The 45565-nt window shown below is 40.0% G+C and carries 43 protein-coding genes and 2 pseudogenes (1 of these 45 cut by a window edge); 28 read left to right on the top strand and 17 right to left on the bottom strand.

The genetic code is table 11. The features are described 5' to 3' along the window. Positions 1-77 precede the first annotated feature (77 nt). Positions 78-302 (top strand): annotated as a pseudogene (locus ACR65F_RS14440) (2-thiouracil desulfurase family protein); the annotation flags it as partial. 147 nt (positions 303-449) lie between these two features. After that, positions 450-1142, top strand: coding sequence for an aspartate/glutamate racemase family protein (locus ACR65F_RS14435; RefSeq protein WP_440504834.1), 693 nt, complete (start codon positions 450-452; stop codon positions 1140-1142). A 232-nt stretch (positions 1143-1374) separates the two neighbouring features. On the opposite strand, the gene ACR65F_RS14430 is transcribed toward ACR65F_RS14435, so the two are convergent. Then, positions 1375-1938: a hypothetical protein gene (locus tag ACR65F_RS14430; RefSeq protein ID WP_440504833.1), complete on the bottom strand. Its 564-nt coding sequence runs from the start codon at positions 1936-1938 to the stop codon at positions 1375-1377. Positions 1939-2203: 265 nt separating this feature from the next. Here ACR65F_RS14430 and ACR65F_RS14425 point away from each other — a divergent pair, with 265 nt between their 5' ends. From ACR65F_RS14425 to ACR65F_RS14415, 3 genes are read left to right on the top strand one after another with little or no spacing between them, the layout of a single operon-like run. Further along, positions 2204-3451 (top strand): ABC transporter permease, encoded by a 1248-nt coding sequence (locus ACR65F_RS14425; RefSeq protein ID WP_440504832.1) that lies wholly within the window; start codon positions 2204-2206, stop codon positions 3449-3451. 28 nt (positions 3452-3479) lie between these two features. Beyond that, entirely contained in the window at positions 3480-4361 is an 882-nt protein-coding gene (locus ACR65F_RS14420) for an ABC transporter ATP-binding protein (RefSeq protein ID WP_440504831.1), read from the top strand. Beyond that, the gene (locus ACR65F_RS14415; protein WP_440504830.1) at positions 4358-5479 is read left to right on the top strand and encodes an ABC transporter permease; all 1122 of its coding nucleotides are present in this window, start codon (positions 4358-4360) and stop codon (positions 5477-5479) included. The genes ACR65F_RS14420 and ACR65F_RS14415 overlap by 4 nt, the downstream gene beginning before the upstream one ends. Before the next feature lie 302 nt (positions 5480-5781). On the opposite strand, the gene ACR65F_RS14410 is transcribed toward ACR65F_RS14415, so the two are convergent. Further along, positions 5782-6402 carry a LysE/ArgO family amino acid transporter gene (locus ACR65F_RS14410; RefSeq protein WP_440504829.1) on the bottom strand — a complete coding sequence of 207 codons (621 nt, stop codon included), beginning with the start codon at positions 6400-6402 and terminating at the stop codon, positions 5782-5784. 141 nt (positions 6403-6543) lie between these two features. On the opposite strand from ACR65F_RS14410, the gene pdxR (ACR65F_RS14405) reads away from it, so the two are divergent. From pdxR (ACR65F_RS14405) to ACR65F_RS14385, 5 genes are all read left to right on the top strand, one after another. Continuing rightward, complete coding sequence (gene pdxR, locus ACR65F_RS14405) at positions 6544-7986, top strand: MocR-like pyridoxine biosynthesis transcription factor PdxR (RefSeq protein WP_440504828.1); 1443 nt, start codon at positions 6544-6546, stop codon at positions 7984-7986. Positions 7987-8147: 161 nt separating this feature from the next. Further along, positions 8148-8570, top strand: coding sequence for a DUF1801 domain-containing protein (locus ACR65F_RS14400; RefSeq protein ID WP_440504827.1), 423 nt, complete (start codon positions 8148-8150; stop codon positions 8568-8570). Between the two features lie 97 nt (positions 8571-8667). Next, on the top strand, positions 8668-9336 hold the full coding sequence (locus ACR65F_RS14395; protein ID WP_440504826.1) for a DNA alkylation repair protein: 669 nt from the start codon (positions 8668-8670) through the stop codon (positions 9334-9336). A gap of 715 nt (positions 9337-10051) precedes the next feature. Further along, the gene (locus ACR65F_RS14390; RefSeq protein ID WP_440504825.1) at positions 10052-10483 is read left to right on the top strand and encodes an N-acetyltransferase; all 432 of its coding nucleotides are present in this window, start codon (positions 10052-10054) and stop codon (positions 10481-10483) included. 160 nt (positions 10484-10643) lie between these two features. Beyond that, entirely contained in the window at positions 10644-11117 is a 474-nt protein-coding gene (locus ACR65F_RS14385; RefSeq protein WP_440504824.1) for a GNAT family N-acetyltransferase, read from the top strand. A 243-nt stretch (positions 11118-11360) separates the two neighbouring features. Here the strand turns inward: ACR65F_RS14385 and ACR65F_RS14380 are convergent, their stop codons facing one another. Together ACR65F_RS14380 and ACR65F_RS14375 are read right to left on the bottom strand one after the other, a co-directional pair. Then, complete coding sequence (locus tag ACR65F_RS14380; RefSeq protein WP_440504823.1) at positions 11361-11714, bottom strand: MFS transporter; 354 nt, start codon at positions 11712-11714, stop codon at positions 11361-11363. Continuing rightward, positions 11686-12558 (bottom strand): MFS transporter, encoded by an 873-nt coding sequence (locus ACR65F_RS14375; RefSeq protein ID WP_440504822.1) that lies wholly within the window; start codon positions 12556-12558, stop codon positions 11686-11688. The genes ACR65F_RS14380 and ACR65F_RS14375 overlap by 29 nt, the downstream gene beginning before the upstream one ends. 468 nt (positions 12559-13026) lie before the next feature. On the opposite strand from ACR65F_RS14375, the gene ACR65F_RS14370 reads away from it, so the two are divergent. From ACR65F_RS14370 to ACR65F_RS14360, 3 genes are all read left to right on the top strand, one after another. Next, the gene (locus ACR65F_RS14370; protein WP_440504821.1) at positions 13027-14301 is read left to right on the top strand and encodes a helix-turn-helix domain-containing protein; all 1275 of its coding nucleotides are present in this window, start codon (positions 13027-13029) and stop codon (positions 14299-14301) included. A gap of 99 nt (positions 14302-14400) precedes the next feature. Then, a complete protein-coding gene (locus tag ACR65F_RS14365; RefSeq protein ID WP_440504820.1) occupies positions 14401-14790 on the top strand; it encodes a DnaJ family domain-containing protein in 390 nt (129 codons plus the stop codon). Positions 14791-14833: 43 nt separating this feature from the next. Beyond that, entirely contained in the window at positions 14834-16054 is a 1221-nt protein-coding gene (locus ACR65F_RS14360) for an MFS transporter (RefSeq protein WP_440504819.1), read from the top strand. Positions 16055-16195: 141 nt separating this feature from the next. Here ACR65F_RS14360 and pdxR (ACR65F_RS14355) read toward each other — a convergent pair whose 3' ends face one another. Then, positions 16196-17587 carry a MocR-like pyridoxine biosynthesis transcription factor PdxR gene (pdxR, locus tag ACR65F_RS14355; protein ID WP_440504818.1) on the bottom strand — a complete coding sequence of 464 codons (1392 nt, stop codon included), beginning with the start codon at positions 17585-17587 and terminating at the stop codon, positions 16196-16198. Positions 17588-17863: 276 nt separating this feature from the next. On the opposite strand from pdxR (ACR65F_RS14355), the gene paiA reads away from it, so the two are divergent. From paiA to ACR65F_RS14335, 4 genes are all read left to right on the top strand, one after another. After that, a complete protein-coding gene (paiA, locus tag ACR65F_RS14350; RefSeq protein ID WP_440504817.1) occupies positions 17864-18382 on the top strand; it encodes a spermidine/spermine N(1)-acetyltransferase in 519 nt (172 codons plus the stop codon). Between the two features lie 21 nt (positions 18383-18403). Beyond that, positions 18404-19018 (top strand): FMN-binding negative transcriptional regulator, encoded by a 615-nt coding sequence (locus ACR65F_RS14345; RefSeq protein ID WP_440504816.1) that lies wholly within the window; start codon positions 18404-18406, stop codon positions 19016-19018. Between the two features lie 265 nt (positions 19019-19283). Further along, entirely contained in the window at positions 19284-19904 is a 621-nt protein-coding gene (locus ACR65F_RS14340; RefSeq protein WP_440504815.1) for a class I SAM-dependent methyltransferase, read from the top strand. 574 nt (positions 19905-20478) lie between these two features. Further along, positions 20479-22749: an ATP-binding cassette domain-containing protein gene (locus ACR65F_RS14335; RefSeq protein WP_440504814.1), complete on the top strand. Its 2271-nt coding sequence runs from the start codon at positions 20479-20481 to the stop codon at positions 22747-22749. A gap of 227 nt (positions 22750-22976) precedes the next feature. Here the strand turns inward: ACR65F_RS14335 and ACR65F_RS14330 are convergent, their stop codons facing one another. The 3 genes from ACR65F_RS14330 to ACR65F_RS14320 are packed head-to-tail and all read right to left on the bottom strand — an operon-like array spanning position 22977 to position 25454. After that, a complete protein-coding gene (locus tag ACR65F_RS14330) occupies positions 22977-23924 on the bottom strand; it encodes a TRM11 family SAM-dependent methyltransferase (RefSeq protein ID WP_440504813.1) in 948 nt (315 codons plus the stop codon). Continuing rightward, a complete protein-coding gene (locus ACR65F_RS14325) occupies positions 23921-24499 on the bottom strand; it encodes a hypothetical protein (RefSeq protein WP_440504812.1) in 579 nt (192 codons plus the stop codon). The genes ACR65F_RS14330 and ACR65F_RS14325 overlap by 4 nt, the downstream gene beginning before the upstream one ends. A gap of 52 nt (positions 24500-24551) precedes the next feature. Further along, positions 24552-25454, bottom strand: a complete 903-nt coding sequence (locus ACR65F_RS14320) for a cation diffusion facilitator family transporter (protein ID WP_440504811.1) — start codon at positions 25452-25454, stop codon at positions 24552-24554. 280 nt (positions 25455-25734) lie between these two features. Here ACR65F_RS14320 and argH point away from each other — a divergent pair, with 280 nt between their 5' ends. Further along, on the top strand, positions 25735-27060 hold the full coding sequence (gene argH / locus ACR65F_RS14315; RefSeq protein WP_440504810.1) for an argininosuccinate lyase: 1326 nt from the start codon (positions 25735-25737) through the stop codon (positions 27058-27060). Positions 27061-27337: 277 nt separating this feature from the next. Here the strand turns inward: argH and fabI are convergent, their stop codons facing one another. Further along, complete coding sequence (gene fabI / locus ACR65F_RS14310) at positions 27338-28117, bottom strand: enoyl-ACP reductase FabI (RefSeq protein ID WP_440504809.1); 780 nt, start codon at positions 28115-28117, stop codon at positions 27338-27340. Between the two features lie 172 nt (positions 28118-28289). Between fabI and ACR65F_RS14305 the strand changes: the two genes are divergently transcribed. Beyond that, positions 28290-28697: a YugN family protein gene (locus tag ACR65F_RS14305; protein ID WP_039041604.1), complete on the top strand. Its 408-nt coding sequence runs from the start codon at positions 28290-28292 to the stop codon at positions 28695-28697. A gap of 89 nt (positions 28698-28786) precedes the next feature. Then, positions 28787-30340, top strand: coding sequence for an NlpC/P60 family protein (locus ACR65F_RS14300; RefSeq protein WP_440504808.1), 1554 nt, complete (start codon positions 28787-28789; stop codon positions 30338-30340). 50 nt (positions 30341-30390) lie between these two features. Here the strand turns inward: ACR65F_RS14300 and ACR65F_RS14295 are convergent, their stop codons facing one another. Beyond that, positions 30391-30801, bottom strand: a complete 411-nt coding sequence (locus tag ACR65F_RS14295) for a hypothetical protein (RefSeq protein ID WP_052245714.1) — start codon at positions 30799-30801, stop codon at positions 30391-30393. A gap of 203 nt (positions 30802-31004) precedes the next feature. Here ACR65F_RS14295 and brnQ point away from each other — a divergent pair, with 203 nt between their 5' ends. Both brnQ and ACR65F_RS14285 read left to right on the top strand, forming a co-directional pair. Continuing rightward, a complete protein-coding gene (brnQ, locus tag ACR65F_RS14290) occupies positions 31005-32312 on the top strand; it encodes a branched-chain amino acid transport system II carrier protein (protein ID WP_440504807.1) in 1308 nt (435 codons plus the stop codon). An 80-nt stretch (positions 32313-32392) separates the two neighbouring features. Then, positions 32393-32806 (top strand): pyridoxamine 5'-phosphate oxidase family protein, encoded by a 414-nt coding sequence (locus tag ACR65F_RS14285; protein ID WP_440504806.1) that lies wholly within the window; start codon positions 32393-32395, stop codon positions 32804-32806. A gap of 34 nt (positions 32807-32840) precedes the next feature. On the opposite strand, the gene ACR65F_RS14280 is transcribed toward ACR65F_RS14285, so the two are convergent. Continuing rightward, positions 32841-34118, bottom strand: a complete 1278-nt coding sequence (locus ACR65F_RS14280; RefSeq protein WP_039041600.1) for a GTPase — start codon at positions 34116-34118, stop codon at positions 32841-32843. 164 nt (positions 34119-34282) lie between these two features. On the opposite strand from ACR65F_RS14280, the gene ACR65F_RS14275 reads away from it, so the two are divergent. Together ACR65F_RS14275 and ACR65F_RS14270 are read left to right on the top strand one after the other, a co-directional pair. Beyond that, a complete protein-coding gene (locus ACR65F_RS14275; RefSeq protein ID WP_039041599.1) occupies positions 34283-35569 on the top strand; it encodes a purine/pyrimidine permease in 1287 nt (428 codons plus the stop codon). 84 nt (positions 35570-35653) lie between these two features. Further along, positions 35654-36847: an NAD(P)/FAD-dependent oxidoreductase gene (locus ACR65F_RS14270; RefSeq protein ID WP_440504805.1), complete on the top strand. Its 1194-nt coding sequence runs from the start codon at positions 35654-35656 to the stop codon at positions 36845-36847. 55 nt (positions 36848-36902) lie between these two features. Here the strand turns inward: ACR65F_RS14270 and ypfJ are convergent, their stop codons facing one another. Together ypfJ and ACR65F_RS14260 are read right to left on the bottom strand one after the other, a co-directional pair. After that, entirely contained in the window at positions 36903-37745 is an 843-nt protein-coding gene (ypfJ, locus tag ACR65F_RS14265) for a KPN_02809 family neutral zinc metallopeptidase (protein ID WP_440504804.1), read from the bottom strand. 104 nt (positions 37746-37849) lie between these two features. Further along, a complete protein-coding gene (locus ACR65F_RS14260) occupies positions 37850-38344 on the bottom strand; it encodes a TspO/MBR family protein (protein WP_440504803.1) in 495 nt (164 codons plus the stop codon). 130 nt (positions 38345-38474) lie between these two features. On the opposite strand from ACR65F_RS14260, the gene ACR65F_RS14255 reads away from it, so the two are divergent. Then, a complete protein-coding gene (locus ACR65F_RS14255; RefSeq protein WP_440504802.1) occupies positions 38475-39101 on the top strand; it encodes an SIMPL domain-containing protein in 627 nt (208 codons plus the stop codon). Positions 39102-39269: 168 nt separating this feature from the next. Then, positions 39270-40184 carry a heme o synthase gene (gene cyoE / locus ACR65F_RS14250; protein ID WP_052245713.1) on the top strand — a complete coding sequence of 305 codons (915 nt, stop codon included), beginning with the start codon at positions 39270-39272 and terminating at the stop codon, positions 40182-40184. Positions 40185-40636: 452 nt separating this feature from the next. Here the strand turns inward: cyoE and ACR65F_RS14245 are convergent. The 4 genes and pseudogenes from ACR65F_RS14245 to ACR65F_RS14230 form a co-directional block, all read right to left on the bottom strand. Next, positions 40637-40782: pseudogene (locus ACR65F_RS14245) on the bottom strand (transposase); the annotation flags it as partial. Between the two features lie 410 nt (positions 40783-41192). After that, positions 41193-41762 (bottom strand): SLOG family protein, encoded by a 570-nt coding sequence (locus tag ACR65F_RS14240; RefSeq protein ID WP_440504801.1) that lies wholly within the window; start codon positions 41760-41762, stop codon positions 41193-41195. Between the two features lie 15 nt (positions 41763-41777). Then, positions 41778-43730: a GTP-binding protein gene (locus tag ACR65F_RS14235; protein WP_440504800.1), complete on the bottom strand. Its 1953-nt coding sequence runs from the start codon at positions 43728-43730 to the stop codon at positions 41778-41780. An 80-nt stretch (positions 43731-43810) separates the two neighbouring features. Then, complete coding sequence (locus tag ACR65F_RS14230; RefSeq protein ID WP_052245712.1) at positions 43811-44131, bottom strand: DUF5658 family protein; 321 nt, start codon at positions 44129-44131, stop codon at positions 43811-43813. Positions 44132-44417: 286 nt separating this feature from the next. On the opposite strand from ACR65F_RS14230, the gene ACR65F_RS14225 reads away from it, so the two are divergent. Together ACR65F_RS14225 and ACR65F_RS14220 are read left to right on the top strand one after the other, a co-directional pair. Next, a complete protein-coding gene (locus tag ACR65F_RS14225; RefSeq protein ID WP_440504799.1) occupies positions 44418-44576 on the top strand; it encodes a hypothetical protein in 159 nt (52 codons plus the stop codon). A 235-nt stretch (positions 44577-44811) separates the two neighbouring features. Next, positions 44812-45565 carry the 5' portion of an SDR family oxidoreductase gene (locus tag ACR65F_RS14220; protein WP_440504798.1) on the top strand. The gene runs 26 nt beyond the window's last position, so only the first 754 of its 780 coding nucleotides appear in the window; the start codon lies at positions 44812-44814; the stop codon falls past the right edge of the window.

Below are 45565 nucleotides of genomic sequence, written 5' to 3'. Positions count from 1 at the left end.
ACGCTGGATTATCTAACGCCTATTGAGTACCGATTAGGGACCTTATAAAAATTGTCCGATTTAATGTTGACAAGCCAATAAAAGGGGCTTATATTACTTTAAAAAAAGCTAATGATGTTAATGCAACAGTTGTTGTTCTGAAGGAGTATAGTCCATCCTGTGGAAGTTCAACGATTTATAATGGTAAGTTTATGGGGGAGAAAGTTGCTGGGAATGGAGTTACAACTGCTTTATTAAGAAGAAATGATTTACAAGTAATTTCAGAAGAACAGTTTGCCGATAACTTTGATGAAACAATATAATCTATCTTGAATTAACGTGGACTTTTTTGCTTTATAAGCGATTTCAACTATATCGCAATCGGGCCAGATAATATTACAGTAAAAGTGCTGGCGATGTATTCAGAAGATATTACGTTAATATAAGAAAATAAAAGGTGGGAATCAAATATGAAGATAATTGGTCTTATTGGTGGAATGAGTTGGGAGTCATCAGCTGAATATTACAGAATCATCAACGAAGAAGTTAAAAAAAGATTGGGTGGATTACACTCAGCAAAGTGTCTATTATACAGTGTTGATTTTGAAGAGATTGAACGTTTTCAGACCAATGGTGAATGGGAAAACGCTGGTGAAAAATTGGGTGATGCAGCTAGCTCACTAGAGAAAGCTGGGGCAGAATTTATTCTTATATGTACGAATACTATGCATAAGGTTGTAGATACCATACAATCAAAAATCAATATACCCATATTGCATATCGCTGATGCTACAGCAGAACAAATTAACAAACAAGAGATAACAAATATAGGTTTGCTTGGTACCAGATACACGATGGAACAGGACTTTTATAAATCTCGTATCGAATCTAAGGGGATAAATGTTATTGTGCCTAACACGGAAGAAAGAGAGATTGTAAACAAAATCATTTTTGATGAATTATGCCTTGGTAAGATTCATCAAGAATCAAGGGATTATTATAAAAGTGTTATACAAAACCTAATAATGTCTGGAGCCCAAGGGATTATACTAGGCTGTACAGAAATTGGACTATTAATAAAACCAGGTGATTCCGAGGTTCCTCTATTTGATACAACCTATATACACGCTCTGGAAGCAGTAAATTTATCTTTGAAAAAGTAAAGAAATCATTATATTATTCAGCTTTATAATGTTCAGGAATCGAGGGCGATTGTGGAACAACCCGATGAAATACAGGTTGTATGATTATACAAGGATCAATGAAAAAACCGTTCCGGCAAACTATCACCCGAAACGGTTTTTCGTTTTGAACTCCATCTTTTCACTAACGGGCAGCAACAGATGAAGTTTAGGGTGTTAAGAAGCTACTGTGATCGCATACCAGCATCAATTGTCATTGCACTGAAAACGCAAAAGCATAGTTCGCCTGACCTTTTACTTCCAAATCCCATGTGACCGTCGCTAGGTAGAAATACAATCCGGGTTCCTCTGGCGAATCCATGCTGCTCCCAACGTTTTCATATCGTGTTTCGACTCCTTCGAAAATTTGAGTGATGTCAATTCGGGCGCCCTGTATGGTATTCAGATCATTTTCGGAGAGCCAAGTCCATGCGGGATTGATGGCCATGGTAAACTGAATCCGTTCTCCAGGACTCATTCTGCCAGACTGCTTTTCAAACATCAGATCCCTTGGGTCGTTTGATTCTGCCGAGCAGGGAGTTCCATTTTCACTCCAGCAATAGTGACCTAGCACCATATCAGATGGATACTCGGCTTGATTGTTACTGAAAGCGTAAAATTCCCCGGGTCTTCCTAATTCCTTTTTTTCTGGTGAGCTGCTCATCGATTGCTCTGCGGTCTCTTGAACCGGATTCACATCGGTCCGCGGCTGCGGGCTGCAGGCGGTGAGCGTCAGCAGTGCAATCAGCAAGATGAAGCGAATTTTCCTGTTCCTCATACTTGTCTTCCTCCTTTCTGAATAAGTTAAAGTGGTCTGTTACATTCATTGTACAGGGAAATTTATTAAAAATATACAAAATATTGTTTATTTACACTATACAGTAAAGTACTATGGAAGTAGAAGCTGTCTGTAACGCCAGGGCATGTTAAAGGCTGCCTTGCATACGCTGTACGATCAACTTTCGAAAGCTTATTTACCAGTCATACATACCATGAACACGAACCAGCCGGGACATGGCGGCTGTTCAAAAGGAGGCTGTGCAATGAGATTATTGCAATTTGAATTGAAGAAGTTATGGACTTCAGGGCTTTTCAAGACTCTCCTCGTCGTCTTCTTCCTCAGTATCGCCTGCTATTTTGTATACGCTTACATGAATACCGTGAGAGTGCCGGATGTGGCACTCGAAATCAGTAATCAGATCCGGCAGAACGAGCTGCAGATGGAAGAGCAGTCGGAGGGTGAGGATGTAGAACCGTCGGAAGAAGAACTGTTCTGGCAGGAGTACAACCAGAAACAGGAGATATTACTTCAAGCCTATGAGAAAGGTGACTGGAATGCCATTCTCCAGATGGAAATTGATGAGATACGGCCCGATCTCGATACACTCATTGTCAGCCGTCAATATTACACGTCCTCATTCCCGACGCTGTTCACGACGGAGACAAGACGTGCGTTGTTCCAGTATATGAAGGAACACAGCGTGACTCCGATTTTACCGATAGACATATACGCTTGGCGGACCCTCTATGATCTCAACTTTCCAATCGAAGGCACGAATGACGATGAGTTTCTGAAAGACTTTGTTACTGAGCATAGTACATTGAATTCGTCGGTTGGCGTTTATTTTCTGAAGCAGGTGACGGACATACTGTTTGGCTTGACCGGTCTGGTATTCTTCCTGTTGCTGTTCAGCGACATCGTGACAAAGGAAGGCATCGGCACGAACGGTCCAATCCAACTCCTGAAGACACAGCCAATTCGTAGACCACTTATCCTGACGGCAAAATTCGGGACAGTGCTCCTCGTCAGTGCGGCTATTCTGCTTGGAATGACGATATTGACCTTAGGGCTCGGCGCTAGCTTCGACAAGCTTGGGGACTGGGACTATCCAGTACTCATCTATGGTGAAAATTATGCCTATGAATTCATTCCGATGGGTGTATACCTTGTCAAAACAGCGGTCCTCTTCTTCTTCGGTCTGCTGTTCGCTCTGGCGCTACTGTTTTTCTTTTCTTACGTGACGAAACGGGCCATCGTAGCACTTGTCCTGTCCGCCGCGGTCATCCTGCTTGGCATCCAGCTCAGCAACCAAGTAGCGGGACTCGCGCTCGCTCCATACTTGCCATTTGCCTATTTGGCCACACCGTATATTGTCACGATGCAGACTGCCGTGGTCTGGAATAATTTCCAGTTCACGTTCCAGCATGGCTTGTTCGTGCTTGGCACTGCGTCAGCACTCCTGCTCGTCGCTACGTATGTGTGGTCGAGCATGCGACTAAAAAGAAGCTGAGGAACTCGTTTCTAAAGGAGGAAATCCGATGATCATCCAAGTGGAAAACCTGCAAAAACAGTATAAGAAACAGAATGTGTTACGGGGAATCGATATTACAGTCGACAAGCCGCAGATCATTGCGCTCGTCGGACCGAACGGTTCAGGGAAAACGACGCTCCTGAACTGCATGATGAACCTCCTGTCGTTCAAGGAAGGGAGCGTCAAATTGCTTGGGAAGAAGAACACCGATATCTCTGTATTCAAGGACGTCTCCTACTTGCAGGACAACCGGATTCTGTACGGAGACTTAACAGGGTACGACCATTTAAAGTTCGTGTGCAGCATACAGCAGATCCCAAACGGGCGGATTCGACAAGTGACCGACCGTGTCGGCATGACAGCTTATATGAAAAAACGTGTGCGGAACTATTCCCTCGGCATGAAACAGCACCTGCTACTGGCGATGGCTATTTTGAATGAGCCGAAACTGCTGCTGGACGAACCGCTTAATGGCTTGGATCCTTCAAGCGCCATTACAATGCGCAACATCTTACTGGAATTGTACGCACAAGGGACGACGATCTTCATCTCCTCTCATAACCTCGACGAAATAGATCGATTGACGAATACGATCTATTTCATGAAAGACGGGACTTTATTAAAAGAATCGCTGCAGGATATTTCAAGAAGCGAGTATACGATAACTGTCGACGAGCCGGAAAAAGTTGCGACTGTCCTGGAGCAAGCGGAAATATTGTTTAGAAGAAACGAAGGAGGGCAAATTGAGTTTGTGGAAACGGATGCACCGCTTCAGCTCCTGCTCGATCAGTTGAAAGCGGGCGGACTGAACATCGTTCGCATCGAAAACCGGAAGATCGGGGCGGAACGACGCTATCAGGAGCTGTTTACAGAGGAGACTCCGCGATGACGCTATTTCTCTTTGAACTGAAAAAACTACTGTTCAGTAAGAAGACAATTGCTATTCTCACCGTCCTAATTGCGTTCATCATTCTGCTGTTCGTGCGTAATTTCTCCTTCCAGCCTCTAATTGCAAAAGAAGAACGCCAAGCAATCGATGCCCAAATCCGGACGAGTCAAGCGAATGGCAGAGCGCATATTCTGATGTTGGAGAAGAACCCGGAAGATGAAAAGCAGAAAGAACTTCAATCGGTCAATCTGCAAATCCGGGATCCGCTATACGATTTGGCGTCTACTTATTCATATGAGAACTGGGAAGAGAATCTGAAAGTGCAGAACAAAATATGGAGAACGACGCTTGATTACAAAGAGTTGGGCGGTGAGAGTCCATTTTCAAGGGGAGAGATTATTCAAAAGATTACACTAAACGAAGAGTTACTGAAACAGGGAATCCGTCCGGAATACGCTGCATACAGTATCGCTACACCTAACTTCATGAAGCAGGTAGTGGACATATGGATCTTTGGAGGTGCGCTCATCCTCCTTGTGCTCTTGGTGGGGGAAATTCTGTCATCTGAATATGAAGGTCATTCCATCAACTTATTATTTACACAGCCATTCAAAAAAATGTTCATCGTAATGGGCAAGTTTGGGAGTGCGTTTATTCTATATGTCTTTGCACTAATAATTACACTCTTAACTGCGGTGATCGTTAGCTTCCTATTCGGAGACAAAGGTTCTTTTAGTTATCCGATTTTAATTGAAAAGAACCACTCGATGGAATTTGTGAGTATTGGTCAGTATATGACAAAAGGGCTGGTCATCACAACAAGTCTGATTTTGCTCGTGATTGCACTTATCTTGCTGTACAGTCTCTATCTGAAACGGACTATGTCCACAATAGCTGCCCTACTTGGCACGTTTGCCATAGGATACGTGCTCACTGCATTTATCCATTGGAATTCACTTGACTGGTTGAATCCTTTTCTGAACATGTTACCAAACGATCTGATTTTGGTTCAGAACGGCAGAACCTGGTATGAGGCAATACCGGTAACACTGTTGCTAACGGGAATTGTATATGGTTGGGGCATCCGGAAGGTGAAAAATAGTCGGATGGAGGGGTAAGGACCTTCGGTGTTAATGGAAATTGAGTACGAAGGGCAGATATAAAGGTAATAGTGATATGAACGGAAAAACAATATAAAGTGGTTAGATAGATGAAGTTCTTCAATCGAAGATGTTTGCTTAATAAGCAGTTTCGTCTATATTGCAATCGGACCATTTGAATGTTTAGGAATCACTTTCGATATAAAAGATGTTTTTTGTTAATTATATAGGGGTTAAAATTGAATAAGTTCTACACATAGACGAATACTCAGAGATTTTTTCTCTGAGTATTCAACTTTTTTTAACTCAGTACAATTTTATTATTCTCCTGTTACAAATAACTGATACCCCATATAAACTGCCATTCCCCAAATAATCAAAGCAGAAATTTGATTCATACGCTTTAACAATTTTCCACTGGTATCGATTTGGCCGATTTTTTTTCCGGTAATAGCTAAAGAAAAGAACCAAATCCAAGAAATCAGCATACAGGTCAAAGTGAAAATCCATTTATCAAATCCTGTATAGACTAATGAACTTGTTCCAATCACTCCTATTGTGTCCAAAATGGCATGAGGATTAAATAATGAGACCGAAGCTGCAAATAATATTTGACGTTTTGCAGTGAAAAGATTGGATTCTTGTTGTTTCTTTAGTTCAGGATTCTCTCTCCACATTAGCCACCCCATGTATGTTAAGAAGAGAAACCCGATTAAAAACATGACTGTTCTTAGCCACTCGAAGCTTAGAATAATAATAGATACACCACCGACTGCCAATGAAATGAGTAATGAGTCACATACACCGGCAGTAATTACAGCAGGCAATGCATGGGTGAATTTTTTATGAGTTGCTCCTTGGTTAAAAATAAATACATTTTGTATGCCTAAAGGCAAAATTAAACCGAAAGCCAGCATCATTCCGTGAAGTAATGGTTCCATTATGTTCTCCTCCTAATCGTATAGTAAGAATAACGAATATTTCTTTATATGTCTCCAACCAGTTGGATGGAAATGAACCCAACCATTTTGATACAATTAAAGAAAGAAGAGAATAAAGAGTAGAGAAGGAATGTATTAGAAATGGAATGGAAACCACAAAAATCAATGTCAATACCTCTATATCAGCAAATCTCTAATTATATGAAAAAGAAAATTTTGAATGGGGAATGGACAATCGGTACGAAAATACCATCACAACGAATTTTAGCTAAACAATATGAAGTCAACCGAAGCACTATAGTCACGGCACTTGAGGAATTGACCGCTGATGGGTTGATAGAATCTAATGCGGGAAGTGGTACAAGGGTGATAAATAATACATGGAGTCTCCTTGCTTCCACACCGCCTCCTGATTGGATCAGTTATGTACGTGCTGGTATCCATGAGCCTAATATCAACATCATTCAAAAAATTAACGAAGCAGAAACGAATCCTACTATTATTCGTCTTGGGACAGGGGAGCTCTCCCCAGATTTACTCCCAATTGAGCAAATGAAGAAGTTTTTAAAAGTTAACGAGTGTGAAACTCTATCTCTAGGCTATGAACAGCCAAAGGGAAGTCTCGAACTGCGAGAAACAATTAGCCAGAATTTAAAAAGGAAAGGCATTGAAGCTGCTCCTGCATCCATATTAGTTGTCTCAGGGGCACTGCAAGCTCTTCAGTTAATTTCAATTGGTTTATTAGAACGCGGCTCAGTTATCATGCATGAAACCCCCTCATACTTAAATTCAGTCCATGTTTTTCAATCTGCAGGCATGAAATTATTAGGAATACCTCAAGATAATGAAAGAAGTAAACTTGATTCAATTGGTCGTTTAAAACGACAACATCATGCTTCGCTATTATATATGATTCCATCGTTTCATAATCCAACGGGAACCTTAATGGACGAAAAAAGAAGGCAGCAAATTTTAGAGGTTTGCCAAAAAGAATCTCTCCCGATTATAGAAGATGATGTTTATGGAGAATTATGGTTGGATGATGCTCCCCCAAACCCTATGAAAGCAAATGATATGCAAGGGAACGTGTTGTATATTGGAAGTGTTTCCAAATCATTAAGCCCGGGGTTGCGTATTGGATGGATTGTAGGTCCAGAATCAGTTATAGAGCGGCTAGCAGATATAAAAATGCAAATAGACTACGGATCAAGTTCCGTATCGCAATTTATTGTGAATAAGTGGATGAAAAGTGGATTATATGAGGATCATTTAAACCGGGTGAGAGTAGAGCTGAAATCTAGAAGGGATTATATGGTTGAGATATTAAATACATACTTCTCTGATATCGCAGTATGGAGTATTCCAAAAGGAGGATTTTATATCTGGCTTCAATTACACTCTGGTATTTCAACACAAAAATTATTTGAGTTAGCCCTTCAAGAAGGAATTCTATTAAATCCTGGGAGTGTCTATGATAAAAATGAACAGCAACATCTTCGCTTGTCGTATTCCTATGCATCTTTAGTGGAAATTGAAAAAGGTCTTAAACGACTTTCAGAACTAATAAATGGATTGCTTAAATAAATATCAAACAATTTTATCGAATGTTGAACAAATACGTATCGTCAGTAATCGTGTGCTGTTGTTAGAACGTAGCTACTCTTCAAACGAGCCAATGAATTTAATAGTGATGAAAATAGTGTAAACAAGTATATTTTCAGAGAATAGGAGAGGAGACTGTATATATGAATGAACCGAAGATGAAAGAAAACGACAATAGTGTAACGTGCTTTATTGAAAGTATGGAAAATGAGAAGAAGAAGGCAGATGCCTATCAGTTATTAGAAATCTTTGAAGAGGTGACTGGTTACGAGGCAAAAATGTGGGGTCCTAGTATAATAGGCTTTGGCAGCTATCACTATAAATATGCATCAGGACGCGAAGGGGATGCGCCTTTAGTGGGTTTTTCGCCAAGAAAGGCAAAGATTAGTCTTTATTTGGACTATGAAAGTGAAGAAAGGGAAGAATTATTAGAAAACTTCGGTAAACACACGAAGAGTAAGGCTTGTATTTATGTAAATAAATTGGCTGATATCGATACCAATGTTTTAAAAGATATAATTAAACATACAGTAGAAAAGTACCGGAATCTTTATCCGAATGAATGAAGTTAGGATTAAATTATTATGCAGACGTGAACGCTTGTTGAATATGCGTCATTTCTATTATTCAACAACTAGGGACTTAATATAGGAGGTGTATAAAATGGATGGGAAAAAAGATACAGAAATAAAACGTTCTTCAAAAGCAGAAAATATTCTATCTCAGATCAATCGTAACACTAAGCTAGGCGACTTACGAAAAATCGCGAAGGACATTAAAAAAGATCACGAACTAGCTATGGAACTTTGGTCAACCGAGGAGTTTTTGCCCAGACTATTAGCAATCTTAATTATGGACAAAAAACTTCTTTCACAAGAAGTGCTCAATATGCTTGATAAGGATATGCAGACTCACACTTTTGATGAGCGAAATAACTTAATGGATTGGTTAATGGCTAATCAGCTCACCAAAGACAAGAAGAAAATTGCATTGATGGAATCATGGGAGAATAGTCCTTCTGCTCTTCAAAGGCGAGCTTTCTGGTATTATCAAGGGCGTTTGAGATGGACTGGACAAACACCGCCTGATAACACCGCAGACTTGCTATCTGCATTAGAAGCTACTATTACGCAGGAAGAACCGGAAGTTCAATGGGCTATGAATTTCACCGCTGGATGGATAGGCGTTTATGATGAAAAGAATCGTGCTCGTTGTATGAAACTTGGTGAGAAAACGGGTCTTTACAAAGATGAAAAAGTAGCAAAAGGATGTACTCCCAGCTATTTGCCGGAGTTCATTACGATTGAAGTTAACAAACGACAAAAAAATTAATTACCGCTGAAATAGTTATAAGGGTTTAAGGAAAAAAAGAATTCAAAGCCCCAATGTGAAAAGTGTAATGGGCTTGGACCAAAAAATATAGAAAACAACGCGTTATGGGAGTTAATTAGTGAAATATGCAAGGAAGGTGTAAAGGTTTAGCCCACTATCTCTTTTTAATCTGTATGGCGCTTATCTTTAAGAAGAACAACTTTCTAGCTGCGCAGTACAGCGATGCTATTCGCTGGAAAGAACTTCCGCAATCATTGCGTTAACGAAATAAATGTTGTCTTTGAATAGGGACAATTAATCACGTTAAAGAAGAATTTAGATTGAAACGGTAGTTGGAATTTTCCGGATAAATAATATAGGTAGCTTGAAGAGGTTCTAATAATGTTATTTATTTTCATAGTATTTTCACTACCTGTTTATGGGGTTTGTATTTGGAGTCTCTATGAACCAGAAGCGAGTTTTTTCTTTTAAGACCGATGGAGATACAAAGAGATTCCTGAGTTGTCTGATGTTCAAATTAAGTTGATCAGAATAGGGAACATTATTATTATGTTCCTCTGGACTATATTACTTATTAGTGTTGCAATTGATACCTTTACACCTGCCCCCCATCACCAGCAATTCAAGAAATGGGGGCTTTTGCGGTGTAGGTTTGTACTTCAAAATGGGCAATTAAATTAATTAAAGTACTAATTTATATGTTAGGAATGATAAGGTGAATATTAGATCAAACAATGAAACAGAAATCAATAAATTAGTAGAAATATGGTATGAAGGTTCTTTAATCGCACACGACTTTATTGATAGAAATTATTGGAAATCAAAACAATCGGAAATGGAAGAAAAATATCTTCCAATGTCGGAAACCTATGTTGTAAGTAATGAAAAAGATATTGTTGGTTTCTTATCGATGATGGATAATTATATGGCTGCATTATTCATTGATGTTAAGCATCAAGGCTCAGGATATGGAAAGGGACTATTGGATTTTATAAAAAGCCAAAGGGAAAATATACAATTAAACGTGTATAAGAAAAATAACAATGCTGTTGATTTCTATTTGAAAAATGGCTTTGTAATAATAGAAGAAACATTAGATGAACAGACTTCCGAGGAAGAATTTCTAATGGAATGGAAAAAGGGTTAAGTGTTGTTAGACGAGTTAGAGGAATATAGGAAATTACAAGCGTATGCTCTTCAATCGGGGGCAATTCTTCAATAAGAATCGTGCCAATTTCTATAAAATAAGTCGTGAATTTAAAGGGGAATTGCAGATTTATACTCATGCAGTGGGGGAGGGGATTTGAATGGAAATTAATATAAAACTGGCTAGTATTGATGAATTCTACGATATTAACTTGATTGTTAAAGATGGACAGGACGAACATTCAGAAGCATTACCCTATATTTTCACAAAGGTTGATCATGTAATGCCTGAAGGCTACTTTCGAAAATTATTGGAAGATCCAAAAACTGATATTTTGGTCGCGAAAATAGGCGTAGAAGTAGTTGGGTATGCAGTAATGGAACTGAACGAGTCACCATCATTTCAGTCTATGACGCCGAGGACTTTTGCCTATATGAATGATTTTGGGGTTAAAAGTAGTTGTCAAAGAAGAGGAATCGGTAAAGAATTATTTAAAGCGTGCGTGGAATGGGCTAAAGAAAAGGAAGCATCCTCTTTAGATTTAAATGTTTGGGAGTTTAATGAGAAAGCTATTACTTTTTATGAAAGTTTCGCAATGGAAAATCTCAGTAGGAAGATGACTTTGCGATTATAGAAACTTTAAGTAATCAGTAGGCAATTGTTTTATAAGCGATTTCCTCTATATCTCAATAGGACAATTAAAGAGGAATAGAGATAGCAAAAGGACGGCAATTGCCGTCCTTTTTAATTTTATCTCAATAGATTAAATATCTGGATTCTATCTTGGATTCCATTTACGATCATCATCTTGAAAATATATCATCACTTTGTAGAGAGTCTTTGTTAGTTCATTAATGTGGTAAGGTTTTCAAGAACATTATTCAGTTGTAATAATGAAATCCCGACGGCGAATTAATGCAAATAGAGCACCGAGTCCTAACAAAATTGCTGCAAGAATAAATGTAATCCTAACATCCCAAAGCTCTGCAATCGCTCCGAAACTTAATGAGGAAATACCGAATAACAGTGATATTAAAGCACTTTGAACGGCGTAAATCTTAGGAAGCTCCTCAGTAGTTGCAGATTTTTGAAGTATTGTCTCACTAACAATGCCTTTCAATTGCTGAACAATTCCATTACCTATAACAAGTAGAATAGCAATCCAAGGAATGGACGTTACTCCGAAAAGGAGAGTGACCACGCTAATGCCGAATGAAAACAGAATAAGCAACCGTTGTAGAAATCCCACGTACAAATCGAGAGCAGATGACTCCACCAATTATCATGCCTAAGAAGAAGGCTGTATTAATGTATCCCCACCAAGCTTCCGTTTGACCGAGAACTTCTGACACGAAGATATAAAGGATAGAAGCAATCCATACAACATTGGCGATTGCCTCAAAAATAATAATCACATGTAGACTCCTGAAAAGCGGGTTTCTCCATATAATCTGCCATCCTTCTGTAAGCTCACTACTTCGTTTACCTTCCATTTCCTTTTTTCGGAATGGCGTGGGATCGTAAATTCCGAACATCATCAGCGTTGCAATGATGTACAACCCAACTGTACCAAAAATCACAAATTGCCCACTTGTTAATGCGACGGCAACCCCTCCTAGTGCCCAGCCACCTAAATTCACAGTTTCTGAGACAATCGAGAAGAAACTGTTCGCTTTCACGAGTTGTTCTTTTGGTACTAATCGCGGTAGCATAGCATGACTTGCTGGGGCTGCCCAGCCATCTAGAAAGGCAATCGAACCCACAAACATTAAAATGATGAACAGCCCTGAAGTTGTTTCAAAAATTAACATAATCGATAGGACAACTAACAGTGCGGTCTTACATACTTGCGAGTAAACGAGCAACGTCTTTAAAGGAAAACGATTCAGCAACCAAGGAGAAATCATTCCACTTATAAAACGACCAAACATATTGATGAAAGGCACTAATGCTAAAGCAAAAGGCGACTCCGTGAGTGTATATAAAACAGAAATGATCCCGACAATATAAAAAACATCCCCTAGATTAGCCGATGATTGGCCGATCCAAAGAAAACGAAACGATTGGTTTTTCATTCTTACTACCCCTTTGTAATTAAAATTGAAAATTTATGTTCACAGGGTAGTTTTACACTCGTATTATTCCTCCTTTGATTAGAACAACTTCATACGTAAAAACACAAAAACCTTTAACTCATGAATTGCTATCTAAAAGAAGGGGAGTAAGAATGAAAGAGATTTCATATAATTCCCATTATATCAACAAGACGAATACTTTACTATCCTATTGTGACTTCTTTAAAACCATACCGAAGTACCAAATATCAGTACCTAATGATGAAGGATGGATACCCTCACTTGCAGGACAAAGGTTATTCGATAAACTTAACAACCATTATTTTGTTCAAGTTAACGATCATAAATAATGGTTTTTTCTATTTGTGTAAGTTCAAAAGAAATAGATAAATGAATACTAGTGTTTATCATCATATACGCAATAAGGAGATGGAATATTGTGATAAAATAAAAGTGGAGGTGACAATTTTGACTGATCATGAAGTAAAGAACTGGGGACGGTTGATCAAGTATCATCGTCAGAAACAAGGATTAAAGCAAGATGATGTATCAGTGGGAATTTGCACACCGTCTTACTTGAGTCGTATAGAAAATGGTGTTGTCATCGCTGAACAAAAAGTATATGAAATGTTATTAGCCCGCTTAGGGATTGACCTAGATCAAGAAAAAGGGAATCTGGAGATAAAGCATTCTTTCCTTGAAACAATATATGCAAAATTATTATCAAATGAAAGCCTTACGGAAAACGAATTAACTAGATTAGAATCTTGTCATAAGGGGATTTTTCAACAAGAGATCGATTTGTTAGCTGGACTGGTTTATAGTCGGTACTTGTTTTCTATTGATGCGATAAACGAAGCTCGAGAGCTACTATTAAAAATCGAACCATTTATCACCTGGCATCAAGACAGAATCACACAAATGTATATTGCTATCACAACGAATCTTCATTTATCCTTCTTAGAGTTCCAACAGATTATCTTTAGAGAAGACCATCAACATGTCAGTAACTACATGAATACTGCTAATCGTTTTGAACAAGCAAATTACTTTTATCACTTGGCATTTGCACATCATCGCTATTATTCATTCCAACAAGCACTAGACTACATCAATAGTGCGACACAAGTTTTTTCTCACCAATTTAAACCTTTGTTTCAATTAAAGTTGTATTCAATGAAGGGAGTTATTCTGAATGATCTACATAGATTCCTTGAGGCATTAGTAGAGTTTGAAGCAGGGCAGGACTTATTGAGAAATGTTGAAGCGATTCAAACACCTAGGCAATGGAGCTCTCTTTATAATAACATTGCCTATTGCTATGAATGCCAGGGATTATTTAAGGAAGCAACGTCCTATTATGAACAAGCGAATAGCTTTGGCGAAGATTTACATACCGTTATTAATTGGATGCGTGCTAGTTATCAAGAACGGGATGAAGAAACGCTATATCAGTTATTCATCGAATACCCGAATGAGCGATTTAATGTGACTCATCATCACTATCAGTTGCTTTTATTGAAATGTGCAAGTGAGGGGAACTTCACAATCACGAAGTTAAAAGACCTTGAAGAACTCGTTTTCCCTTATTTCAAGCAGCAAGAGTATTATTCACTTACATTGTACTACGCTCCACTATGGGCAGCATTTTATGAAGAGCTCCATGCTTATAAGCAAGCAACTATCTGTTTAAAACATGCATTGATTGCGAGTGAAAAAGTACGTCAGCGTATGAGTAGCTAGAAGTAGATATGGTGAATTAGACTTCTCTATTGGTACAGGGTGTCATTTTGGCCAAGTGATAGAAACTATTACAGGTCTGACGAAAGGAGTATGGAAAAGATGAAAGAAGACAATTTTCAAGGACCGTACAATGACTTGATGGGTGACATCATTAAGAAGCACGCAGAAGAGGGTGGGATGGACAATCTACCTGGAAAAGGGAAACCTTTGAGTCAAGAATATTTCTCAGGAGATACGTTTCAACATTTTCAACGAATTGCTGAGGACGCGGGATATAAGCCGCATTGGCTGAATTTACAACAGGAAATTCGAGAAGATGTTCACCTTCTTGCTGATTTTTATGAGGCGAATATAACGGTAGATTTAGAAGATCGGTTAGAGAAAATTAACGAGAAGGTCTACAAATATAATCGATTATGTCCTCGTCCCATGCAGAAGGGTCCAGTTTCTTTGGATACTATAAAAAACGTGTTAGAAAGAAGAGATTAACTCGTAAAGTGGATAGATTTCTGCACGGAGGAGTCGTTTTAAGTTGCGGACATTAAAGGAATGGAAAGACCCTGGCATATTGTTGTCGTCAATAGCGATTTCAAATATTGGTAACTTTATTTACCTGATAGCGATTAATATTATTGTATTTCAACTCACGGGTTCTGCAGCAGCTGTTGCGGGACTCTGGATTATTAGTCCACTTACGAATATCGCCACTAAATTTTGGACGGGAAGTTTTATCGATTATAGAAGTAAGAGGAAAATTATGAAGAGTACATATGTAATTCGGGCTGTATTCATTAGTCTCATTCCTTTTGCTCCAAATATGGTAGTTGTCTATGGAATCTTAACTGTGCTCAGTATAGCGAACTCTTTCTTTCAACCAGCCTCTACGACCTATTTAACGATTGTGGTGCCATTCGAAAAAAGGAAACGGTTTAACGCAATCCGTTCTTTTGCAAGTTCAGGCGCTTTCATTATTGGTCCAGCCATTGGAGGCGCATTGCTCTTTTGGTTATCTTATGAAATTACGTTATGGATCAACGCTGTATTATTCGTTGTAGCGGCAATGTTGCTGTTATTGCTCTCAGAGAAAGAAAATATAGATCAAAATAAGGTTCCTGCGTTGACGATTTCGCAAGTAGTGAGTGATTTCATCGTTGTTAAAGACTTTTTCGTTGCGAATCGATATGTATCTGCTATTTATCTTGGATTCACCATAATTATGATCTTCTCTTTTACAATGGATACTCAAGAAGTCGTCTTTACTCAGCGGGTTATTGGTCTTTCTGAAATTGACTATAGCTTGCTTGTGAGTATAACGGGGATAGGATCTGTCCTCAGTGCTATATTATTATCAATTTTTGCAACTAAATTTTCTCTGAGATATATGATTTCTATAGGGCTAATTATGATGACAATAGGCTATGTGATTTATGCGTTCTCATGGTCATTTTTATCAATAGTGATTGGTTTTTTGATTTTAGGGTTCTTTAACGTGTTTTTAAATGCAGGGATCATGACGTTTTATCAAAATAATGTGCCAGTTGCGGTAATGGGGAGAGTAACCAGTATCTATCAGCTCATTCAAAGCGTGGTGCAGGTTGTGTTTATACTTGGTATCGGCGTCTTAGGAGATGTTTTGTCTTTACGAGTTGTCATTGCTTCATTAGCAATTGTGATGCTTTTAATATCTGTTATATATACCTGTTTAGTTCTGAAAACAGATAAAAAGCGATTTTTTCTAGAGGATATAAACTAATCAAAGGAAGAAGAAATCATTCAATATTCGGGTTGTATAAATGCGTAAAGGCTACTATACAATCTGGCAATTCCAATGTTTAATAAATTCAATGAATGCCCCGCGATGGTTGATATAACTGACACTCACGGGGATGTTGTTTTAAAGCCAAGCCTCTTTTAAAATCTTTACGCCTCTCTGTATTTCATCGCAGGTTAGATTACTAAAGCCAAGTTTTATCATAGGCATTTCTGGATAGTTATCAATGAAATAGATGGATGTAGGATACACTTTAATGCCTTCCGCGGCAGCACGCTCAATCAGCCAGCTCTCAGAATGTTTTTGATGTATCTGAACTAATAAGTATAAACCAGACTGTTCTCCAATGATTGAAATATGGTTTTTGAATTGCTTATTTAACTCAGAAACTAAACAATTCATCTTACGCTTATAAACAAGGCGCATTCGTTTAATATGACGGATCCATTCACCCTCTTCCATAAATTTAGCCATTGAAAGTTGGCTAAGAAGGGAAGTGGTGCTCTCGAAATGCTGAAACTGTTTTTTATAATGGGATAAAAGCAACTGTGGCAAAACCATATAACTTAAGCGGATTCCTGGAAGAAAGGATTTTGAAAAATTGCCCAGGTAGATGACTTTTTTTGAATCAATGGAAGCTAGTGCTGGAAATGGTTGTTGTGTGTAACGAAACTCACTATCATAATCGTCTTCAATAATATATCCCTCTCTATTATTGGCCCATTGAATGAGTTTTTGTCTTTGTTGAATAGACATACTTACACCCATTGGACTCTGGTGGGAGGGCGTTACATAAATTAAACGTGACACCATATTTTCTAAATGTGAAAAATCAGCACCTGATTCATCAACAAGTAAAGTTTCAAGTGAAAAAGAATGAAATAGGAAGGCAGCTTTTGCACCGTCATACCCGGGGTCTTCCAAAATCATGCTTCCGAAATCATTCTTCAGGATATGTCCAAGATTAATCAACATTTGCTGAGTGCTACTACCAATAATAATTGCGTTCGGATCTGTTTTTACCCCGCGAGATTCAAACAAATAAGTGGCGATTTGTTCACGCAAACACATTTCACCAAAGGGATCCCCATATTGAAAGCTTTCCTGAAGTGCTAATACTGAATTAGAAATTCTTCTCCAAGCTTTTAAGGGGAAGTTTTTCTGATTGACAGCGCCTGCCTTAAAGTCTATTAAAAATGTTGTCTTCGACTCAGTTTGACTTTCAGAACTATTAGTAGGGATAGAAATGTATCCCTCTTGGAATAAGGAAGGCTCTAGTTCGTTAACTGTGTAGCCTTTTCTTTCTGCTCCACGGATATAGCCTTCTGCAGCGAGCTGTTCATAAGCCATTAAAGTCGTATTGCGACTGACTTGCAGGGATTCTGCTAACTGACGTAAGGATGGTAATTGTTCGTTTGCTGGCAGATCCCCATTCTCGATTAATAATTTAAACTGATTATATATCTGTTTGTATTTAGATGAATGGCTCTCTAAAGCAAAGATAATGTTTTTCATTTTAAAACAACCTCTGTCATGTCTATTTTGTTAAAACTGTGTCTTTTAAAATGTCAATTATCATATTACTATGATCTCTAACGGAAGTCACCTTTGCTTAAAAAAGCCTACGTCTCATCGTACAGGATACTGAAATGGAGAGATGGGCTTAAGAGTTGCACTAAATAGGGATAGGCGTGCAAGTACCCGTATACCCATAAACATCCTTAGATAGTGGAGAACTCTAGCGAAGTGTGATAGTAAATTATTTGAATATGAAAGGAGCATTAAATTCATATGACTATACATATAAAAAGGTGTACTTTAGAAGATTTATACAGCCTTCAGGAAATTAGCGTTGAGACATTTGAAAAGACATTCAGCAAACAGAACTCGCCAGAGAACCTTGCTGGTTACATGGAAATGGCATTTACCTTTAGACAATTAGAAAAGGAATTATCTAATACATCTTCACAATTCTTTTTCATTTATTTCAATAATGAGGTCTCTGGATATTTAAAGTTAAACGTTGATGAGGCTCAGTCTGAAGTCGTAGATCAAGATTCACTTGAGATTGAGAGGATATATATCAAAAGTGAATTTCAAAAACGAGGACTTGGAAAGTGTCTTCTAAATAAAGCTCAGGAAATTGCGAAAGAATGCGGGAAAAAGAAAATCTGGCTTGGTGTGTGGGAAAAGAACGAGAATGCGATTGCATTTTATAACACACAGGGATTTATCCAGAGTGGAACTCACACTTTTGTCATGGGGGATGAAGAACAGATGGACTTTATCATGACGAAAACACTACTATAAATTCTAGAAAGGCGGTTTATCATGTATATTCCGAATTACTTTAAAGTCGATAATTTTGATGAAATTTCAAGCTTTGTTCAAAAAAACTCATTTGGTACAGTCGTAACAACAGAACAAGGGAAACCAATTGCTACTCATTTGCCGATGCAATTAGCAAAAAAAGGAGATGATTACTTTATAACAGGGCATCTCTCTTACGGAAACCCTCAATGGAAAACATTCGATACTTCCGATGACGTACTGGTTATGTTCCAGGGTCCCCATGCATATATCTCTTCTTCCTGGTATGAAGGGGAGAATGTCCCAACGTGGAACTATCAATCTGTTCATGTATATGGCGAAGTCAGTATTTTGGACAAGGAAGAGTTGAAAGAGGACTTGACAATGCTATTGCAAAAATACGAAAAACATCGTGAGGAACCGGTTTTATGGGATAGACTTTCACATTCTATGTTAGAAAAACAACTAAATGGTATTGTCGGATTTAAAATCAAAATACAAGAAATCCAAGCAGCATATAAACTAAGCCAAAATCGAAATAAAAAAGACTACTTTAACATTATTGATAAATTGAATGAGGAAGAGGACTTCAATTCTCATAGAATTGCAGAGGTTATGTCGAAAAGAAATTCATAATTATTGGAGGTAACGGCTAAACTTACCTTGTAACAGATAGCAGTAAATACAAAGTCAATTTCATATACATTTTTTATTACTCTTTAATTAATGTAATATTTAGATATCCGTGTTAGAGTTTAAATATACTTTTGAAAGGTGTGATTTCAATGGAAAATATTATTACTTATAATCAGGAAAATTGTTTTATTGGAGGACATTACGAGTAATTCATGAAGAATTTCATTGAATGCTCCTAAATTTGATAATTATTGGAGGAGCATTCATGTTAACAAATCAAGGGTTTAATTTATGGTCGGATAACTATGATCAAACAGTTCAAGTCAGTGAAGAGAATAATCTATATCCATTCGCCGGATATAAGAAAATACTAAATACGATTTTCAATGAAGTGATGCAAGAGGAGAATTCCAAAGTTCTAGATATTGGATTTGGAACAGGTGTCTTAACAAGTAAACTCTATGAAAATGGACACCAAATTGATGGAGTAGATTTTTCATCAAAAATGATTTCCATTGCTCAATCTAAAATGCCTAATGCCAACTTGTACGAGTGGGATATTTCAGTAGGTCTACCTCCTGAGATTTTTGAAAATAATTATGATTCTATTATAAGTACTTACACATTGCACCACTTAACAGACGAGGAAAAAATATCATTTATAACGGACCTAATTCCTCTTCTTAAAAAGGACGGTAACATATTCATCGGAGACATTTCCTTTGAAACTCGGGAGAAATTAGATACATGTCGTCAGGAAAGTATTGAATACTGGGATGAGGATGAATATTATTTTGTTTATGATGAAATTAGTTCTCTACTAAAGGTTCAGTGTGAATTTTATCCGATTTCTCATTGTGGTGGCGTATTCATTATTTCGGAATGAAAAACTTTTTTATCGAAGTTGCAGCATTTTACCTTTGCCACTTCTTGGATTTTAAGCGTAACTAAAATAACGAACGTCCAATTTTATGAAGGATGTGACATTGAAGAACAGCTCTGTACAGAGCTGTTCTTTTATTTTATCACCATTATTTTTGCCGCTACCTATAGATTCCTCTTATCTATCTTTCATCTGGGCAAAGTGAATTGCCTCCCGGCTTACTGCCTTCCATACAATAGCCTGACCTTCGACAATTCGATAAATGTAGATGGATTTAAATTAGCACAATTCATCCATTCCTTTAATTTTAAGTGATTTATTACTTCCGTGGCTTTAGGTACAATTGATCTACTTTCGGAAGAGTTTGTTTTCATCTTAACAGGTAGTTGTGATCCCAGGATATCAGGCTTGAATCATGAATAAGCATTTATAAGCGTGTTTAGTGTAAGTTCAAAAAAACAGGGAAACCACCTATTACAAGAAGCATTCCTTGGTATATTGAGAAGGACTATTTTTTTGTGAACTTTTACATAACGTGCAAGGTGAAAAGATTTAACGTACAAGGGAGGATCACGAAATGTCAGAAACAAGAGATGAAATCATTTTAAGAGGACTACAAGAAAATAATTTAAAGAATGTGGACTTAAATATACCGAAAGAAAAGATTAATGTATTTACTGGTCTTTCTGGATCAGGCAAGAGCTCCGTTGTTTTTGATACATTAGCAACGGAAAGCAGACGACAAATGACTTTGAACTATCCTCTATATGTCAGAAATCAAATGCCGAGATATGAAAGACCTCATGCTGACCTGATGCAGCACTTGAGCCCAGTTGTCGTAGTAGAGCAAAAGCCTGTTGGCGGGAATTCACGCTCCACAGTGGGAACTTATATGGACATCCATCCATTGATCCGACTGTTATTCTCCCGAATCGGCAGTCCACCGATAGGCTCTGCCACCGATTTTTCTAGCCAGAGTTCGTTCGGTAAATGTCCGGAATGTAATGGGTACGGAGAGGTCATTGCCCCAGACTTGAATAAGATTATCAATTTGAATAAGTCACTTCGAGAATATGCAGTGAAATTTAAGCCTTTATCACCTTCAGGTTGGCAAGGTAGATGGATGATGACTGGCGGATTGTTTGATCCTGATAAACCGATTAAAGACTATTCCAAGGAAAAGTACGACTTATTGATTTATGGTCCTCCTGAAGGTGAACGGGTATTTGCGCCGTTCCATACGAAAGACGGTCCTCATGATCATGAGTGGGATGGGTTGCTGCCGAGATTCACACGTCTTTATATAAATAGAGATGTCACCAAGCTAAAACAGACTTCTCAAGATGATGTATTAGCCGTGTCCACGCATACATTATGTCCGAACTGCGAAGGTTCAGGTCTAAACCCTAAAGTTCTGGAATGCAAAATAAATGGCTTCAATATCGCAGAATACGACCAGTTAGAACTGATAGAACTCCTGGGTGAACTGTCGAAAATTAAGGACCCAGTAGGAAAATCGATTGCACAACAAGCGATTCCAAATGTAAAACAACTCATTGACTTAGGATTAGGATATTTGAGCTTGGCGAGAAAAATGGGCACACTGTCCGGAGGGGAAGCACAACGAGTCAAAATCGCTCGTCATTTGGGGAGCAGTCTAAATAACATCACCTATATTTTCGATGAACCTAGTGCTGGACTTCATCCCGAAGAAATTGATATGTTAACCAAAATGCTAAAAAGCTTGAGAAATAACCATAATACCGTAGTTGTCATCGAACACAATTTATCCGTCATAAAAGTAGCGGATGAAATCATTGAAATGGGTCCAGGAGCGGGCGTACATGGTGGAGAAGTAGTCTATCAAGGGGAACTGGAAGGTCTAAAAAAAGCTTCCATCTTAACTACACTAGATCATAAGCTTACTGTAAATAAAAATCCAAGAAATGAAAGAAAGTATTTTACGATACAAAATGCCACTAATAATAACTTGAAAAATGTAAGTGTTGAGATCCCTGAAAATGTCTTAGTCGCTGTATGTGGAGTTTCGGGTTCCGGTAAAAGCTCCTTACTATTTGGAGCATTCACAGAAAAGTATCCGGAAACGATCGCTGTAGGGCAGGGCAGTATCGGAACTTCTAGCCGCTCGACACTAGCTACCTACATGGGAATCATGGATGACATTCGCTCGATTTTTTCAAAAGCAACTGGACAGCCAGCGGGGTTATTCAGCTTTAACTCTTTAGGAGCGTGTCCTGTCTGCGATGGAAAAGGAGTTACCACACCAGATGTAGCATTTGCGGATCCAGTGACCGTTACATGTGAAGCCTGTGGAGGTACGAGATATTCAGACGAAGCCTTGTCTTATCAATACGAGGGTAAAAACATAGTTGGAATTTTAGATCTCACGATAGACGAAACGAATAACTATTTTAAAATGCCAAAAATCGTGAAAAAGGTAAATACGCTAATAGACGTTGGATTAGGGTATCTGACATTAGGACAGACAACAAGTTCTCTAAGTGGAGGAGAATTGCAACGACTCAAGCTTGCAAGTCACTTGAAAAAAGAAGGACAAATCTATTTACTGGATGAGCCATCTTTAGGATTGCATACTAGAGACAATGACAAACTGTTAGACGTCTTTCAGAACCTTGTCAACAATGGGAATTCTGTTATCATCGTCGAACACAATTTGGACTTTATCGCGGCAAGTGACTGGGTCATCGAAATGGGTCCAGAAGGAGGGAAAAAGGGAGGTCATGTCCTTTTTGAAGGAACACCAGAAGAGATGCTACACGCAGACACAGTGACTGCGAAATGGCTTAAAGATGGAGCTGCGGAATAATTTACATCAACCTTTTCTTACTATTTTTATTTTGATACCTGTTTGAATACAACCTATAAACGATTTTGAACTAGTATCTCATAAAGGTACCTGTGAAAGATGAGAAGGGTCCGTTTGTTAGGGCCCACATATCATTCTTACACAGTGTTCTGCTCGATCTGAAAACGACAAAACGAGCCGACCTAAATACCTAGGTAGGCTCGTTTTGCTGTTGAATCTAATCTATTTTACCGACACACAACAACTTCCCGTTCAAAGTGTGCTTTTTTAGCAATACAACGATCTAATATTTCAAAACCTGCGTCTATCAGTAAATCATCCATCGATTCTATCGTGACGATGACGAGTTTGTCTGTCAGTGTGCGGGCTGCCTGTAAAATCGAGGCTTGCTGGTCTCGAGTGACGTGTGTATATAAGTTATACGGCATATCGATGATTGCGGCATCATAATGGCCGGGGGCTTCTTCAATTGGTCCAGGCGTCACATCACCTGTTAATCCGAAGTGCGCGATGTTTTTTCGTGAACCAAGCACTGCAAGTGGGTTGATGTCACGGCCGTCCATGTCAATTCCCATTGATAACGCTTCAACTAGTACGTTACCGATACCGCAACATGGGTCAATCGCTTTCACGCCTTCTGGATTTGGTACTGCGATATTCGAAACCGCGCGTGCGACACGTGTGCTAAGTGCAGTGGAATACATTTCAGGCTTTTTAACGTGCTCTCTCCATACTGATACACTCTCAGTCAAATAGCCAAACAGGTACTGCTGGCCAATCTGAACAACACCGTACAAAATATCGGGTTGAAACAAGTCGGCTTCTCCCTGCATGGCCATTCCAATTGAACGTTCAACTTTTCGCCGATCGGGATGAGCAATTTTAGCAGTTTCACCTAGTGCTATTGTATTGAGGCAACGAATAAGAAAACGTTGTCCGTCATCTGTAAGTGTAGAGACATAGTCTGCAACTTCCTGAATGGAATTGCACGTAATTAGCACATCCAGCCGCTCTTTCATGAAAGGGCTTCGGCTTGGATCGATGCAGGTTTCACTGAAGATGAAGTTCTCGTGCGTATCTTTATTGAAAAATGCGCGCATTTCAAGTCGACACAACTCTATTTCATCGGTGTGTCGGCTATACGTGTATAGATGATTGACTGCTGCCTTATTCACGCTTCATCCTCTAATGCGACAAGCATTTTAAAGACAAATTCGTATACGAGTTTTAGCGTTTCATCGAATGTGTTTGTAACAGAAAAACCATCGACATAATCTAGTGCGATATTTACGTCCCACAATCCATCATCAGCTGAGAACATTAAACTGCGTGTACCTGGTGCAGTTCCCAGTTGTGCATCGATATATTTCTTAATCCATTCACCATGCTTTTTCTGAACCTGGAGTCCGAATAACGCAGTGACGGTTTCGAAGACATCATCCATTTCAAGAACAACTCCATCGATACCAATTGTCGCAAATGATGGGTCTTCGGCAAATAGATAAGCAGTAGGTTGAGTCTTCACTAATGATACAGCGAGATTGCCTGTATTTGCAGGTGTTTCTAGTGGCTCATCTGTTTCTTTGTTCGATAGACTATACATCGGTGAGAAGGCGGGAGCTTCAATTACTTTCATATCTGGTGAAAGCAACTCTTTCTTCTCTAGAAATTCCTTTTGCTGTGGATTTAACGGAAGTCCTTCTTGTGACTCATGTTCTGCGATATAATTTTTCATCCATTTAGTAATCATTCAATCCAACTCCTTCAATACCCTTCAGTATACCTTATATGAACACCCACAGTCACTCGATCTCTTCGTACCATGGATTAACATGGATTAAGACTTCACCGACATCGGGATTTGCGTCCTTGATAGCATTCCTGAGAGCACTTGTCACATCGTGTCCTTGTTGAATCGTGAGCTCGGCTGGAATACTTATACGAATATCTACGAGTACATAATGTCCATGCTCACGCGCCCTAAGACGGTCAACCCGTTTTACTTGGGGGAATTCTTCTATTAACTGTTTAAACAACATCAGCCGTTCTTCACTCACGGTTTTTTCCATTAAAATATCGAGCGCTTCTTTGCCAATATGGATTGCGAGTCGTAGCACCAGAATGGCAACAATTAGTCCAGCAAGTGGATCTCCATAGGACAGAACAGGAATGTCAAAATGGTAACCGATTAGTCCAAGCCCAATTCCGACGACAGCTGCTAGAGAAGCATACACATCCGCAAGGTGATCGTATGCTGTAGCAATGAGGCCTTTACTGTTTTCTTGTTTTCCGATTCGCATCGTGTAGAAATAGAGTGCCTGCTTCCAAAGCATAGAAACGATTGCCGTGATCAATGCAAGAACACTCGCTTTAGCAGGCTCTTCGAAAAATGCGAAGATAGCTTCTATAGCGATGTAAATGGCAGCTGCTCCTAAAATGAGCCCGACGAGAGCGGAACTGATAACTTCTGCTTTTCCGTGCCCATATGGATGATCTTCATCTGGCGGACGTTTGGAAAAGCGCATCGAGGTTAACGCTGCCGCAGAAGCTACCACATCGCCAGCGTTGTGAAAGCCATCTGCTAACAAAACTGGACTATGAAATAGATAGCCTACAATGATTTTTATGATGGTAAGGAAGATGTTGCTAATTAGACTAACCCAGATTGCAATTAGGGAAGATAATGAGTGTGTCGTGTTCGTCATAATCAGATAACCTCCAATTTATAAAGTTGCAGAGGGGAAACAAAAACCCCTGACGTATTTTGGTCAGGGGTTTGGATAGAAAATTTATAGGATTGGTCATTAATCAGCATAGTATACATAGATATCACTCGCTTCACATTAGTTGCGTACCAATAAGTATACCTCTTTGACAAACACAATACAAGCTGAGAAGCTGGGTAGAGAAGATTGCAAAAAGGATAGTTATGAATTATAATTCATCTATTATAATAATTATACATACTGATGGAGGCTGAGCTACATGAAACTTTGGGGTGGAAGATTTTCTTCTAAAGAACACGAGCGCATGGAACAATTTAATACGTCTTTGCCTGTAGACAACCGTTTAATTGAACAGGATATCGCTGGGAGTCTTGCACATGTGGCTATGCTGGTCCACTGTGATTTGTTGACACCTGAAGAGGGAGAACTGCTCCTCAATGGATTGGAAGAGATTCAAAATGATATTTCTTCTGGAAAGTTATTAGTAGAAGGGGATTATGAAGATGTGCATTCGTTCGTCGAAGTCCAACTGACTGAGCGAATCGGAGAAACAGGGAAAAAACTGCATACCGCACGTAGCCGAAATGACCAAGTCGCAGTCGATATGAGACTGTATGCAAAAGCTAAAGCGAAGGAAGTATCAGATTTGCTGCAAAACCTGATGGATTCCTTAACTGCAAAAGGACAAGCAAATGATGTCATTATGCCTGGATATACACATCTCCAACGAGCACAAGTCATCACGTTCAGCCATCACGTTGGTGCATATGTCCAAATGTTTTCGCGTGATAAGAAACGAATTGAAAACGCTGCGGAACTTATGGATGAAAACCCATTAGGTTGTGGTGCTTTGGCAGGAACCACACATGAAATTGACCGTGATGTAACAACAGCACTCCTTCACTTTGCAAAGCCGGTAGATAATTATATCGACGGCGTCAGTGACAGAGACTATCTTTTAGAACTTATGTCCGATTTCTCTATCATTATGATGCACTTAAGCCGCTTAAGTGAAGAGCTTATTCTTTGGAGCAGCCAAGAATTCAAGTTCGTCACGATGTCGGATGCATTTTCAACAGGCAGCAGCATTATGCCACAGAAAAAGAATCCGGATGCTGCCGAACTGATCCGAGGAAAAACGGGTCGCGTCTACGGCTCGCTATTCGCGTTATTAACAACACTTAAAGGATTGCCACTCGCGTACAATAAAGACATGCAAGAAGACAAAGAACAATTCTTCGATGCAGTGGATACCGTCATCGATTGCATCGACATCATGTCCAGCATGATTGATACAATGCAAGTCAACGCCGACCAAATGCGTAACGCCGTCAAAGCCGGATTCCTGAACGCAACAGAAGTCGCCGACTACCTCGTCAGCAAAGGCACACCATTCCGAGACGCCCACAGCATCGTCGGTCGCCTCATCATCTATTGCGAACAAGAGAAAAAAGGCATTGAAGAACTTACAATCGCCGAACTCAAAAACTTCAGTAACTCCATAGAAGAAGACGTATTCGCCTACATCGACTACGACGAAATCCTAAACAAAGGCACAAAGAAATTTATGAAAGTGGGTCAATGAGTTTATCTTCATGCCCTCTTTGAAGTGATAATGAACTAGATGATTTCTCTAACACTTCGTTGATTGGAGTGAAAGGTGGCGACTCCTAGGGGATAAGCGAAGGTTGAAGACCCCGCAGAAGCGAAGCGCCGAGGAGGCTGAAATCAAGCCCCCTGGAAAGCGTCCACCTGTAACGGAAATCAACACCGTCTAATTTTACTCTTTTCAAGAAAAAGGCTGTCCAGAAATCAGTAACACTGACCTCTGCACAGCCTTTTAAAATCTTTAAATTAACCAATTACCCCATAATGTGATAACCAGCATCCACATAAACCACTTCGCCAGTTACACCACTAGACAAATCACTCAACATCACCATGCTCATCTTCGCCACTTCTTCCAACGTAATGTTTCTACGTAACGGCGCCTTTTCTTCAATCTCATGAAGAATCGTGTTAAACGAAGGAACCCCTTTCGCAGACAACGTACGAACCGCTCCAGCCGACACCGCATTCACACGAATGTTCTCTTTCCCAAGATCGTGTGCTAAATAACGCATAGACGCCTCAAGCGCTGCTTTAGCAACACCCATCACATTATAGCCATCCAAAACTCGTTCAGCTCCAAGATAGCTCATGGTAATAATTGAACCGCCTTCGGTCATATAACGACGCGCTTCACGAGCAGTGGCAACAAGTGAATACGAACTCGTATCTTGTGCAAACGCATAGCCGTCACGTGAAGTTTCCACAAAATCATTATGCAGATCTTCCGCGTGTGCAAACGCGACAGAGTGAACCACACCGTGAATTACACCAACTTCAGTACCAATCTTTTCAAACGCAGCACGAATGCTTTCATCCTCGTTCACATCACATTCTGCAACCAAACGAGCCGTCAATTCATTCTTCTCAAGTGCCTTTTCAAGCTTAGCAAGAGAACGCTCTTTACGATAAGTGAAAATGACATTTGCACCTACTTCAAAAAGTGTTTTCGCGATTCCCCAAGCAAGACTTCTCTCGTTCGCAACACCCATAACAACAATATTTTTCCCTTTAAGTTTCAATAAATCTTCCATGATTCAGTGGCCCCCTTGAAATCGTTCTATTATATTTTTTAGTTAGCAGTCAGTATCAATACCTGGTCACAAAATAATTATAGCACAGTTTCTTTTTACAGTTCCATCGTGAGTATGAAACGAATTTAGAAGGTGACACTAAGAGTAACTTGCGAAAAAAGGAGTGCTCATTATGATACGTTTAAAGACAGGGCTTGAAGGTAGAAAGACACAATTTGGTGTCATGCAAAATCGACTCGAAGAATCTGGCTATCATCTCGGAGGGAACTGGGACTACCACACCGGATATTTTGACAGGATTTTGAACCGGGAAGAAGGGGAGACTATTTATATCCGTGCACCATTTGATGTCATTGCAGGCATGTTGGACCAAGACAATGCGTCCATTCAGTTTAAAACGCCTTATATCATTAAGCATGTCATCAATGTTGGATTTGACTCGGAAGAAAATTCACTTTTGACATCGACATTCAACCAATTCCAGGAACCTCTCGATAAGGACGGAAGAATTCCAGATAAATCAAAATGGCAAGAAATCGGAGTAAGAGAAGTGGGTCGTCTCCTTGCGATTTTAGAATGAAAATGAAATGATTATTTTCTGAAAAATGTCTATACAGAAGCCTCTGGTTCGTGTACGGTATAGGTATAAAACCTATCAGGAGGCTTCTAATGATCAAGAAAATCCTATTCCCATTTCTTATCGTTGCGCTCATGTTTTCAATTGCCAATCCAGCATCGGCAGGGAAGGTGTTCAGTGACGTCGGTGACCAATATGCAGCAAAAGCTGAACTTGAATTTCTAGCTGAACAAGGCATTGTCACTTCAGGTCCTTCAGTTGCTTATGGCATCAACCAATCCATTACAAGATTAGAAGCTTCTGCAATGCTTGTTCGAGCACTCAAACTCGACACAACAAATCGTCCTGACCCACAGGTAATAGATGTGAAAAAAGGATCTGCTGGTTATGACATCATTGCAACCGTTGTAGACGAAAACATTATGGTTGGGAATTTGAAAAAGGAATTCAATCCAAATGCTTTGTTAACACGTGCTGAAATGGCAGCAATACTTGTGCGTGCTTTCGATCTACAACAGCCTAACAGCTCAAAAAAGTTTCAGTTTGTAGATGTGAATGTAAAAAGTTTTGCTGCACCATCAATCAGTATTCTATTTGCCAACAACATCACATTCGGTTATCCGGATCATACGTTCAAACCTACGATGACATTAACACGTGCCCATTTCGGAATTTTCCTTGCGCGAATATTGAATCCGGAATTTCAAGAAGCATTAACGTGTTTGAACCCCGCGGCGAAAAAGACGTATCATGTAAATGTGGCGGTTACGACTCTATGGAAAGCACCTAATGCAGCTAGACTCATTGACAGACCAGCTGTTTCTGCACCAACGGATATTCGAAAATGGACGAAAACGATGAATATCCCACAGAAACAATGGTTAGTCGGTAAAACAGAAACACAAGCGCTCTACGGACAAGAGGTAGTTGTACTTAAGACTTCAGGGAAATGGATGCAAATAGCTGTAAAAGATCAGTTTTCTCCTAAAAACAAAGCCGGCTATCCAGGTTGGGTTCCTGTGTCTCACATTAAAGAGTCATATGCGGATTATGGACAGTGTGCAACTGCTATGGTGAAAGCGCCAATTGCAAACTTATATCACGATGAAACCACTGCTAGACCGTTCATGGAAATTAGTTTCAACACGATTCTTCCAGTTCTCGAAGAAAAAGGGGATTGGGTAAAAGTTCAGACGGCAACAGATGGGGCCAAATATGTACGTAAACAAGATGTAAATGTGCTTCAAAAAGGTAGTAAACTTCCTGCACCAACATCGCAGGACATAATAACAACTGCGAAAAAGTTTAACGGACTACCATACTTATGGGCTGGTACTTCAGGGTTTGGTCTGGATTGCTCAGGGTTCACGTACTCAGTCTATAGACAGCATGGCATCGATATTCCTAGGGATGCGAGTGTTCAAGCTACACATGGAACAGCTGTAAAGAAGAGTCAACTTCAACCAGGTGACCTATTGTTCTTTGCTTACAATAAAGGTAAAGGGTCCGTACATCATGTCGGAATGTATATCGGAAATGGTAAAATGATTCATTCCCCAAATCCGAAGAAAACAGTCGAAATCATATCGATAGATGCAGAGCCATATCGCACCGAATTCTCAGGAGCTCGACGGTATTTGAAATAAGATGCTAAAAAGCCCATTCGCTATTAAGAGCGAATGGGCTTTCCTATGTGTTATTTAAGGATGTCATTATATAACAAACCGTCGTCGTCTAAAGAAATCACTTTCAAACGATTTTCTTTTTTGACATAGACACTTTTTACCTTTTTTTTGCCGCTTTCATCTTCAAAGAGAATCACGCGAGTTCCTGGGTTATCGGACTCCACTATTCCTTTGAGATCATTCACATCCGCAACTTCTGCAATCTTGCTGTACTCTTCGTAGGTTGTAAGCTCACTATTCTTTGCATCTGTTTCAGAAGCTTGTTCTTCCGCGGCGTTATTGTCTTCTGGGGCAGTGTTGACTGAGTTCTCTTCCAACGAATTTGTGTTTTCGTCAGGTGCATCAGGCTCTTGTGCAGGCTCATTACTCGTACAACCCGCTAGCATGATGGTCAACGCCCCTACAAGTAGTAATTTTTTCATTTTAAATGACCTCCGTAATAGTATTACCAATAAAGCATTTTAACGAGCCGGGTTCTAGAAGGCAACTAATTGGTTCCATTTTACCTATATCCAATAAGATTTCGACAAAATCCTTTATAATTCGCTGAATGTTTGTTACGCTCTAATTGAGAATAGATCGGCGAATCCATTTATGTAAAGTTCCTTGAGGAGTTGTGACAGTATTGACGTTTAAAAAGAATTTCATAATCGGTCTCATGCTATTTGCTTTGTTCCTGGGCGCTGGAAATATTATTTTCCCCCCAAAACTAGGTCAATTAGCAGGAAGCGATTTGGCGCTAGCAATGTTTGGTTTTTTAATTACAGGCGTTGGCCTACCGCTTTTAGCGATTTTGGCAATAGCACACGCAGGTGGTGATTTACGCTCAATCGCAGATCGTGTTCATCCCACTTTTGGTTTAATATTCACTATGATTGTGTATTTGGCAATAGGTCCTTTTTTTGGAATTCCAAGGACGGCTACCGTTTCGTACGAAATTGGTATCTCACCATTTTTGTCTGGTGAAGTAGCTACTGCACAATGGCCACTCCTTGTATTTAGTATTCTGTTTTTTGCGATTACTATAGGTCTGGCATTAAACCCTGCAAAACTTGTAGACCGTATTGGTAAGTATTTAACACCAATTTTGTTCTTGGTAATTGCACTTCTTGCTATCAAGAGCTTTGTAGATCCAATTGGTGCTATTAATCGTCCAGATGAAACGTTTGGCACACATCCTTTCTTCAAAAGCTTTGTTGAAGGATATTTAACGATGGATGTCATCGCGGCGCTTATTTTTGGTAGTGTCATTACGGCGGCCATTCATGCTGAAGGTGTAAAAACCTCTAAAGGCCTTATGAAGTCCATGATTGTAGCTGGAAGTGTCGCTGCAATTGGCTTAAGCTTTGTATACATATCTTTAGGATTCATCGGGGCAACAAGCCTCGAAGCAATCGGGCTTCAAGAAAACGGAGGTATCGTTTTATCACTTGCATCTGAATTGCTGTATGGTTCATTTGGTCCTGTTATCTTAGCCATTACAATACTTTTCGCTTGTTTGACCACTTCCGTGGGTCTCGTTTCTGCTTGTGCTCAATTTTTCTCACAAGTAGTGCCGGCTCTATCGTATAAAACATTTGTCGTGATTTTTGCAGTGTTTAGTGCCGTGGTTGCAAACGTAGGGCTGACTCAATTAATTTCACTTTCTATCCCTGTTCTGTTGATGATCTATCCACTCGCTATTGTTTTAATGTTGTTATCCTTTGTAGACAATGCTTTTGGCAGAAGACCAATTGTTTACGTGCTTGCCTTATTTGGTACGGCACTGGTTAGTATTTTTGATGGTCTTGCCGGTGGCGGAATCGTGGTTGAGCCAGTTGTGGACATTCTTCAGCATTTACCGCTGTATGAGCAACAGATTGGCTGGCTTTTACCAGCAATTATTGGCGCTGGGATCGGTTATGTCATCACTCTTGCTACGCCTTCTAAATGATGACAATACTACTGCTCCATGTTTAGTTTTGGTCGATTGAAGGAAGACTAAAGTTAACTGAACAAAAAGGAGAGGGTATCATGAATGCAAAAGAAACTGCACAAAACATTTTGAACAACAGCCATATCGGAACAATGTCAACTGTAGAGGCGAACAAGCCTTTTAGCAGATATATGACGTTTTATCATGAGGACTTCAGCCTTTATACAGCGACATCTAAAAAAACTGAAAAAGTGGATGAGCTCGAGAAGAATCCAAACACATATATCTTACTTGGGTACAATGACGAAGGATATGGGGATGCTTTTTTAGAAATAGCAGGGACTGTCACGATTTCTGAAGAAGAGCGATTAAAGGAAAAGGTTTGGAATGAACACATGAAACCTTGGTTCACTGGACCAGAAGATCCGGACTTAGTCATTTTAAAAGTAGTACCGGATTCCATTCGGGTGATGAACAAAAAAGGTGAAGAACCTCAAACAATCACGTTTTAACAAACAAAAGGATGAGCATTGTGCTCATCCTTTTTTACATATCTCCTTCATATTCATGACGTGCATCTTTCACGATGGCCTTTAACTCTTTTTCATCAGCTCCACGCAAAAAGTAAGCAACAGCGGCTTTTCCGATCGCATACGTACCTCCGCTTGCGATACTTGCACTAATTGCAGAACCGGCACCAGGAATGACGAGATTCGCAAATTTACTCCCTTGTTGGGCAATCATGCGCAATGTAAAACCGGTTGCGCCAATACCACCTAGAGATACGAGAACTTCGCGCGCAGTTTTAAAGTCAAGTTCACGACCAGACAAATAGGCTATAATCATGAGCAATATCGATTGTAATGCAAGCAAAACAGCGATGTCCGTCGCAATTAGCGGACTCAGTGCGACCGTTCCAGCTAACGCAGTGAAGACTTTTATGAAACGCAATGCAATTCGTTCAGAAATGGTGTTCAGTCGAATCGATAACCCCAGATGTATGGCTGCCCGGATGTCCAGGCTGTCTTCTAAAAAATCGATCAGTTCCTCGATTCCATAACGTCCATCAAATTCGATTGAGCGATTGTCATCCTCTACATCAGACCATTCAATGTAGGATGAAACGGGTAGAAACGCGGAAGCTGCCAGATCATTCTGTTCAAAAATCCGTTTTAGCTGCTCGGTTTTTTCGGTTATCAATTGAGTTTTTGCTGCAGGATAGTTTTCAGGTTCTTTCACACGAGAGGGATTCAAGTCATCTACTTGTGTAATGACTGCAATCAGTGGAAGTCCTTCGGCTGCTTTTTTCATGATTTTTTTCGTCACAGCAACATCTTTATCGATATGAGCCCGTTCCGTCGCTTTTTGTAAAAATAGGACGGCATCCGGCTCGAATGATTGTATGACGTCTTTTAATGTATCCTCAGCTTTTGTATCGAATGATTCTGATTCTCCAATACCGCGAGTGTCAATCACTTCAAAGTAAACATGCCCATCTGCCTCATAGGCATAGCGCTTTGCTTCCTTCGTGCCAATCTCCACTTCACTCACTTCAGCTAGATAACGACCACTCAGCGCGTTAATAAGACTGCTTTTTCCGACGCCTGTCCTACCGACTAATACAAAACGAGGGGGGCGTGGATTTTTTAGACCTTCCAACAGGTTTTGTAGTTCATCGTCATTCATCATAATTTCCATCATTTTTTTTCGTTGTTTTTCGGAAATTAAATTACCTGGAAGTTTGGTGAATAGCTCTTCAATATAATTGGACAAATTACCAATGTGTTGAAGTCGCTGACGCATTTCGTCAAATTGGGATTCCATGAGCAAACATCCTCTCGATCATTCTATACTTATTTTGTACCCACAACCGCTTCATTTCAAGCAGTAACTACCTATACATATCTAAAGTGTACCTAACGAAAGGGCAAATTGCATGGTATACTGAGAAACGAAAAATTTGAGCGGATTTATTGGAGGAATTGCATATGAAACAACTTGCAGGAGGCATACAATGGGCAGTATTTTTAATGGCTTCTTCAATCGCTGCACCGATTGCAATTGCCCACGTATTTGGAATGGATTCAGGGGATACCGCCCTGTTTTTACAACGGACTATTTTTGTATTAGGAGTTGCATGTCTATTACAAGCATTGATCGGCCATAAATTGCCGATTAATGAAGGACCAGCTGGTTTGTGGTGGGGAATCTTTGTTGTATACGCCGGTATGGTTGGTGTATTTTACAGCACTCCCGATGATGCATTGCAGGCACTCCAAAGTGGCATGCTGTACAGTGGGGTATTGTTTATCATCCTCGCAGCAACAGGCGTCATCACAAAGATGAAGAAACTATTCACACCTGCTATCACGTTTACGTATTTGATGTTGCTAATAATGCAATTGAGTGGAACGTTTATAAAAGGCATGGTAGGTGTGGAAACTCCAGAAGATGTGATTGATTTGCGTGTTGTCTTAGGTAGTTTACTTGTGCTGATCATCACGTTCGTTGCGATGGGCAACAAAAGAGAACGGGTATCCAAATATGCTGTGTTGCTTTCTATTGTTGTTGGTTGGGTGATTTTTGCAGTTCTTGGTCGTGCTCCTAGCGTTGGAATCGTCTCCGACCATATCATTGAACTGCCAAAAATGTTTGTCTACGGACCACCTGTTTGGGATGGTGGTGTTGCAGTCACAGCTGTTTTCATAACACTGTTGTTAATCGCAAATATGCTAGCTTCCATTCGTGTCATGGAAAATTTGCTTAAACAAAAGTTTTCCATGCAAGTAGAAGATCGTGTTCGTCAAGGCTCTTTTGTTTCAGGTATTAACCATCTACTTTCAGGTGTTTTTTCTGCAATTGGTCCAGTACCAATTTCGGGTGCTGCAGGATTTGTTGGAACAACGGGAATGGCATCCATTTTGCCATTCATCGTAGGGAGCGCCTTAATTGTTGCAATTACGTTCTTCCCAGCTATAATGGCAGTATTTGCAGCGTTGCCGGCACCTGTTGCATATGCCGTGACGTTTGCTATCTTCACAAAGATGGTGTCAATGGCATTTTCAGAACTAGATGAGGATCCTGAAAAAGATCGTGCACGAAAAGCCGTAGCTATTGGACTGATGACAGGAGTAGGAATTATGTTTGTGCCTTCAACAAGTTTTGCTCAATTGCCGGCAGTTCTCGCTTCCGTATTATCAAATGGATTAATTACAGGGACGATTGTAGCGATTGTCGTGGAACAGTTGTCAATGAGACGTAGAAAGTTTCAGTAATTATTTTTATCTTTCCAGGTTTGTGATCACTCCATAAGCGGGAATAGTCGTTAGAGTTGAACGTGAAACTAGAGGGAGATACTTATGAAACTGACAACAGGACAAACATATTGGGATAAAACAGCAAAACCAACTTCGCAATTCCCTTCACTTGAAGTAAATCTCAACGCAGATATTGTGATTATAGGTGGGGGAATGTCTGGAACATTAGCTGCGTATAAGCTAGCTTCTGCAGGCAAGCAGGTGACGGTTATTGACCGTAGCGAAATTGGAAGAGGAAGTAGTTCTGCCAATACTGGACTTCTTCAGTATGCAAGTGACACGATGCTCTCTGAATTTGTAGATAGGATCGGTGAAAAAGACGCTGTATCATTTTACAAAATGTGCTTGGAATCGATGGATGAGCTAACACAGGTTGCTTCAACATTACCTGAAACCACTGGGTATCGTTTGCGCGACAGTATTTATTATGCATCAACACCTAAAGATGTAGATAAATTGAAAAGGGAGTATAGCTACTTAAAAAAATACGACTTCCCAGCAGAGTATTTAGATCATAAGAAGTTGATTGAGGAATATGGAATTGACAAACCAGCAGCATTGCGTACTTGGCACGATGCTGAAGTGAATCCTTACCAATTCATACAAGCGTTGACTGCAGAAAATTTAAAAATGGGCGTTACATATTTCGAACATACATCAGTTAATATGGATTCCTTGTCTGAAAGTGCAATCATGACGGAATCTGGTGCTAAGATTTCATTCGACTCGATTATTATCGCAACCGGGTACAGCAAGCTATACAGCGAGCTGAACGGCAAAGCGCAAATCAATCAGACATTTGCGATTGCGACAAAACCGATAGAAGGGGAATTTTGGAAAGATAGCGTGATGGTGTGGGAAACCAAAAAGCCATATCTATATTTCCGAACCGCTCCAGGTGGCAGAATGATTGCAGGAGGTTTAGACGAAGAATCGAGTGAGTTGTATGATGATCCGGAATTTATCCAACAAAAAGGTCAGGAAATTTTAGATGAAATAAAAGAAATGTTTCCACACTTAGATGTTCAAATTGATGATGCATGGAATTCGTTGTTCGGCATTTCAAAAGATGGATTACCATTCATGGGGGCTGCTCCTCATCAAGACAATGTCTATTACTTGCTTGGATTTGAAGGCAATGGGACATGTTATTCAATGGCAGGTGCTTCAATCATTAAAGATTTACTGGACGGGACTCATAATCCATATGCACACATCGTCAAACCCAGTCGATAAAAAACGTTCGAATCTGTCTCTACTTTGACAGGTTCGAACGTTTTTAGTTAGGATTTTAGAAATTCAATCCTGCAAATGTATTACCGCCTTCAATCGTACCAGTTTCAAAACCTTTATAGAACCAATCTTGACGTTGTTTGGAACTTCCATGCGTAAAGCTTTCAGGGACAACATATCCTTGGGAGCGTTTTTGGATTGTATCGTCACCGACAGCACTCGCTGCTGTCAACGCTTCTTGCAAATCACCTTTTTCTAGCAAATTCTTTTGTTTCGCGCGACCCGCCCAGACGCCAGCATAATAATCAGCCTGCAATTCAAGTCTCACTGAGTATTTGTTATAATCCTCTTTACTTAAACGATTTCGTAGAGCATCCATTTTATCACTTGTCCCAAGCTGTTTTTGAACGTGGTGTCCGACTTCATGAGCAATGACGTAAGCCATCGCAAAGTCACCGGGGGCTTGGAAATTCGATTTTAGCTCATCATAAAAACTTAAATCGATATATAACTTCTCGTCACCTGGACAGTAGAAAGGGCCAATTGCTGAACTGGCTGATCCGCAAGCGGACTGGACGCTACCTGTATACATAACCAGTGTTGGGTCTTCATAGGTCATGCCTTCTTCAGCAAATACTTCGGACCACACATCTTCCGTATCAGCAAGAACAACTGAGACGAAGTCTGCCAGCTCACGTTCATCAGCAGTTTCTTCATAAGGTTGGGTCTGAGCCGTCTCTTTACCAGAGAGAGTACCAAGCAGTTCAGACGGATCACCGCCTAGAAATAGAACAACGAGTGCAATGACAACGGTTCCTATTCCTCCACCAATGATGACTGTTCCACCTTTACCACGTCGATCTTCTACATTCGTACTTTCTCTTCGTCCGCGCCATTTCATAAGCATAACCCCTTGTATTCAATATAGAGTGCTGTAGTTCTTAAGCGTTCTATACCCATAATTGAAGGGGACTTATCCTGAAAGAAGAAAAAGCTTGTAAATCATTATCTGTTCAGTTTCCAAATTGAATAATTTAGAGCCCATGCAAACGAAACCCAGCCTATATAAGGAACGAGTAATTTCCCTGACATTTTGTCAACCTTGTTGAATTCATAAGCGGTTAACGAAATCATGGCAAACAAAGCTGTCATTTCAATAAGAGCAGTTCCACGCAAGTTCCATTTGAAGAAGAGAAAGGACCAAATATAGTTAAGACCTAATTGTAGCTCATAGGGAGTCAGCACCTTTCTTTTTTCCCTAGGATTTGAATGTTGTTCAGCGCGATATTTGGCATAGCCCATCACTCCATATAAAGTAGTCCATGCGATTGGAAATACAGAAGGGGGCGGGCTGAACGACGGTTTTTTCAGTTGAGAATACTGCTTTTGAGTATTTCGATTCGCTAGCCAACCAGCTATTGATCCTCCAATTACGGGAACTAAAATATTTCGCGCTAATTTACCCCAATCTGTGTGTGCAACAGTAGTAGTGTTTTTCAATTTTAACGACTCCTTTCAATTATTTTTCTTATTCCCTGAATCGAATCGGGAAAACGGATTTCATCAGAGTTGAATAGAATAGATGAACACAGAAAACAGGTATGCGAAGACATGGAAAGGATGAAAAGACATGAGTGAGCAACAACGTCAGACGATGGTTGTAACAGGAACTGGCAATGTAACGGGAAAACCTGATTTAGTCACGGTCCAGCTTGGAATTACAACGCATTCAGAACAATTAGCTGATGCCCAAGCCGAGAATACTAAACGATCGCAGTCAGTAATTGATCGACTTTCCACATTAGGAATACAGGACAACGAAATTCAGACCTTATCTTATACAGTATCTCCCCAATATGATTACATCGACGGTCAACAACGTTTTCGAGATTACGAAGTCCAGCATCAGCTCCGTGTGACTGTGAAAAATATTTTGACTGTTGGGGAAGTCATTGACGCTGCGGTACAGTCAGGTGCAACTGATGTGTCTTCAATTCAGTTCGGAATCGAAAATTCATCAGATCTTTATGAACAGGCATTAAGTAAAGCGGTTGGAAATGCTCAAGCACATGCTCAAGCGCTTGCACAAGCGGCTGACGTTGTACTGAATCTTGTACCTGTAACTATTCAAGAAGGTGTACAAAGTGAAGCTAGACCATTCGCAGTTCAAATGGCAAAAATGAGCGCTGCTCCTCGAATTGAACCGGGAACATTAGAAATACAAGCGAGTGTTAATGTAACGTATAGTTTTCGTTAACTAAACAAATCTGGAAGATATTGCATACCATTGAAAGATACAGGGTTATAGAGAAATGTCACATTTTCTTCAATTCATGTCTTACTGTTTCTGTCCAAAAGGTGATATAGTAGTATGAAGGAAATATTGTCTTCTAACTTCTTATCATTCTTTAAAGGATGCGACTTTATGCAAAAAACAATGGAGCGAACGCTCGAAAAAGAACAGCATGCGTCGACGCTTGCTAGTGATTTAAAATATTTATTTAAAGGCCCTGTGTTAATAGCGAATATTCTTCCTGTTTTTGCAGGATTCTGGCTTGCTATCTATTTCTATGGTGGTACATTTGCGGAATATATGTCACTTTTCTTCTTAACGATGGCAGGTAGCACGATGCTAATGGCGGGGGCACTTACGCTAAATAACTGGTACGAAGTTGACCTGGATCGGGTAATGGCACGTACACAAAAACGACCTACCGTAACCGGCAATATCTCTATGGCTACCATCCTTAAAATTGGGATTGGGTTGTCTGTATTAGGTGTAATCCTGTTATATGCTGCTGCACCAGGCGCTGCAATTTATGGGTTTATAGGCTGGTTTACGTATGTCGTCTTATATACGATGTGGTCTAAACGGAAGTACACACTCAATACAGTTATCGGGAGTGTGTCAGGCGCAGTCACTCCACTTATCGGATGGGCAGCAGTAGGACCGTCTTATCACATGGTACCGATTGTTTTGGCAATTGTGTTGTTCATTTGGCAAATGCCTCACACATTCGCAATCGCTATAAAGAAAGTGGATGAATATCGCGCTGCAGGAGTTGCGATGCTCCCGGTGGTTAAAGGAATACCTATGACCAAGCGTCAGTCTATCGTCTATACTGCATGTTTGTTGCCATTACCATTTTTCTTGGCAGCCTTCGGTACAGGATTCATGTTGTTAACGACCGCTATGAACATCGGTTTCTTCATCCTTGCTCTAGCGGGATTATTCATGAAAAATGATTACAAATGGGCACAATGGATGTTCTTATACTCCGTGAATTACATGACCATTTTCTTCATGTCCATGATCCTTATGACTACTTCAATTCTGTAATTAAACAAAGAAAAGGCAAAGTGCATATGCGCTCTGCCTTAAACTTTAGACAAAAGAGATGGGAATCGAGCTGATTTCCATCCCTTTTGTCTTTTTGCATCGTTGACTCTGAAAATGAAGGATAACAGGCCGTTGATCTCCGTTCCGGACGGGCGCTTTCCGGGGGCTTGCCCTCAGCCTCCTCGTCGCTTTGCTTCTGCGGGGTCTTCGCGCTGCGCTGATCCCCAGGAGTCGCCGTCCTGCACTTCAATCAACTGAATGTCTTATGACACATTCGCATCATACAAGCAAAGAATGCAATTGTGGGGCTTCATTTCCAGTTGGCAAGACTAACTAGATGTAACAGAAGACTTGAGAAGCCAATTTGAAATGTAAAGAGTCAGTGAACGAGTCCTTGTCGATGCCAAGGAGAAGTATGGTATGCGTTGACAATCCTAAGAGGGCTTAGGGCATTGAATGATTGACATTTTATTGAGTACAACAGGATCTATGATAGGTCTCCTTAATAGGGAATATAAATCTCCAACCAATGGATAAATGAAGGAAAATAAATTGCTGCCTCTAATTTACGGACCAGATGGTCTTGCGGAACTAACAGTTAGATTGTAAGCAGCTCCATCTGTTCCCGTTCTTTGATTTGCTTCTTCTTCATCATCATTTCCATTACCTCATTTGATAGTTGGGAGATACTGTTGATTGTAGCGGAGAGCGGCGACTCCGGAGGGATCAGTGAAAGCTGTGACGAAGAACAGCTTTTGCGAGTAAAAGCGAAGCGTTAGGAGCACGTGTTTTCGAAGGCCCTGGACTGAGCAAAGCGAGGGAAGCGAATGAGAGCAAGCCCCTCGGAAAGCGTCCGCTCGCAGTGGAAATCAACTTTTCATAGTTAATTCTATTGTAAAAGAAAAAACTGCAGGCAATCCCCATGTTTGCTAGAGTTTGTCTACATTCTGAGGCAGAGTGCTTATGCGCTTTGCCTTTTCTCTGTTTAAAAATGATACAACTTGCTTGTCAAAATTCCATAAAGGAATCTTGTTCTGCACGTTGGATGTCTTCTGCAATCAGTTGTAAATCATCTGCAGTAATCGTTAAGACTTCATACAACTGCTTCTCGGCAAACTTTTCGGCCATGCGCTTCATAAACTTCGGCGAGCCATCGTTTTCTTCGTCGTAAACTACGAGCAATCCATCTGAATTTCTTAGTAAAAATTTATCCCTCTCTATGAATTGCCAGGGTGCTTCATATGGGCGTTTCGTCAAACTCACTTGATAATCCGCTATGAGCTGGAGTTCTTCATAATCTTGCTTTTTCGCATCATTCCAGTTTTTATCCTGCTCTAAAAAAGGGGTAATGAGTGCGAGTTGAAGACTAGGAAAAGTATCTCTCAAATCATCCACAACTTGTCCAGCCCAGGTTTCACACCCAGGCTGACCACTAATAATGACCCATTCCAGTCCGTTTTCAACAAGTCCTTCGAGTCTATCTGCCAATGCTTTTTTTATAATATTGATCCCAGGATGCTTCGCATCGAAAATACCAAGTTCATGGGGTTTATAGCCAGTAACAATTACTCGTTTCATGAAAAATCTTCCTTTCTACTCAACTTCACAATGCATGGCAGCTTTAGCTTCTTGCCAGGGGACCACGTACCCTTTGCCTTTTGCACAAAACACCGATGAAGACGAGTATTCCGGATCAGCCGATTTGTCGTACTCGATCCTTTCTATCACTTGTACTGGATTATGACATGGGCCATATCCATCCAACGTCAGAATAAGAACTCCTTTGCCTCCAGTGTAGGAAGCGAATTCCGTACTGTAATTCATGAAGGTTGCAACAGGGACACGTCCAGTGACAGTCGTGTGGTTGCCTGAAGTTTCAGGTGCATGAAAACTTCCATGAGCCGTTTGTATATCCGTCAATGCTCGTCCAATGTAGTCACTATCGATTTTCATCTTAAAAGAGTAGTAAGGCTCAAGTAGTAGGTTTTCTGCTTGCTCCAACCCTTGTCGGAGTGCGCGGAACAGGGATTCTCTGAAATCACCGCCAGAGGTATGCTCATTATGGGAACGCCCCGTTAATAACGTGACTGAAATATCGGTAAGCGGGGAACCCGTTAAAATCCCGTGATGGTCGCGTTCAAATAAATGCTTTTCAATGACACGTTGATGTCCATGAGTAAGGGCATCCGTATGGCAAAGTGACGTAAAGTGAATGCCTGAACCGCGCTCAGCAGGTTCCATTTTCACGTGCACTTCGGCATAATGTTTTAACGGTTCGAAATGACCGTATCCAGTAACCGTCGACGCAATCGTTTCTTTATAAAGAATGGTAGGAGTTCCGAAAGTAACATTCATATTGAACCGCTCTTGTACAATATGTTGCAACACTTCAAGCTGGATTACACCCATGACCCGGATTTCGATTTCTTGGCTATGCTCATTCCATACTGCATGTAATGTTGGATCTTCAGCATCGAGCATGTTGAACAAGTTCCACACGTCTTTACTGGAATAGGAGGGATCATACTGGACAGCGGCTTTAAGTGCAGGTTTCGAACTGTATGGATTACGTTCGTCTTCGAGACCAATCGTGTCTCCAGCAGATGCATTCGTCAGACCTGTTACAGCGACTAAATCTCCTCCAGTTGCTTCGGGGATTGGGATGAATTTAGTACCGCTATATATCCTGATTTGTGTAACCTTTTCATCCAGACCACCAACCATCAATTCGTCACGTACATGAAGAGTACCGCTTGAAACTTTTAAAAAGGTGATGCGTTGACCATTCTCGTCATGGCGAATCTTATATACAGATGCAGTAAATGGCTTACTATCGTTATCCGTTTCTGGTCGATCTATGAGAGTTACAAATGTAGAAAAGAAAGAATCGATGCCAATGTCCTTCAATGCAGATCCTTGTCCGCTTGGAAAAACTTTTCCGTTCTGTACAAGGAGTTTCAACGTCTTCATCCAATAATCTGCATCGTAACCTGATTCCAAATAGCGGTCCAGTAAAGAGTCATCACGCTCCGCAAGCCACTCTGCCAATTCTTCTGACATCGTTCCATCATTATCAATCTGACCCAGGTCAAAACAATCTGCAGACAACGATTCCTGAAGGTCGACCATAACAGCAGCTGCATTAGCTGTTTCACGATCTGTCTTGTTAATGAACAAAAATGTAGGAACCTTAGCATCTCTCAGCAATTGCCAGACTCTTTCTGTATGACCTTGGACACCGTCAACAGCGCTAACTAATACAATCGCTGCGTCCATTACTTGTACTGCCCGCTCCATTTCAGGGGAGAAGTCGGCATGACCTGGAGTATCGATTAGTGTAAATGAGCTACCCTCATATTCAATCTCTGCCTGTTCTGCAAACACAGTAATTCCTCGAGCGCGTTCAATCGAATGATTATCTAAAAAAGTATCTTGATGATCCACACGACCACGTTCCCGTATCTGTTTCGTCAAGAAAAGGAGTTGTTCTGAAAATGTCGTTTTCCCCGCATCCACATGTGCGAGAATTCCTATTGTTTGTTTCATCTATGTACCCGCCATTTCCCAAAGTCGTTGTACTGACAGTATAGCACCAACACGATTTTAGATGAAATACGGGAAATTCTTTATGAAAATTGAAGCACTAACCAAAAAACATGCAACCCAGATATTACGGCGTAAAGACCAATGGTAAATTGGAGGAGTCTTTGCACGAATCTAGATCGAGCAACTACCGATTGAAGAGTAAATAGGCTAATTGGAAGGCTGAGCTTCACAAAGTAAAATCCAATAACACTACTTTCATATACATAATCCATCATTAGATTTGCTTCCACAATCAGCTCAAAACGTAATCCGAAATCGGTTGCAAAAGCGTCAAAAATAGACAAGCCTAACAATACCCAAAGCAATCGATTCGTACCAACTGAAACAGAGCTTTTCAGCATAATAACTCTCCATTCTGATATACATAGTTATCAGCATGCATATCAGAAAGAGCATCTATACAAGTTGTTGAAATTCTATCCTTCAAAAAGTCTTCGCCTGGAATGTTTAACAGCACAGTTAGTTATGTAGTTTTAAAGTTTGAGCATTTGCAACGGAAATTGATTATTTTGAAAAAAGTGCAATAATGGAAGTGGAAATTTGATACAATTTAATGGATATGAAGAATACTAATTTCAGCAAACAGGGCAAGATTGACAAAGAGAATTGATCAAAAGAGGGATGTTGATGGTCGATAAACAAAATAAAAACATTATATTAATATGTTTAATAATAATTGCTTTAAAACCAGTTCCATCTTTTCAATCTGACTTCCCACCGCCTTTATATTTTCCGATTGGAGAAAGTGTTGTTCAACTGGGGGGGGAATCGAATAGCTATTATTGATACCGCTTCGGACTCAGGCATGCGTGGAGAAATGTTTGTACTCGAATTTAGTGAAACTGAGAAGACAATTGACTTAATTGGAAGATACAATTACGTTGATTTTTTCAATAATCCGCAAAAATATAATCAGTGAAAATTGTCTTGCTCCATCATCGGCGGGGAATCTGAAAAATGTACCTGCGCCTTTTGAGTAAAAGAGACAAATAGTTTTCGGAACAAAGATGGGGAGGAAAATATGGGCATTTTAAATGGGAAAATAGCAATTGTAACTGGTGCAAGTCGTTCTCAAGGTATTGGCTCTGCAATTTGTTTAATGCTTGCAGAAGCAGGTGCAGATATATTTTTTACCCATTGGAGCGATTATGACAAAAATGAAGGTAATGGTGCAGAAGAAGATTATCCATATGTATTAAGTAACAAGATAAAAGATTTTGGAGTACGGTGCCATCATATGGAGGCTGATTTGTCAGAACCAGAAGCACCAACAAAGATTTTAAATTGTACTGAAAAGACTCTTGGTACGGCAAGTGTGTTAGTAAACAATGCCACCTATCAAAAATCAGTTAACTTCCGTACCATGAATGCAGAAGTTCTTGATAGACATTATCAGATAAACAACAGTGGAACAATTCTACTAAGCACGGAATTTGCTAAAAGGTTTGAGATGGCTTTTCCCAGTAAAAGTGGTGGAAGAATTATCAATTTTGTCTCAAAAGGGCCAGACCCAAATAATCTAGCCTATATTGCTTCGAAAGGTATGCTAATTGCAATAACTGAACCATTATCAGTAGGACTCGCCCCCATAGGTATTACCGTCAATTCAATTGACCCAGGGCCAACTGATTCAGGCTGGATGGATAAAGAATTAAAAGATTCATTATCGCACTTCTTCCCTACAGGGCGTGTTGGACAACCGGAGGATGCAGCGAGATTAATAAGATTTTTAGCTAGTGATGAGTCGGAGTGGATTACAGGTCAAGTCATCAAAT

The sequence above is a fragment of the Sporosarcina sp. SAFN-010 genome, from assembly GCF_059415065.1.
The sequence above is the reverse complement of the archived record's forward strand: the minus strand, read 5'-3'. Positions and strand labels throughout refer to the sequence as shown.

Bases quoted from the DNA above. Each gene is read 5' to 3' on its own strand.
- ACR65F_RS14435 (WP_440504834.1), top strand. From the start codon at position 450: ATGAAGATAATTGGTCTTATTGGTGGAATGAGTTGGGAGTCATCAGCT.
- ACR65F_RS14430 (WP_440504833.1), bottom strand. From the start codon at position 1,938: ATGAGGAACAGGAAAATTCGCTTCATCTTGCTGATTGCACTGCTGACG.
- ACR65F_RS14425 (WP_440504832.1), top strand. From the start codon at position 2,204: ATGAGATTATTGCAATTTGAATTGAAGAAGTTATGGACTTCAGGGCTT.
- ACR65F_RS14420 (WP_440504831.1), top strand. From the start codon at position 3,480: ATGATCATCCAAGTGGAAAACCTGCAAAAACAGTATAAGAAACAGAAT.
- ACR65F_RS14415 (WP_440504830.1), top strand. From the start codon at position 4,358: ATGACGCTATTTCTCTTTGAACTGAAAAAACTACTGTTCAGTAAGAAG.
- ACR65F_RS14410 (WP_440504829.1), bottom strand. From the start codon at position 6,402: ATGGAACCATTACTTCACGGAATGATGCTGGCTTTCGGTTTAATTTTG.
- pdxR (WP_440504828.1), top strand. From the start codon at position 6,544: ATGGAATGGAAACCACAAAAATCAATGTCAATACCTCTATATCAGCAA.
- ACR65F_RS14400 (WP_440504827.1), top strand. From the start codon at position 8,148: ATGAATGAACCGAAGATGAAAGAAAACGACAATAGTGTAACGTGCTTT.
- ACR65F_RS14395 (WP_440504826.1), top strand. From the start codon at position 8,668: ATGGATGGGAAAAAAGATACAGAAATAAAACGTTCTTCAAAAGCAGAA.
- ACR65F_RS14385 (WP_440504824.1), top strand. From the start codon at position 10,644: ATGGAAATTAATATAAAACTGGCTAGTATTGATGAATTCTACGATATT.
- ACR65F_RS14375 (WP_440504822.1), bottom strand. From the start codon at position 12,558: ATGAAAAACCAATCGTTTCGTTTTCTTTGGATCGGCCAATCATCGGCT.
- ACR65F_RS14365 (WP_440504820.1), top strand. From the start codon at position 14,401: ATGAAAGAAGACAATTTTCAAGGACCGTACAATGACTTGATGGGTGAC.
- pdxR (WP_440504818.1), bottom strand. From the start codon at position 17,587: ATGAAAAACATTATCTTTGCTTTAGAGAGCCATTCATCTAAATACAAA.
- paiA (WP_440504817.1), top strand. From the start codon at position 17,864: ATGACTATACATATAAAAAGGTGTACTTTAGAAGATTTATACAGCCTT.
- ACR65F_RS14345 (WP_440504816.1), top strand. From the start codon at position 18,404: ATGTATATTCCGAATTACTTTAAAGTCGATAATTTTGATGAAATTTCA.
- ACR65F_RS14340 (WP_440504815.1), top strand. From the start codon at position 19,284: ATGTTAACAAATCAAGGGTTTAATTTATGGTCGGATAACTATGATCAA.
- ACR65F_RS14335 (WP_440504814.1), top strand. From the start codon at position 20,479: ATGTCAGAAACAAGAGATGAAATCATTTTAAGAGGACTACAAGAAAAT.
- ACR65F_RS14325 (WP_440504812.1), bottom strand. From the start codon at position 24,499: ATGATTACTAAATGGATGAAAAATTATATCGCAGAACATGAGTCACAA.
- ACR65F_RS14320 (WP_440504811.1), bottom strand. From the start codon at position 25,454: ATGACGAACACGACACACTCATTATCTTCCCTAATTGCAATCTGGGTT.
- argH (WP_440504810.1), top strand. From the start codon at position 25,735: ATGAAACTTTGGGGTGGAAGATTTTCTTCTAAAGAACACGAGCGCATG.
- fabI (WP_440504809.1), bottom strand. From the start codon at position 28,117: ATGGAAGATTTATTGAAACTTAAAGGGAAAAATATTGTTGTTATGGGT.
- ACR65F_RS14305 (WP_039041604.1), top strand. From the start codon at position 28,290: ATGATACGTTTAAAGACAGGGCTTGAAGGTAGAAAGACACAATTTGGT.
- ACR65F_RS14300 (WP_440504808.1), top strand. From the start codon at position 28,787: ATGATCAAGAAAATCCTATTCCCATTTCTTATCGTTGCGCTCATGTTT.
- ACR65F_RS14295 (WP_052245714.1), bottom strand. From the start codon at position 30,801: ATGAAAAAATTACTACTTGTAGGGGCGTTGACCATCATGCTAGCGGGT.
- ACR65F_RS14285 (WP_440504806.1), top strand. From the start codon at position 32,393: ATGAATGCAAAAGAAACTGCACAAAACATTTTGAACAACAGCCATATC.
- ACR65F_RS14280 (WP_039041600.1), bottom strand. From the start codon at position 34,118: ATGGAATCCCAATTTGACGAAATGCGTCAGCGACTTCAACACATTGGT.
- ACR65F_RS14275 (WP_039041599.1), top strand. From the start codon at position 34,283: ATGAAACAACTTGCAGGAGGCATACAATGGGCAGTATTTTTAATGGCT.
- ACR65F_RS14270 (WP_440504805.1), top strand. From the start codon at position 35,654: ATGAAACTGACAACAGGACAAACATATTGGGATAAAACAGCAAAACCA.
- ypfJ (WP_440504804.1), bottom strand. From the start codon at position 37,745: ATGAAATGGCGCGGACGAAGAGAAAGTACGAATGTAGAAGATCGACGT.
- ACR65F_RS14255 (WP_440504802.1), top strand. From the start codon at position 38,475: ATGAGTGAGCAACAACGTCAGACGATGGTTGTAACAGGAACTGGCAAT.
- cyoE (WP_052245713.1), top strand. From the start codon at position 39,270: ATGCAAAAAACAATGGAGCGAACGCTCGAAAAAGAACAGCATGCGTCG.
- ACR65F_RS14240 (WP_440504801.1), bottom strand. From the start codon at position 41,762: ATGAAACGAGTAATTGTTACTGGCTATAAACCCCATGAACTTGGTATT.
- ACR65F_RS14235 (WP_440504800.1), bottom strand. From the start codon at position 43,730: ATGAAACAAACAATAGGAATTCTCGCACATGTGGATGCGGGGAAAACG.
- ACR65F_RS14230 (WP_052245712.1), bottom strand. From the start codon at position 44,131: ATGCTGAAAAGCTCTGTTTCAGTTGGTACGAATCGATTGCTTTGGGTA.
- ACR65F_RS14225 (WP_440504799.1), top strand. From the start codon at position 44,418: ATGGTCGATAAACAAAATAAAAACATTATATTAATATGTTTAATAATA.